Genomic DNA, 57671 nt, shown 5'->3' with positions numbered 1-57671 from the left:
TCCAGCACAAGCACGGGGTAGCCGCAGCGGTGTAGCCGGTGTATGGTCCCCGTGGCAATATCTCCCGCGCCCCTTACCACGATCAGTTGTTTCTTCCTGTCTGTCATCATTTCAATTCATATCCTTCCATGTGTTAGAGCATGTTTGGTCCATGCTCCTTAGGGGCGCACCAGAAGCCTTGCTCCTGTCATACGCTCCACGATCTCATACATATTGGTGACGCCGCCCACCTTCAGCTTGTCTCCCAACCCATAATGGTTTAAGCAGGTGCCGCAGGTAAGTATCTCCACTCCCTGGGCTTCCAGCTCCTTTAGATCCTCCAGGTTATCAGAGCCCTCGCAGGAAAGATAAGCGCCGCTGTTATACAAAAGCACGGCCTCAGGCAGGTTGTCCTGCTGCGTCAATGCGTATACAAACCCCTTCATCAGGATCCCGCCCAGGGTCTCGTCCCCCTGACCCATAAGATTGGAGGAGATGACCGCGACCATGCCCTTTCTTCTGCTGTCCGGCTGGCAGGCAATATCTTCCAAAGAACTGTTTTCTTCCATGGATCCGTCTGCCGCTCCCTCATTTGACTGGGACTTAAGATCTTCGGCGCCCCCCGCTTCCCGGCCTTTGGCCGTAATCTTTACATGAAACTCCCTGTCGCCGATTTTTTCATAGGATGACACAAGCCCCTTGTGGTCCGCCATCTTGCGCAGATTTTGGACCGCGATCTCGTTGTCCACCAAAACCTCTACGATTTCCCCGTCACTGCTGCTGTCCAGTGCCTTTTTTGTATCGATCACCGGCAACGGACACTGCTTGCCACGTTCGTCTAATTTCATATGCTTTTCCTTCCTCTCTTACTATCTGCTGCCCTACTCCCTGTCAGCCCACGGCCACTGCCTTTTCGCCTTTGGCTCTGCAGGCCCACGGTCACTGCTTAACTCACAACCACTGCCTTTTCACCCCTGGCCTGTATCTCCCCGACCATGCCACAGGGCAAGCCCAGGCCCCGAAGTTCCTCCAGCGCCCTGTCTGCATCCTGCCGTTCCATGGATACAAGAAGACCTCCTGACGTCTGAGGATCATACAGGATTTCCTCCAGGGCAAAACTGCAGTCCACAAACTCCACCTTGGCCCCCACATGGTTCCGGTTTCTCTGCCCGGCCGCCGTGATATAGAACTCCTCCACATACGCCTCACACCCCGGTATAAAGGGAATCCTGTCCTTATGGATCAGAGCCGTGTAGCTGTCTCCCAGCATCTCGCACAGATGTCCCAGGAAACCAAAGCCTGTCACATCCGTACAGCCGTGGACCCTGTATTTCCTTACGATCTCTGAGGCATACCTGTTCAGGCTGGTCATGGACTTCACAGCCAGATCCATGGCAGCGCCGGTCTTTTCCCCTACCCTGGAAGCCGTGCACACGATCCCCACGCCCAAAGGCTTGGTGAGAAGAAGAACATCCCCTTCCCGGCATCCGCTGTTGGCAAACACCTTGTCCGGATGAATGGTCCCGGTAACGGACAGACCGTATTTCACGTCCGCATCCGCAATGGAGTGGCCCCCTGCCAGGACACCGCCTGCTTCCTTTACCTTTTCACTGCCGCCTAAGAGGATCTTTCCCAGTATATTCAGATCCATGGCCTCAGGAAAACACACAATATTAAGGGCTGTCTTCACATCACCGCCCATGGCATAGATATCGCTCAGGGCATTGGCTGCCGCGATCTGCCCGAAAATATATGGGTCCTCCACCATGGGAGGGAAAAAATCCAGCGTCTGGACCATGGCAAGATCATCCGTCAGTTTATAGACAGCCGCATCATCCGCCCCCTCATAGCCGATCAGCAGATTGGGGTCATAGGTCTTGGGCAGTTTGTCCAGTACCTTTGCAAGCGCTCCCGGTCCAAGCTTGGCCGTACACCCTCCCCCTTTACAAAATACGATCTCTTCCTGTTTCACGTTCCTTCCTCCTTGTTATAAGCCCCGGCAAAGGGACTCATTTAACTGTTTTTAAGTTTCTCTACCCTATCCTGTGAAAAATGCTTTTCAAACAAACGGTCCAGCTCCTCCCTGGCCTCCTTCATAAAGGAGTCATATGCCTCCAGCAGCCGGACCGCCTGGACGGTAAGGGTGGAACCTCCTCCATCTTTACCGCCGGTCTCACGTTCCGTCAGAGGAAATCCCCATGCCTTTTCAGACTCCTTCAACATTTTCCATGCCTTGCTGTAGGCCATGTTCATGCCCTGTGCAGCCCCCTGGAGGGATCCTGTCTCCTCCACTCCCCGAAGCAGTGCGGACATTCCAGGGCCAAATGCCTTGTTTTCAAAATACAGTTTCAGTGATATGCCATAGTGCAGATGATCTTGGTTCGGCTGGTTCTGTTTCATCTGGCGGCCTCCTTGGTTATATTTTCAAAAGAATAACGTTTCCAACGAAAAAAGCCGAACCTGCCATTCATAAGACAATGACCAATGCCGGCTTTCACTTTTATACGCATAAAGCTCCAAACTGCTATTCTTTCACTGCTTCTATTATAGCAGATTCAGTCCATTATGCAAATGGTTTTTCCTCTTAAAACAGCACTTGATCCAACGGAAACATGGTCGGCACATACGGCTGCCTCCATCTCAAAAAATGGTTATCTCAATATCCCTGCCTCTCATGGCCACGGCGGCTTCCCTTCCGTATTCTTTTGCCAGTTTCACAATGTTGTCCCTGGTATGGGCCGCATCAGACAATACGGTCAGTTTTACACCAGGATGTTTGTCCATCTCATCCATAACGATCAGCACCGGTTCCGGGCACGAAAGCCCTCTTACATCAATCTCACTCATACGATCCTCCCCTTCCTACTTTCCCTGTTTTCCTTTGCATGAAAATCCAATAACAAACAGCAATACAATGCAAACAACGCACATGATCCTGCCCGCAGCAGTGGTGCCCGTTCCGCTGGATGCCAGTCCGAAATTATGGCAGACCGCAGCTCCTACCAGCATTCCCACCACATTGACTGCAGCATCTCCTGATCCCTGTCCGGCCAGGATCAGCTGTCTCAGCGGACAGCCTCCGGCCAGCACGGCTGCAAATCCCACCACATACATTCCCAGCACATTCCACACAGCCTCGGTATGAGCAACCGGCTGTCCTTCAAATCCCAGTTTAAAACCGCCCGTGGCCAGATTGTACACTGCCATAACAACAAACAATCCTGCGATCACGGTGAGCAGATCAAAATTCTTCATAAGGATCACGTCCCGGATCCCGCCTGCAAAACAGGTTCTCGCCCGCTGTGCAGCGGCTCCGAATACAAGTCCGCCGGCCAGCGAGATCAGAACAGGCGCGTGCATGCTTCCCGGTCCCTCGGCACTCACTGCAAACAATGTGGTGGTAACACTGAGGATCAGCATAACAACAAGGATTACCGGCAGTATGTATCCGCTCTCCGGCCTGGTATCATATGCCCGCCCCAGGCTGAATCCCTTTTTCAGGAAAAAGCATCCTGTAGCCGCTCCCAGAACAAACCCAGCCAGTCCCACATAAGCATTCAGATCACCGGCCGCCATGCGCAGCACCATCCGCAGCGGGCATCCCAGGAATATGAGGGCGCCTATCATGGTCACCATTCCAAGTAGGAACCGGATCATGGGAGAGGAGCCTGATGTGGACCGGTATTCCTTAGCCGCCATTGACACGGCAAAGGAACCTGCCACAAGCCCCACGATTTCCGGCCTCATATACTGCACCACCGCTGCGGTGTGGAATTTTGCAGCTCCCGCTATATCCCGGATAAAACAGGCAATACAAAACGCCATATTCCCCGGATTGCCCATAAAGGCAAGCACGGCCGCAACCAGCCCCAACAGCCCTCCCCAAACCAATAACATTACTTTTCCATCCCATTTCCTCTCCATTTTCTTCCTCCACTCGTTATATTTTTTAAAGAATAACGCTTTTGATAAACAAGCCGGCATGACCATATTGGGACTCTGGTCATAGCCGGCTTTTTATCTTTTCATGGAAAGCTCCAAACTGTTATTCTCTTTACCTTTAAAATATACCATATCCTTCCACCCATGTCAAAGGGATTTTCACCTATGAGACAGGGCTTATAAGGCCGGGCCGCGGTCAAAGGAACCGCTTACCGGTACCGCTTCATCACCGCCTCCAGCTTTGCTTTCTCACCGGCCTTCATGGGTGTGAGAGGCAGGCGGCAGCTGTCCATACACATCCCCATAATGGACAGGGCGGCTTTTACGGGAATGGGGTTCACATCCCAGAACAGCGCCTCCATGATGTCCAGAAGGTACAGCTGCATTTTCCTGCTCTCCTCCAGCTTACCCTCCAGGAACAGTCTGCACATGTCATGGGTCTGTCTGGGCATGATGTTGGCCAGCACGGAGATCACACCCTTGCCTCCCAGTGCCATGATGGGTATGGTCTGGTCATCATTTCCAGAGTAAATATCAAATCCGTCCCCGCACAGGGCCGCTGTCTTTGCAATCATTGACATGTTTCCGCCCGCTTCCTTGGCCCCCCTGATATTGGGGTGTTCAGACAGGATCCGGTAAGTCTCAGGCTGTATGGTCACGCCCGTGCGGCTGGGCACATTGTAAAGGATCATGGGAATCCCCACATGGTCGCCTACCTGGGTAAAATGCCGTACCAGCCCCTCCTGGGATGCCTTGTTATAATAGGGAGTCACCTGCAGCAGGGCATCTGCCCCCAGTTTTTCCGCCTCCCTGGAAAGCTTTACCGCGTGCTCGGTACAGTTGCTTCCCGTACCCGCGATCACGGGAACCCTCCCGTTCACATGCCGGATCACAAAGCCGATCACTTCCATCTTCTCATTGTCATCCAGGGTGGCGGATTCCCCCGTGGTCCCATTTACCACAATGGCATCTGTCTTTTCCTCAAGCAGCCAGTCCAAAAGCCTGCCCATGGCATCCAGGTCCAGGTTTCCGTATTCATCCATGGGCGTGACCACGGCCGCTGCACTTCCTTCAAATATACTGCGCTTCATAAGCATCTGTCCTTCAATTCATAATCTATATTATTAAAAATATGACAAACATTCCTCATTGGTACCATTCACCATTTATTTCCTTCAGACATATAAAAAACTATGGATCAAATCTCTTCCAGCCAGCCCCAGGGGCCTTTTAACAGCGCTGTGGAATCTGCGGAAGGGAGACGAGATGAAAGGAGAATCTGATGTACCGATTCCTCATTCTGGGGGGCGACCCCAGACAGCTTTACATGGCCCGCTTCCTGAAACAGGCAGGCCATGAAATATCCCTATATTATGAAACCGACCTCTCTTTCTCCTTGCAGGAAGCAATGGAGCATTCCCATATTATCCTCTGCCCGGTCCCATTTACCAAGGACCAGAAAAACATCCATTCCCACAACCGGCTTTCCGGACTGGAAATAGAACGTTTTCTGCAGCATCTGAGACAAGGTCACGTCCTCTTTGGAGGAAACATCCCCGCTGCTGTAAAGGAACACTGCGTATCCGCAGGTGTTCCCTTTTATGATTTTATGAAAATGGATGAGGTGGCCTGCAAAAATGCCGTTGCCACGGCCGAAGGCGCCATTGCCGAGGCCATTTCCCTAAGCCCCATGAACCTTCACCAAAGCAATTGCCTGGTAACCGGGTGGGGAAGGTGCGCCGAGGCCCTGGCCGCTAAATTAAAGGGCATGGATGCCCGGGTAACCGTTGCCGGACGCTGCAAAGACAAACTGGCCCATGCCTTCTGCCATGGTTATGACACCCTGCTGCTGGAAGACCTGGATCCCCATATCCATACCTTTGACTTTATATTCAACACCATACCTGCCATGGTCCTGGACGCTCCGCTGGCCATGGGCATCCAGCCGGATGCCGTTGTCATTGATATTGCGTCAGCTCCCGGGGGCGTGGATTTTGACACCTGCCGTAAACACGCTGTCAGGGCAAAGCTGTGCCCGGGGCTGCCCGGCATTTATTCCCCCATGACCTCTGCAAGGATCCTGTGCCAGGCGGTTATGGACCATCTGTAAGAAAGGAGTTTACAATGGAATTAAAAGGAAAACACATTGGCCTGGCCATCACCGGGTCCTTTTGTACCTTTGCAAAAATAGAACAGGAAATCCTGAAGCTGAAGGAAACCGGAGCCATCCTCCACCCCATTATCTCCGGAAATGTCCAGACCATGGATTCCCGCTTTGGGGACACGGGTGAATTCATCAGCCGGATCACCTATATCACGGGAAATGATCCCATCCTGCGCATTGAGGACGCGGAGCCCATTGGTCCCAAGGCATATCTGGATATCCTTCTCATTGCCCCATGCACAGGCAACACCCTGGCTAAGCTGGCCAACGGGATCACGGATACCCCTGTGCTCATGGCTGCAAAGGCCCATCTGAGAAACGCCAAGCCCCTGGTCATCTCCGTATCCACCAACGATGCCCTGGGAATCAACTTTAAAAATATAGGGGAACTGTTTAATTCAAAAAACATTTACTTTGTCCCCTTTGGCCAGGATGACCCGGTAAAAAAACCCAGTTCCATGATCGCACGCACCGGGCTGATTGAAAATACATTAAAAGAAGCCCTGGAGGGCAGGCAGATCCAACCGGTCATCCAGGGTTAAGCCCGCAGGGCAGGCTTTCGGAACAGGCTTTCAGGGCAGGCTTTCGGGGCAAGCCTGAGAGATAAGCCTACAAGAACAGCTCATTCTCCCGCCTTATATCCCTTACCGGGGACAGTTTCTGCTCCAGCATTAAAAGGGCCGGGGCCGGAAGGCTTCTGGCCCGGGTGGGACAGACGGATACGCAGCGCATGCAGAGTATGCATTGGTCTGCCTTTGTTGTGCCAGGGGCATCCAGGGGTATGGCTCCTGCGGGACACAGTTTTGCGCACCGCCCGCAGGCCGTGCAGGAATCATTAGTAACCGGCACCACAGGCATCTGCTTCCAGTCGCGGTAAGGGCGGTTTCCCGGAACCTGAGGTTCCTGCCAGCCCTCCTCCTGCAGCTTATCCAGTATCCTTGCCGCAAATGACCGGATATCCTCCATGTCCTGCTCATCGGGGCGGCCTGATGCTATATCCCCCACCATGGAGTGCTCTGCCAGCAGAGCCGTTCCGGCCGCGATCCGAAATCCCTGCGCCCTCAGGCAGTCGTCCAGTTCCAAAAGGGCGTCCTCAAACGCCCGGTTGCCGTAAACCGCAGCGGTCACCGCCACTGCCCCGTTTCCACGGCAATGCTTAAGTTTCTCTGCCGCAAATCCGGGGATCCTGCCGCCAAACACCGGAATCCCCACAATCACCACATCCCCGGGGCCGAATGTCCATTCCCAGTCAGAGGTGCAGAGATCCACCTCCTTCACATCCTGTGACATGGCTGATGCCAGCGCCATACACGCCTTTTTGGTTCCTCCCGTAGGGCTAAAATAGACTGCTGTTATGTTCTTCATATTGCCACCTCCAATAATTGTTATTCTATCACATTTGGCAGAACAGTACAAATATATGTAATCCCGGAAATGATCCCGGCAAGCGCTTTTCATCCATGTGATGCAGCGCCTAAAACTAAAAATATTGCGTGGCAGCTGTTTTCCCCGCCACGCAATATACTTATACGCCCCCAGTGGGCAAGAGCACCTTTACCGGATATCCAAAACCTTGTAATCCTGGTCTTCCACCGTCTTCCTCAGCACACTGTCATCCACCGGCCCGTTCAGGGTCACCACTGCCGTGCCCGCCTCGTGGCTTACCACCGCCTCTTCCACCTGTGCCAGGCCTTCCAGGCACTTCTTTACCCTGGCCTCACAATGTCCGCACATCATTCCTTCAATCTTCATTGTCTTTACCATTTTCTTTTCTTCCTTTCTTTTTACCTTGATCTTTTTATCCCTTGAGCCATCGTACATCTTAAAAAAGTTAAGCCGGAGCGCGTTGGTCACCACACAAAAGCTGGACAGACTCATGGCCGCTGCTCCAAACATGGGATTCAGTTTCCATCCAAACACCGGATACCAAAGACCTGCTGCCAAAGGTATTCCCACTGCATTGTAAAAGAATGCCCAGAACAGGTTCTCGTGTATATTGCGAAGAGTTGCCCGGCTCATACGGATCGCGGCCGGCACATCCCTTAAACGGCTCTTCATCAGCACCACGTCCGCCGCGTCAATGGCAATATCCGTTCCTGCCCCAATAGCAATACCGATATCAGCCCTTGTAAGGGCCGGGGCATCGTTGATGCCATCGCCCACCATGGCCACTCTGCCCTTCTTTTTCAGGGAGCGGATCACGCTCTCTTTTCCATCCGGCAGCACGCCTGCGATCACTTCGTCCACACCGGCCTGTTTTCCCACTGCCCTGGCCGTGCGCTCATTGTCGCCGGTAAGCATCACCACATGGATTCCCATGTCCTGAAGCTCCTTTACGGCCTGAGGGCTGTCTTCCTTCATGGTGTCGGCCACGGCAATGATGCCGGCCATCACGCCGTCACGGCTGAAGAACAGAGGCGTCTTTCCTTCCTCCGCCAGCCGCTCGGACTGGGTCTTCATCTCCTCGGTCACCTGAGCCTGGCTGCTGATAAATGTAAAGTTGCCGCCGCATAAAAGGCGGTTTTCCAAAACTGCGGACAATCCGTTGCCGGGAAGGGCCTTAAAATCACTTACCTCCTGTGCCTGGATGCCCAGCTCCCCGGCCTTTACAAGCACCGCCTTTGCCAGGGGATGCTCGCTCCTTTTCTCCAGGGAGAATGCCAGCTCCAGCAGCTGCCGTTCCGTGATACCCTCCGCGGGTATCACATCCGTTACCCTGGGCTCGCCGCTGGTAATGGTTCCTGTCTTATCCAGGGCCACGATCTCCATTTTTCCCGTCTCCTCCAGGGAAACGGCTGTCTTAAACATGATCCCGTGCTTTGCTCCCATTCCGTTGCCCACCATAATGGCCACCGGCGTTGCCAGTCCCAGGGCACAGGGGCAGCTGATGACCAGCACGGAGATTCCCCTTGCCAGGGCGAATCCAATGCTTTCTCCGGCGATCAGCCATACCAGCATGGTCACAGCCGCAATGGCGATCACGGCCGGCACAAATACCCCGGATACCCGGTCCGCCACCTTGGCAATGGGCGCTTTGGTAGCCGCCGCATCACTTACCATCTGTATGATCTGGGACAGCGTGGTATCCTCCCCCACCCGGGATGCCTCACACACAATATAACCGGACTGGTTCACTGTGGCTGCGGAAACCTGGTCACCCGCGCTTTTGTCCACCGGTATGCTCTCTCCTGTCAGAGCGGACTCATTCACCGCACTGCTTCCCTCCAGCACGATCCCGTCCACAGGGATATTCTCCCCCGGCCGGACCACAAAGATATCCCCCTTTTTCACCTGGTCAATGGAAACCTCCGTCTCCACGCCGTCCACCTTCAGGGTGGCTGTCTTGGGCGCCAGCTTCATCAGGCTCTTTAAGGCGTCCGTAGTCCTGCCCTTGGAGCGTGCTTCCAGCATCTTTCCCACTGTGATCAGGGTCAGGATCATGGCTGCTGATTCAAAGTAAAATTCATGCATGTATGACATGACGCCGGCCATGTCCCCGTTCACCTGGACATCCGTCATTGCAAACAGTGCATACACACTGTAAACAAAGGAAGCCCCTGATCCCAGAGCCACCAGCGTATCCATGTTGGGAGCCCTATGTATCAGCCCCTTAAAACCGCTGATAAAAAACTTCTGGTTGATCACCATGACAATACCGGTGAGAAGTAGCTGCAAAAGCCCCATGGCCACGTGATTATCCGCAAAGAAAGCGGGAACCGGCCAGTTCCACATCATATGCCCCATTGAAAAATACATAAGGACGATCAAAAATCCCAGGGAATAGTACAGACGGCGCTTTAAAACAGGTGTCTCCCTGTCCTTTAACATGTCATCGGTGTCACCCGCAGAGGGCTTACTTGCCGTCTCCCCCTTCACAGCCGCACCATACCCTGCGGCTTCCACTGCCTTTACAATCTCCTGGCTGGACGCGCTTCCTTCCACGCCCATGGAATTGGTCAGCAGGCTGACCGAGCACGAAGTGACGCCCGGCACCTTGGCCACTGCCTTTTCCACCCTGGCGCTGCAGGCCGCACAGCTCATGCCTGTCACTGTATATTGTTCCATATTGCACATCTCCTTTCTCTATCTAAAAGCAATCCTTCAGATCTCTAACGCATCAGTTTCTGGATGGTGGCCACCAGCTCGTCTATGGTCTCCTCCTTGTTGTCCCGGATATCATTTACCACACAGCTTCGGATATGGCTGGCAAGCAGTTCCTTGCTGAAGCTGTTGAGCGCTGCGTTCACAGCCGCCACCTGTACCAGGATATCCGTACAGTACGCATCCTTCTCCACCATGCTCTTAACCCCCCGCACCTGACCTTCGATCCGGTTTAACCGGTTGATCAGGCTTTTATATTCCTGCTCTGAACGCTCCTTTGTTTTATGGCAGCAGCATGTTTCCTTCTCCACTTTGCATTCTCCTGTCTGTTGTATTTTTATATACCCCAATGGGGTATCTGTTTACAAGCTGATTATATACCCTGATGGGGTATATTGCAAGCCTTTTTTTATTTTTTCATAAAAAAGGCGCTTATGCACGTGATCAGCTGTGTACATAAGCGCTTTTATGACTATAAATTATATTTTCCCCGCTTCACAAACTTGCCGGCCTTTTCAACCACCACCTGATGGTCTTTCACCACCTGACTGCCCCGCAGGAATACGCTTTCAATGCGGGCTGTCAGCCTTGTGCCCTCAAACGGCGCATAATCCACGTTCTGCACCTGGTCCCCGGCTGTCACCACATCATCCACGCCAGGCCGGAGCACTACAATGTCAGCATCACTGCCAGGGGCGATGGCGCCCTTGACCGGGTACATTCCATAGAGTTTGGCCGGATTCTCTGAGAGCAGCTGGCACATCTTCTCCTGTGTGATCCTTCCTCCATCCACACCATATGTATACAACAGGGTTCCCCTGGTCTCCACTCCGGGCATCCCCCCCGGTATCCTGGTAAAGTCATCCTTGCCAAGGGCTTTCTGCTCTGTGGTAAAGCTGCAGTGGTCCGTGGAAACCGTCTGGATGGTTCCGTCTGCCAGGGCATTCCACAAACACTGTGAATCTTCCTTTTTCCTCAGAGGCGGGGCACACACATATTTAGCTGCTTCCATGCCCGGAAGAGAATACAGGCTGTCGTCCATAAGGAGGTACTGCGGGCAGGTCTCCGCATAGACCTTCTGTCCCCTTTTCCTGGCTTCCATAATCACGTCATAGCCTTCCTTACAGGTGAGATGAACCACGATCACAGGAATGTCCACCACCTCTGCCAGGCGCAGCAGTCTGTCAATGGCCTCCGCCTCCGCTGCCGCAGGGCGGGTGGCCGGATGGCTTTCCACTCCCATCTTTCCGGCTGCCTTGGCCTCTGCCTGAAGGGCCGCGATCATTCCGCTGTTCTCACAGTGCACCCCGGTGATACCGCCCACTTCCTTTAACCTGCGCAGGATCTCAAAAATAGTCTTGTCATCCACCTGGGTATCATATGTCATATACAGCTTAAAGGAGGTAATTCCCTCCTCCATCATATCGTCCAGCTCCCTGCTCACAGACGGGTTCCAGTCTGAAATGGACATGTGGAAGCCATAATCGCAGGAGCATTTCCCATCCGCCTTTTCATGCCAGTTCCTTAATCCGTCCGCCAGGCTCTCCCCTGTATACTGGGTGCCGAAATCCACAATGGTGGTGGTGCCGCCCCTGACAGCTGCTTTAGTGCCTGTAGCAAAATCATCCGCTGTTACAGTACCTGCCACATGCAGGTCAAAATGGGTATGCGCGTCAATAAATCCCGGAAACAGCAGACAGCCTTCCACATCCACCACACCGGTATCCCGGTCCGTCAGGCGCTCAATCTCCTCCGGGCTTCCCACTGCAACCACCTTTTCCCCATGGATCAGCACATCCTCCCGGAAGCTGCCGCTGCCGGTCACCACTGTTCCGCCTTTTAATACTTGTTTCATCTTCCTCACTCTCCTGTTCTGTGATCTACACAAGTTATGCCTCATCCGCCATTTCCTGAAGCCGCTCCCCGTCAATACGATACACGGTCCAGTCACTCATGGCCTTTGCTCCCATACCCAGATAGAAATCAATACTGGGCTTATTCCAGTCCAGACACCACCATTCCAGACGGCCGCATCCCCGCTCCACTGCAACGGCTGCCAGCTGCATCAGAAATGCTTTGCCATATCCGCGGCCCCGGTACTCCGGACAGACATACAGATCTTCCAGATAAATGCCTCCCCTGCCCAAAAAGGTGGAAAAATTGTGGAAGAACAGGGCAAATCCCACGGTCTTTCCCCCGCAGCTTCCCAAAAGGACCTCGGCCTTCTCCTTTTCAAACAGCCATTTGGTCAGCAGCTCCTCCGTGGCGACCACCTGGTCCAGCATCCCCTCATAGTCAGCCAGTTCCCTTATAAAAGTAAGTATCTGAGGCACATCGCCACGTCTGGCAAAGCGGAACTCTATTGTTTCATCCATAGATGTCATCTTTCCCTCCTTATGTGGAACAAGCGAAAAGCGGGGTGTCCGCCTTTCGCTGTCCTTTTACACTGCCCGGCAGGGTGTATCTGGCCCGGCAAATGTCTTTATTTCTTTTTCTTATAGAATGTATTCTCCATTGGCAGTTTGGTACGCAGTATATGATCCATGGCATAATAAGCGCCCTGGGCGGCCGGAGCCGTGGGAATGGTAGCAATCTCTCCGATTCCTTTTGCGCCGTATGCAAATGGAAGCTGTTCTTTCTTCTCCACATAGATGGCGTGGATATCCGGAATCTGGGTAGAACGCATCAGACCCAGTGTGCCATACTTGGCCTGGGGAACACCGTTCTTTAACGGGAAGTCCTCTGTCAGGGCATAGCCCAGTCCCATAAGCACGCCGCCCTCGATCTGTCCCTGAATGGAGATCGGGTTCACCACCTTGCCGGAATCGTGGGCCGCATATACTTCTTTTACTTTTCCCTCATCATCCAGGATCACCACATGGGTTGCAAAACCATAAGCCACATGGCTCTTGGGATTGGGCACATCTGCTCCCAGTTTGTCGGTGGGGTCAAAGAATTCCGCAAAGAACTCTCTTCCCTCCAGCTGGGACATATCGCCGCCCGCTTCCTTCAGCGCCTCTAAAACATCTGCTGCAGCCATTCTGACCGCCTCGCCTGTGATCAGGGTCTGGCGGGAACCGGAGGTGGTTCCTGAATCCGGTGCAACCTCGGAATTGGCGCCCATGTTCTTAATCTGTTCCTTCTTAAGCCCGGTCACCTCAGCCACCATCTGTACGAATACGGTTGCGCATCCCTGGCCGATATCGGAGGCAGCTGCATATAATTCCACCTTGCCGTTATGGACTTTCAGCTTTGCGCGTCCCTTATCAGGAAGGCCCACGCCCACACCTGCATTCTTCATGGCACAGGCAATTCCGGCCCTGCCCTGATTACTCTCATATGCGTCCTTAACTGCCAGAAGTGTTTCTTTCAGTGCGGTGGAGCAGTCTGCGATCTGGCCGTTGGGCAGCACCTTGCCCGGTTCAATGGCGTTGCGGTAACGGATCTCCCAGGGGGAAATGCCCACTTTTTCAGCCAGCAGGTTGATATTGGATTCCAGGGCAAATTCACTCTGGCATACTCCAAATCCCCGGAAGGCTCCTGCCGGAGGATTGTTGGTGTAATAACCAAATCCGCGGATATCCGTGTTCTGGTAACAGTATGGTCCTACGGAATGGGTACAGGCTCTTTCAAGCACCGGCCCGCACAGAGACGCATATGCACCTGTGTCAAAATAGATCTCACAGTCAAGGCCTGTGAAGATTCCGTTCTCATCACATCCCAGGGTAAATGTTCCTTCCATTGCGTGGCGCTTCGGATGGAAATTAATGGATTCCTGTCTGGAGAAAATCACCTTAACAGGTCTCTGTACCTTTAATGCAGCCAGTGCGGCAATATGCTGGGTGGAAACATCTTCTTTTCCGCCAAAGCCGCCGCCAACCAGTTTATTTTCCACTACAATGCGGTCCGGATCCCAGCCCAGCATAATGGATATCTCCTTGCGGGTATCATACACGCCCTGGTCTGAGGAGTAGACTTTAACACCGTCCTTGTACGGGAATGCCACAGCACATTCCGGTTCCAGGAATCCGTGCTCTGTAAACGGCGTGGTATAGGTCTGGGTCACCACATACTTGGAATTCTCCAGCGCTTTCTTTGCATCTCCGCGGGTCACATGGCGGCTCTGGCACAGATTTCCCTTTTCGTGCACCTTTGGCGCATCCTCAGCCATGGCCTCATGGATGGAGCATACGGGTGTCAGTTCCTCATAATCAATCTTGACCAGTTTTTTTGCATCTTCCAGGATATCCCTTGTCTCAGCCACTACCAGGCATATGGCATCGCCTACACACCGGGTGATGTCACCCTTTGCGATCATAACGTCCCAGTCCTGTTGGAGATGCCCCACCTTATTATTGGGCACGTCTTCGGCTGTCAGCACAGCCAGTACGCCCGGAAGTGCCATGGCCTCCTGGAAATTGATATCCAGCACTTTGGCCCGGGGATACTTAGAACGCACTGCGGAGGCATATACCATTCCCTCCATCTCCACATCTCCCGGATATTCACCATATCCCAGCACCTTTTCCCTCACATCCAGACGGAATGCGCGCTCTCCCACGCCATAAGAATCCCCTTTTTCCAGGGATTCCTCAATCTTTGCATCCCCTCTCAGGATCGCTGCTGTCAGCTGGATCCCTTCTATGATCTTCTTATATCCGGTACAGCGGCAGATATTTCCCTTCAGGGCAAACTTGATCTCCTCCTCTGTGGGATCCGGAACCCTGTCGATCAGCGCCTTTCCGGCCATTACCATACCGGGAGTACAGAACCCGCACTGCACGGATCCCATTGCGCCAAAAGCGTACACAAAGGCTTCCTTCTCCGCATCGCTTAACCCCTCTGTGGTGATGATGTTCTTACCCACTGCGCGCTTCGTGGTCAGTATACAGGATTTAACCGCCTTCCCGTCTACCACGATCGTACACGTACCACAGGCCCCCTCACTGCATCCGTCCTTAACCGAATGGAGATGAAGGTCCTCCCGCAAATAGCGCAGCAGCGGTTTATCCTCGCTGGTGCTGCGCATCACACCGTTTACTGTAAAACTATAGTTCTCTCCCATCTTTACCTCCTGCCTTCACGTTCCATCGCAAATAGCTTTATAAAAAAAGATTATAAGTCCCCTCTGTCTCTATCCCGGCCTCCCGGATCAGCGTTTCAAGCGTTTCCCTGTCACCGGCCGGGGCGCTCCAGGCCATGCCGCATCCGGCGCTGATCTGCCGTGGGACAGGTATGAGCCGCCCCGGACTCCCGGACTCTTTTGCGCTCCGTTCCATTTTCATAGCCATGGTTGTGGTGTGGAACGTAAATACCGCCTTTTCTGCCTTTTCCCTTGCCATACGGAAACACCTCGTCCCACTGTCATACTCTGTTCCTGACAGAAGCTTTTGTCTCTATTCTCGCGCGAGAATAACGTTACTTTTTTAACAATCTTGTGATAACAGAGTTCCCATATTTATATGGGAACTCATTTTTTTATTTATAGCATATAGGAATAATCATTGATCACAGCTGCAATTATCTTCCGGATCCCCTCCGGTACATCCTCATTAGCGGAGCCGACCGTATAATCCGTCACCTTGCCCTGAAGCCTTACCTTGCATGTGCCTGCCGCCGCATCTGTTACCGTGAAGCCCTGATTCTTACTGTTCTCCATATCCGCCTCATTGGCAAACAGGGTGAATTTGTCAAGATAAGGAGCGCTGTCCCATGGGCAAAAGCTCTTACAGTTGCCGCACTCATTACACATATAGTCCACATGGATGATCTGGTGCTTATCCATTCCCGGCACTACCAGGGAAATGTTAGCCCTGTTGGGGCATACTTCCACACAATTCTCACAGTAGCTGTTACAGGACAGACATCTGGTACTGTCAATGATCTGGTCATTTTCCTCCGCCAGCCTGCCCTTGCGTCCATAGATGGTATCTGCATCAGACTGTTTGAACAGGTCTTCTGCCAGAACCTTTCCAATGATGGCCTCAGCTGCCGCCTTGCCATCGCGGATGCCCTCCACAACCGTTGCCGGTCCGAAGAGGCCGTCACCAGCCACGTACACGCCCTTTACAGAGGTCTCCAGTGTATCCTGGTTTACCTGAGGACGTCTTCTGCTGTCCAGAACAATACCGCATTCCTCATAGAACGCGCCCGGCACCTTCTCACCTACGGCTGCGATCACAGTGTCAGCGGGAACGGTCACGATCTCATCCGTCTCCACCACACCGCGGCGTCCGCTGGCATCAAATTCGCCCAGAACCATCTTCTTGCAGTACAGGTTTCCGTTCTCCAGCTTAACAGGGGCCAGAAGCTCCGCAAACTCAACTCCGTCCTCCACTGCCATTACCAGTTCTTCCTCGTCAGCCGGCATATAACGTCTGGTTCTTCTGTATACCAGGGAAACCTTCTCAACGCCTTTATTTCTCTTGGCCGCCCTTGCGGTATCCATGGCTGTGTTGCCGCCGCCGATAACCACAACGTTCTTTCCTAATTCCACATTTCCGTCCGTGGCCTTAAACTGTGCCAGGAAATCCAGCGCATTCATGGTATCCCCTGCCTCCAGCTTAAGGATCCCCTTATCGGAAGCGCCCACGGCCAGGACCACATAATCATATTCTTTCTTTAATTCATCAACGGATGTGATCTCTTTTCCAGTGACCAGTTCCACGCCCATGGCCGCAACAATCTTCACGTCATTGTCAATTGCCTCATCTGAGATACGGAAGCCCGGGATCACATTGCGGACAACGCCGCCCATCTTTTCTTCCTTTTCAAAAACAGTGACTTTCATGCCGCCTCTTGCCAGGAAATAAGCCGCTGCCAGTCCTGCTGGTCCTCCGCCTACCACAGCCGCCTTCTTGTCAGTGGTCACAGCCGGTTTCTCAAACTTGGCCATCACTGCCTCAAAGCCGCCCTCAGCCGCCTCTAATTTAGTCCTTCTGATATCCACAGGGCTCTCATAGAAGTTTCTGGTACATTTGCTCATACAGTTATGGGCACAGATAGTACCGGTGATAAACGGAAGTGGGTTCTTGTTAAGGATGACCTCCAGCGCCTGCTCAAACTCACCTGCTCCTGCAAGCTGCAGGTATCTGGTGATATCCTGATGGATGGGGCAGCCTTCCTGGCAGGGAGCCACAAAACAGTCCGTAAGGGGCACCGGCTTCTTGATCTTTCTGGACGGAAGGGGCTTTACCGCCTTTACATGGTGCTTGTCGTTCTTCACAGCTTCTACCAGTGCAGCGGCTTTGTCCCCGTCCACACCTTCAAATGCAGCAACGTCCTTGCCCGCAAAGATCTGTCCGATCTGCTCCAGCCTCTCATAACCGCCGGGCTTTAACATGGTGGTTGCCATGGTTACAGGCCAGATGCCCGCGTCCACGATATCTTCAATATTAAAGTAATCAGCGCCGCCTGAATAGGAGATGCGCAGGTTTCCGCCAAAGTCCTTGGCCAGTCTCATGGCAACTGACATGGATAATGGATACAGGGACTTTCCGGACATGTACATCTCTTCGCTTGGAAGCTCGTTCTGCTTTACATCCACCGGGAATGTATTGGTGATCTTAACGCCGAATTCCAGCCCCTTCTCATCCGCCAGGGCCTGCAGTCTCTGAAGCATGGGAACCGCATCCCCATACTGCAGATCATCCTTAAAGTGGAAATCCCCGAATGCAACATAGTCGTAGCCCATGTCATCCATCAGCTTCCTTGCATACTCATAGCCCAGAAGGGTGGGATTGCATTTGATGAATGTATGTACTTTCTTCTCCTCGATCAGGTAGCGGGCAATGCGCTCGATCTCCTGCGGAGGACATCCGTGCAGGGTGGAAAGGGTAATACAATTGCACACCTCCGGTGAAATGCTCTCCACGTCTTCCTTAGTCACCTTCTCAAAACGGTCCAGATGATCCAGGAGCCACTGTCTGCACTCGTTAAATACAGGGGCTGCGGAAGCATCCTTCATTCCCTCGATAAACTTGTCGATCTTCTCTGTCTTGATGCCGTCCAGGTCATAGCCAACGGACATGTTAAACTGGAATCCGTCCATTGCGCCAAGGCCGTATTCCTTTGCCAGTACCTTACATGCAAACCAAGCCTTCACGTACTCGTCAAATGCCTGGGGCACGTACAGCTCTGTGGACCACTCACAGTTATAGCATTCATCATCCGCCTTGATACATGGCTTTGCAACGGGAAGGTCCTCGCCGTCCAGCTTCTGTACGGTCTTCAGTTCAAAGAAACGGCTGCCTGCCACGTATGCGGCTACAATGTTCTGGGTCAGCTGGGTGTGGGGTCCTGCCGCAGGGCCAAAGGGTGTCTCCAGCTTACGGCCGAATATCTCATAGTTCTTAGATTGGTCTGCAACAAACGGTCTCTTGATCCCAAAAACAGCACCTTTCTCGTGCTCCTTAAGAATCCAGTTCATCAGATTTCCAAATGGAATCGGTGTCATAATATCGCTCATTTTATCTTATCCTCCTTGCCTTTCCCCGTTTTTTACCGGGGGCTTACCTTATTATAAGCACCAGACCAGGTCCCAGCACCGGATACAATCTCCTCCATCCGGCCAAGCCGCCCAGGACTGTCCGTCCTGAGGTGCTAAATCCCGCCGCCCTGCAATCATTGTCTACTTAAATTATACATGCTGTGCATTTTTTTATATAGAGGAAAGCCTATCCATCCCTGGAAGGCGGTTCCTCATTTACCTTCAAGCTTAACCGTTGATGGAGCGCTCCAGCTTCTTAGCCTCTTCCCTAACTTCATAGAGGATCTTCTCCTCATCCATGCCCACCAGCTCCCTGTCTTTCATCAGGACCTTGCCGTTACATACAGTGGTGACCACGCTCCTTCCGGTCATGCCGAACAGGATATGCCCGTTGATATTAGAAGCATCCATGGGGGTTAAGGGGATATAATCCGTGACGATCACATCAGCAGCAGCACCTTCCCTCAGCACTCCCAGGGGCTTTTTAAAGTAACGGTTTGCAATCTTTGCATTGCCCTCAAAGAGCATCTGGGGAACCTCTCCCCATGCAGCGTTGGCATCGCACAGGTGATGCTTGTGCAGCACGTTCGCAACCTTAAAGGACTCTGTCATATCATGGGTGTAGCCGTCTGTTCCAAGACCGGTCAAAATACCTCTGTGTACGATCTCCATGGTGGGAGGGCATCCGCATGCATTTCCCATGTTGGATTCCGGGTTATGTACAACCATGGTATCCGTATCCTTGATCAGCTCCATCTCGTGGGGATTCACATAGATACAATGGCCCAACAGTGTCTTGCTTCCTAAAATATTGCAGTCCATGAGACGGTCCACGATCCTCTTGCCATACTTTTTCAGACAGTCATGAAGATCCTCGATCCCCTCAGCCACATGGATGTGGTATCCAACCTCGGCGGGCTTGTTGGCTGCCGCCAGTTCCATGGTCTCATCTGAGATGGTAAACTGGGCATGCATACCCATCATGCCGGCAAACATGTCTGTCTGGTCAGCCAACGCATGTTTGATCCATGCCGCATTCTCCATAACAGCCGCCTTTGCCTTGTCCATACCGTCCCTGTCGGAAACCTCATAACACAGACAGGTCCTGATCCCCATCTCCTTAGCGGCATCCTCTATTGCAAACAGGCTGTCGTGGATCTCGCCAAAGCTTGCATGGTGGTCAAATACAGTGGTCACACCATTCTTAATGGAATCCAGATAAGTCGCCCTTGCGCTCTGGCGTGTCTGCTCATTGGTCAGGTGGCGGTCAATGGTCCACCACATTCCGTCCAGGATATCCAGAAACCCCTTGGGATTGTAGCCCTTGATGGAAAGCCCTCTGGCCATGGCGCTGTAGATATGCTCATGGGTATTGATGAACGCCGGCATGATGACGCCCCCCTTAGCGTCAATAAATTCAGCCTCAGGAAATTCCTTCCTGATCTCCTCCAGTGTTCCAACCTTACTGATGACTGTTCCATCCATTGCCACGGCACCGTTTTCAATAAATGGATTTTCAGCGTCCCTTGTCACCAGACGTCCGTTCCCGATCACTAACATAGCCTCTTCTCCTTTTCTTTTATAAAATGCTTATAAATTGTATGTATCAGTGTGAAACAATTTGTCCTAAAAGCCTTATTAAATTCATAAACTTTAATAAGATAGAACAGGACTTCCTGTAACCCTATACTAACACCTTATAAACTCATTTGCAAGCATAAAATGCAAAATTTTTTAGATATTCTAAATTTTTTTGTAAAAACCTCTTGCAATTCATTTTTTTTGTGCTATGATGGAATCATAAACAACGCATCACAAATTAGCGAAATGTTTATTGTACAAAGTAACCATAATTTGAAGAGTCCGAGGAAAGGAAGATGAAAGCTATGTCATACACACTAGACCTGCTGAAACAGCTTGCAGATGGCCTTGCGAGACAGTTCGGACCAGACTGTGAAATTGTGATCCACGACCTGGAAAAGCATGACTTGGAACACTCCGTTGTACATATTAATAACGGGCACGTGACCAACCGCCGGGAAGGGGACGGTCCCTCCAAAGTAGTATTAGAAACACTTCACAAGGACCCGGCTACCTTAAAAGACCATCTTGGATACCTGACCCGTACATCCAACGGCAAGATATTAAAATCAAGCACCTTTTACATTCGTAATAAGGAGGGCACATCCATTGATTACCTGCTTTCCATCAATTACGATATAACCGGACTGATGACTGTGGACCGCTCCATCAAGGCGCTCATCGATACCGAACCCCAAGCGGATGTGAAACAGCAGCCCGAGCAGATCGTCCACAACGTCAATGACCTGTTAGACACCCTGATCGAACAGTCGGTGGCTCTCATAGGAAAGCCTGCCGCACTGATGAATAAGGAAGAAAAGGTAACCGCCATCCAGTTCTTAAATGATGCGGGCGCTTTCCTTATTACCAAGTCAGGAGATAAGGTTTCCAAGTACTTCGGAATCTCCAAATTCACTTTGTACAGCTACATTGACGTAAACAGCCGCAAGTCCGATGACAAGAACGGCTGACCTGATGACGGCAACACATAACATGAACATATAAAATCAATCAACGCACATACAAGGAGGATTATGTAAAATGGATCAGAAGATTCTATGGGCGGTCAATCATATGCCAAAGACAGATGATAAAAACCTGCCTATCATGGGACTTGAGGAGATAAAGAAGGCCAGGACCTTCCATGAAAGCTTTCCTCAGTACACCAAGACACCACTTACAAGGCTGGATCACATGGCCGGGTATCTGGGGGTAAAAGATGTTTTCCTGAAAGATGAGTCCTATCGATTCGGCCTGAACGCATTCAAGGTGCTGGGCGGTTCCTTTGCAATGGCCCGCTACATTGCCAGCGAGACCGGCAAGGATGTTTCTGAACTTCCCTACTCCGTCCTCACTTCTGACCAGTTAAAAAAGGAATTCGGCCAGGCAACCTTCTTTACAGCCACAGACGGAAACCACGGACGCGGGGTTGCATGGGCAGCCAACCGTTTAGGACAGAAAGCCGTTGTACATATGCCTAAGGGCTCCACTCAGACACGTCTTGAGAACATTGCCAAGGAAGGCGCACAGGTAGACATCCAGGAGATGAACTATGATGACTGTGTCCGTCTGGCAGCTAAGGAAGCGGATGAGACAGAGAGAGGCGTGATCGTACAGGATACCGCATGGGACGGCTACGAGGAGATTCCGGCCTGGATCATGCAGGGCTACGGCACCATGGCCATGGAGGCCGGCGAGCAGTTAAAGGAATACGGCTGTGAGCGCCCAACCCACATTTTCGTACAGGCAGGCGTTGGTTCCCTGGCAGGCGCTGTTGTGGGATACTTCTCCAACCTTTACGCTGACAACCCTCCCACATTCGTGGTTGTGGAAGCGGAAGCTGCTGCCTGCCTCTATAAGGGAGCTGCTGCCGGAGACGGCGCCATCCGCATTGTGGACGGCGATATGGAGACCATTATGGCAGGTCTTGCATGCGGCGAGCCAAACACCATTTCCTGGGATATCTTAAAGAACCATGTAAAAGTATTCATCGCCGCTCCCGACTGGGTAGCTGCTACAGGTATGCGCATGTTGGGCGCTCCCATCAAGGGCGATGCACCTGTTACCTCAGGTGAGTCCGGTGCTGCTCCATTCGGCGCACTGGCAGCCATGATGACCATGGATGAGTACAAGGATTTAAGAAGCGACATTGGACTGGATGAGAATTCCAAGGTCCTGCTCTTCTCCACTGAAGGCGATACGGATCCTGACCGTTACAAGAACATTGTATGGAAAGGTCTCGATAAATAATTACCCAATCACCATCAAAAACCCAATCACCACCGCTGCCCTGGGATCCCCCCCGTCAGGCGGCACCACCACTAATAAATACAGTATATATATGGAGGAAATGAAAACAATGAGTCTGGATTACGCAAAAATCAAAGAAGCTGCACAGAATTATGAGAAGGATATGACCAAGTTCTTACGCGATATCGTTAAGTTCCCGGGCGAGAGCTGCGATGAGAAGGCACACATTGACCGTATTGCTGAAGAGATGAGGAAACTGGAATTCACCAAGGTTGAGATCGACCCAATGGGCAATGTATTAGGCTACATGGGAACAGGCAAGACCCTGATTGGTTTTGACGCACATATTGATACCGTTGGTATCGGAAACAAGAACAACTGGAACTTTGATCCATATGAAGGTTATGAGAACGAGACAGAGATCGGCGGACGCGGTGTGTCTGACCAGTGCGGCGGTATTGTAAGTGCTGTTTACGGCGCTAAGATCATGAAGGATCTGGGATTGTTAAGCGACAAGTACACGGTTCTGGTAACCGGTACGGTTCAGGAAGAGGACTGTGATGGTCTTTGCTGGCAGTATATCATCAACGAAGATAAGGTCCGCCCTGACTTCGTTGTATCCACAGAGCCTACTGACGGCGGAATCTACCGCGGCCAGAGAGGACGTATGGAGATCCGTGTAGATGTTAAGGGTGTTTCCTGCCACGGTTCCGCTCCTGAGCGCGGCGACAATGCGATCTACAAGATGGCTGACATTCTTCAGGATGTGCGTGCGCTGAATGAGAACGATGCTGCTGATGACAAGGAAGTTAAGGGCCTTGTAAAGATGTTAGATGAGAAATTCAACCCTGAGTGGAAGGAAGCTAACTTCTTAGGACGCGGTACTGTTACTGTTTCCGAGATCTTCTTTACCTCCCCAAGCCGTTGTGCAGTTGCTGACTCCTGCGCCGTATCCCTGGACCGCCGTATGACAGCCGGTGAGACATGGGAGAGCTGCCTGGATGAGATCCGTGCCCTTCCTGCTGTTCAGAAGTATGGTGATGACGTTACCGTTTCCATGTATGAGTATTCCCGTCCTTCCTACAAGGGACTTACATACCCAATCGAGTGCTACTTCCCAACCTGGGTGATCCCGGAGGATCATGATGTAACCAAGGCTCTGGAAGATGCTTATAAGAACCTGTTCGGCAATGAGCGTATCGGCGTACCTGCTACCGAAGAGATGAGAAAAGCCCGTCCTCTGACAGATAAGTGGACCTTCTCCACCAACGGCGTTTCCATCATGGGACGTAACGGTATTCCTTGTATCGGCTTTGGACCTGGCGCTGAGGCTCAGGCTCATGCTCCCAACGAGATCACCTGGAAGCAGGATCTGGTTACATGTGCAGCCGTTTATGCAGCACTGCCAACTGTTTACTGCAAGTAATTGTTTCTCTTAATTTAGATTATTGTCCGCAGGGCGACTTTGCCGGCCGCCACTCAGTGTGGTGCCTCCCTCTGGTCCGCAGTGCCATCTTCTTGGCCTGTGGGGCGGCCAAAAAGCATAGGGCATTTTATGTTCGCTCTGCTCATTCGTATACCATTTTCCATGAAGTCCTAGTGACCTGTTGGGATTTCGGCGGCTTATGCTGAAAGCCGCCGAAGAACTCCAGGCCCAGGCATCCAAACGGTACCCCAAAAATTAATATAAAACATAATAAAAGGAGTCAATCAAATGAAAACATTACAGGATTACATTGATAAGTTAAACAAGCTCAACTTTAAGGAAATGTACGAGAACGATTTCTTCCTCACATGGGAGAAAACAGACGAAGAACTGGAAGCTGTCTGGACCGTTGCCGATGCTCTGCGCTATATGAGAGAGAACAATATTTCCACAAAGGTATTTGAAAGCGGCCTGGGTATCTCCTTATTCCGCGATAACTCCACACGTACACGTTTCTCCTTCGCTTCCGCATGTAACCTGTTAGGTCTGGAAGTTCAGGATCTGGACGAGGGCAAGAGCCAGGTAGCTCACGGCGAGACTGTTCGTGAGACAGCTAACATGATCTCCTTCATGGCTGACGTGATCGGTATCCGCGATGACATGTACATCGGCAAGGGAAATGCCTACATGCACGAAGTAGTTGACGCTGTTACTCAGGGCCACAAGGATGGTATCCTGGAGCAGAAACCAACCCTGGTTAACTTACAGTGTGATATTGACCACCCAACACAGTGTATGGCTGATATGCTGCACATCATCCATGAGTTCGGCGGCGTAGAGAACTTAAAGGGTAAGAAGTTAGCTATGACATGGGCTTACTCTCCTTCCTACGGCAAGCCGCTCTCCGTTCCTCAGGGCGTTGTAGGCCTGATGACACGTATGGGTATGGAAGTTGTTCTGGCTCATCCGGAAGGCTACGAGATCATGCCTGAGGTTGAGGAAGTTGCAAGAAAGAACGCTGAGAAGACCGGCGGATCCTTCCGTGTATCCCACGACATGGCTGACGCATTCAAGGATGCTGATATCGTATATCCAAAGAGCTGGGCTCCATTTGCCGCTATGGAAAAGAGAACCAATCTGTACGCAGAGGGTGATTCCGATGGCATCAAGGCTCTGGAGAAAGAACTGCTGGCTCAGAACGCAGAGCACAAAGACTGGTGCTGTACCGAAGAGCTGATGAAGACCACCAAGGACGGAAAAGCTCTGTACCTGCACTGCTTACCAGCTGACATCAATGATGTAAGCTGCAAGGACGGCGAGGTTGAGGCATCTGTATTTGACCGTTACCGTGATCCTCTGTACAAGGAAGCAAGTTACAAGCCATATGTGATCGCTGCTATGATCATGTTAGCTAAGTTTGCAGATCCAGCTGAAATCTTAAAGAAACTGGAAGAAAAAGGAACTCCTAGAGTATTTAAATAAATCCCAAACTCATTCGTAGTACATTGTAGGGGCTGCCGGACAACGGTCCTGCAGCCCTTTTTGTCTCCAAAATAAGTTGTATTGTGCAAATAACAATGCGGGATACCCTCATATCCCGCCTATAAAGGGGAATTTCACTATGGAAAACAAGAAAAAACGTATTGTCATCGCATTGGGCGGCAACGCTCTTGGCAACACACTTCCTGAGCAGATGATAGCTGTTAAGATTACCGCTAAAGCTATTGTGGACCTCATTGAAGAAGGTTGCGAAGTCATTGTAGCCCATGGCAATGGCCCGCAGGTGGGCATGATCAACAATGCCATGGCCGCGCTGAGCCGCGAAGACGCAAACCAGCCTAACACTCCCCTCTCCGTCTGTGTTGCAATGAGCCAGGCATATATCGGCTATGACCTTCAGAATGCACTGAGAGAGGAACTCTACAACCGCGAGATGTACAATATCCCGGTTGCTACCATGATCACACAGGTACGTGTGGATGCAGAAGATCCTGCATTTGACACTCCCAGCAAACCAATCGGACACTTCATGACCGAGGAACAGGCCAAGATCGCATCCGAGAAATACGGATACATCATGAAGGAGGACGCAGGACGCGGTTACCGGCGTGTGGTCGCCTCTCCAAAGCCTGCTGAAATTGTTGAAATCGGCGCTATCCGCTCCCTGGTTGACTCGGGTCAGCTTGTCATCGCATGCGGCGGCGGCGGCATTCCGGTTACCCGTCAGGGCAACCATTTAAAGGGCGCCAGCGCCGTTATCGACAAGGACTTTGCCAGTGAACTGTTAGCAGAGGAACTGAACGCTGATTTCTTAATCATCCTCACTGCAGTGGAAAAGGTAGCTATCAACTTCGGAAAACCGGAAGAAAAGTGGTTGGATAATCTCACACCGGACCAGGCCCATGTATACATGGAAGAGGGACATTTTGCCCCCGGCTCCATGCTGCCAAAGGTTCAGGCCGCTGTGAAATTCGCAGAGTCCAAAGATGGACGTACTGCACTCATAACCTTGCTTGAAAAAGCAAAAGAGGGAATCCAAGGACTGACCGGAACTCACATTCATCAATAATCCTAAGGAGGAACTCATATATGAATCAGGCCGGTAATCAATCAGCTTTATTTGACTATTATGGAAAACCCAGTTTTTCTCAGGCATTCCCACTTGCAATGCAGCATGTGGTGGCCGCAATCGTGGGGTGCGTAACCCCCGCCATTATCGTATCAGGAGCAGCAGGGCTAGATCCCACTGATAAAGTTTTTTTAATTCAGGCAGCCCTAGTAGTGGCAGGTTTAGCCACACTTTTACAGCTTTTCCCCATCGGCAATAAGAACGGTCTTCATATCGGAGCCGCCCTTCCTGTGATCATGGGTGTGAGTTTTGCATATGTCCCCAGTATGCAGGCCATTGCAGGCCATGAAAGCGGACTGGGGGTTCCGATGATATTAGGCGCCCAGATTGTCGGCGGCATAGTGGCAATTATTGTTGGCTTTTCTATTAAAAAGATACGTAAGCTGTTCCCGCCATTGATCGCTGGTACGGTTGTATTCACCATTGGTCTTTCCTTATATCCCACTGCTGTCAACTACATGGCAGGCGGAGCAGGCAAACCGCTGGCAAGCGAGATCGGCAAACTGGGCTTTGGCTCATGGCAGAACTGGACAACTGCGTTGATTACTTTAGCCGTAGTTACCGTTTTAAATCATTACACCAAAGGCATATTAAAGCTGGCTTCCATCCTCATTGGCGTTATCGTTGGTTACGTTGTTGCCCTGGGCTTTGGACTGGTTGACTTTAGCGGCGTTGCCTCGGCTGGACTTTTCCAGTTCCCAACCCCGCTGCACTTTGGAGTTGTATTTGACCCATCTTCCTGCGTTGCCATCGGTCTTTTATTTGCCATCAACTCAATCCAGGCAATCGGTGACTTTTCCGCAACCACCACCGGCTCCATGGACCGTATGCCGGAGGACAAGGAGCTTCAGGGAGGTATTGTGGGTTACGGTATCTCCAATATCATAGGCGCTGTGCTGGGCGGACTTCCAACCGCCACCTACAGCCAGAACGTAGGAATTGTAGTAACCACCAAGGTAATCAACCGCATTGTTCTTGGAATGGCAGCCGTCATCCTGCTGGTTGCAGGCCTGATTCCCAAGTTCTCAGCAGTCTTAACCACCATTCCCCAGTGCGTACTGGGCGGTGCTACCATCACAGTATTTGCATCCATTGCCATGACCGGTATCAAATTAGTCATGACAGAGGACATGAATTACCGCAATACCTCCATCGTAGGCCTTTCCGTTGCATTAGGAATGGGCGTTACACAGGCGGCCAATTCCCTGGCAGCATTCCCTGACTGGGCCACCACCATCTTTGGCAAGTCCCCTGTTGTGGTTGCAACCTGTGTGGCAATCCTGCTGAATGTGATTCTTCCAAGGGAGAATGCAGCGGCTAAAAAGAATTAATCCTCATAATTGTAATGGTGATATATGATAAGAAAAATGCCTCCGGCCTGATCTGCACGGCCGGGGGCATTTTTCTTGTTCTTTTTCCCATTTTTCCTATACTGCCTACTTTTCCTATACTGCAGCCATTGCAGCCACATCACCCCTTTGGCGCAGTTCGCTTTTCCATCACGCTAACCACCACTCCCACGCAGATCAGCACACCGCCCACCACAAAATTCCAGGTAAGCACTTCGTGGAGAAGCAGCACTCCCAGGATGGATGAAGTCAGGGGCTGAAGAGGATAAAACATGGAACACACGCTGGCATCCAGAAGCTTAAGGGCCATATTCCACAGTGTATGGGCCACTGCTGTTCCCACCACTCCCAGGTAGATACAGGACAGAACCGCTGTCCTGTTAATAACAGGAGGCTGCCCCATCGATTCCACAATGGCCGCGGGAACGGTGAAAATAAGGGCGATCCCCAACCCATAGAGTGCGATCTGTACCGGGTCATATCCGCCTGAAACCTTTCTGATAGCCACGGAAGCTGTGGACCACAACAGGACGGAGCACACAGAGGCCAGAACCCCTGCCATACTGATAGAGCCTCCTCCAATCCCCAGGATGATATATACGCCCACAATGGATATGCAGATGCTTACAATATGCTTTTTCTGTATCTTCTCCTTGAGGAAAATGGCTGCCAGCAGAGAGATGGTAATGGGGTTCATTCCATTGATCAGAGATGCCAGGGACGCGTCCAGCAGTTTTGTCCCCACCAGCTGGCATGTGATGGAAACAAAATAGCCCAGACCGCCCACGATCCAGATATATTTCCAGTGTCCCCTTTCTATGGGGCGCCTTGTTTTTCTAACCTTCAGCAGAATGCATAAAGCCGCTCCCGCAACCACGTAACGGACACAGAGCACCGTTACCGGTCCCATGGTTTCCAGGGCATATTTGCTGGCTATGTATACGCTTCCCCAGATAAAAGTGGTGATCACCAGGTATAGATAACCGATTCGGTTTTTCATCATTTACTCTCCTGTCCCCTGATTGATATGATCCAGGGCCAACATTGTAAATCATAATATATTTGCTGGAAAATATCAATATAAAACAGCGCCAGAAAAATCGTTTCCAGCGCTGTTATTTTTATCAGATTACTGAATCTCGTAATCCACCGTCACCTGGGCCTCCACACTGACCTCACCGGGCATGACCGCCATATCTGCTGCGGCAGCCATGGTCTCCGCTTTTGCGGCACCGGCTCCGCTGAAGGATGAATTTCTCACATAGGGGTTATATCCAAACTCCTCCACATGGGCAACGCCCACAATGCTCTTCCCGCTGGCTTCTGCCAGCGCATCCGCCTTGGCCTTTGCCACGGCCATGGCTCCTTTTAAAGCCTCCTGGTAGCTTGCATCATAGTTGCTGGAGAAATAGCTCACTGAATCGATTCCGTTCACTCCTGCTGCCACTGATTCGGATATAATGGTTCCTGCCTTGTCAATGGGGATATTCGACACGGTCAAACGGGTGGTCATCTCATACCCGGTCACCTCTTTATTGGATGAATTCCAGTCATAGATAGGATTCAGGCCGTAGGAAGAGGTCTGGATGGACTTTTCCTCCACGCCCAGGGACTTTAATGTCTCAATGGCCGCACTTAAATCTTTGTTGTTCTGCTCCTGGCACGCTGCCGCCGTATCCTTGCTGCTGTAAATGGAATATTCGATCTCCGCCATGTCCGGCACTACCTTTACCTCTTCCCTGCCTGTGACCGTGATCTTATTGCCGGTACTGTCCACGTTCTGTACCTTTAAAGTATCCGGGAACTGTGTCCCGGCTGCACAGCCTCCCAGGCCAAAGGTCACCGCTGCCATGGCTGCTGTCAATCCTGCCGCATATGCTGTTTTCTTCATGTTCATTTTCATAATTACCTCCCTTTCTTCCGGTTGACGAAAGATATTATCTGTTATCCCTATATTACCAGAAAGTGGAGATGATGGTATTTCTTTTCTCTTAAATAATAGGTGGATTTTGTTTACAAAGTTTCTACGAATTTATTTCGCCGGCCGCCCTTGACAGTTACCACAGAAACTGCTATTATGTAGGAAGCGCACGATTCGTTAGCATACCAGTCCTATGTATTTCTGATCATTCAGGGGTTGTACTGGTTTCGACGGGGGTCATGCAGCTGGTGAAGCTATCCCCATGCGATGGGTTAAATGGCAAAAATAAATATAAACGCTAACGACGAATTAGCTTACGCTGCCTAATGGCAGCTGTCAGCCTTAGAGCACTCACACTTTAAGAACCTGGCATCGACTATGTGAGAAACGACTTATGCAAAGCTTTGAGCATAGGGTCGTATCATGAAGCTACTAAAGCCATCCGGGTGTCCTTTCTCTGATGGTGGAGGGAATGTCAAATAAAGGACTATGATAGTAGAAGAACAGGGAATTGGTTTTCGGACAGGGGTTCGATTCCCCTCAGCTCCATGCTGGATAATGTCGGATAATCCTTATTTTATAAGGGTTTCCGGCATTTTCTTTTTAGAAGGAGCATTACTGGCATGTCTGTTGTGTGAGTAGATTCCAGATTCCTTCATTACTCCCGATCACGATTCTATTCTTCCTCCACAAACTCTACAATATCTTGAAGCTCACATTTAATGATCCTGCATAGCTTTTCAGCTGTAAGCATGGTTATATTTTGATTATGTTTCAAATTATAAATCATCCGACTGTCAATCCCTTTTTTGATCAATTGATATATCCCCCTGTTTCTAAGCACACCTATCCTTTAACGGACCCTGCAGTTAACCCTTCTATCATATATTTCTGGGCAACAGAAAATAGTAGTATTGTGGGTATTAATGCCATTACTGTTCCAGCTGCCATTTCTCCCCATTTTATGTCGTACTTCAAAATCAAAGCATTTAACCCTACCGGGATTGTTTTATACTTATCCTTATCAATAAACATGATTGCCATAAATAACTCATTCCAGGAATTAATAAAGGCAAATATAAATGTTGCTGCAATTCCTGGTTTCATAACAGGTATGATAATCTTTCTTAGTGCCGCACCATAGCTGCAACCATCAATCCATGCTGCTTCTTCTAATGTTGAAGAAATTCCGTCAAAAAAACCTCTTAATGTAACCACTGAAAACGGAATCATCATATTTGTATACAACAATGCCATTACCCATATATTATTTAGCATATGGTGTTTTGAAAGCATTTGATATAACGATGGCAACATTATAAACGTGGGAATCATCTGCGTAATTAGATAAAATAACAACAATGGACTTTTCAACCTGAATTTAAATCTTGAAAGAATGTAACCCGCACCAATTCCAATCATACTCGCAAAGGTTGCTGCAACAGTTGACACCAAAAGGGAATTACTCATATACCTTCCAAAATTGCCTTTCCATAACATTGAAATATAATTAACCAGGCTGGGCTTTTGTGGTAAATATTGAACCGGAAATGCATAAATCTCTGCCTGACTGCCCTTTAATGAAGTCACCAGCATCCAAAAAAAGGGGAACATGACAATTACCAAAAATAATAATAAAACGCCATATTTAAAAAAATCCAGAATAAACTTACTATATTTTCTATCCATGCCTTAATCCTCCGAATTTATGCGCTTAGTGGCTATTAAGTAGATTATGGTAAAGATGATCAAGAATAAAATGGATAATAATCCAACAGAAGAAGCTAAACCATAATCCAAACTCTGGACCAATTGCATCATATACGAAGTGACAATATGGGACGAACCAGCTGGCCCACCTTGTGTCATTGAATATATTAAATCGGGAAAATTAAAAATCCATATTGTCCTCATTAATACAGTCAGCAATAAAACGGATTGAATGGATGGCACTGTGATATTCCAGAACTTTCCAAATGCGCTGGCACCGTCCACACTGGCTGCCTCATATAAATCTTCGGAGACGCCTCTTAATGCTGCGGTAATCATAATTGTAAAAAATGGAACTCCATACCATATATTGGCTACAATACAAGATAATAAAGCTGTATTTTTATCGGCCAACCATCCAATCGGCTCACTTATAATTCCTATACGGCTTAGAATATCGTTAATCACACCTGATGTACCATTAAACATCCATCGCCATATAATACCAATGACAAATCCCGAAACAGCCCAGGGAAAGAATACTAAACCCTGATAAATTCCGGATCCCTTGAACTTTTTCTTGAGTAAAAGAGCAACACCAAAACCAATCAAAAACTGAAAAAGCAATGAAACGCAAACCCACTTTACAGTATTTCCTAATATCACATAAAACGAATTACTCGCATTCGGCATAAACAATTTTTTAAAATTACCGAATCCGATCCATCGGATATTTCCTATATCCATAAGATTATAGCTTTGAAAAGCCATAATACTTCCTTTAATCATTGGATAGTATGTAAAAATTATTGGAAGAACAATAGAAGGGATAAGTAATAGGATAATGTACGCTCTTTTTTTCCGTTCCATTTTACCAATACCATTCATCTTTTCCGTATCTCCTTTTTCCTATATGAGGGAGAGGTAATTTTCACCTCTCCCGGGTTTATGTTTAATACTTTCTTCCCTCCTGCTGATATGCATCCTTCCAAAAATCATCCAGCCACTTCAATAGATCATCCGTGCTTATTTCCTCAGTTAACCACTTTTGATACATCGTATCCACATTCGTTTTATAGGTGGCATATGCGTTATACATCATTGGTTGAGTAGCACAGCGATAAACCTCCCCCTTTTCAGCCATGTCCATATAGATTGAGAATCTACCCTCTTTGAAAAAACTGTCAAGCTCAGGTGCATTGGAATGAATTGGAATTGTAGCATAATTTTTTGCAAAATATGTGTTATTTTCGGGATTAGACAGATACAGTATAAAGTCTGATACCTCATCCGGATGTTCTGTAAATGAAGTCATTGCCCAGCCAGCAAATCCATTTGGGAAAACCGCCTGTCCTGATGGACCTACCGGAAACTGGATTAATTCCCACTGTTCTTCACTCATATCTGCTTCACAAGATGCAATGACCTCTGGGTCCTGTATCAGCATGGCTGTTGTTCCGCCAACAAAACCCTGAACCATCTCCGCAAATCCCCATGCAATTGAGTCCTTTGGAGAGCAATCTGTATATAAAGATTTATAGAATTCCAGTGCTTCTTTTGTTTCCGGCAACGTAAAGATCGTTTCCCCCTCTTTCTCTTTCAAATAATATCCTGCATCCGGATTTGCCAATAGATCTGTTCCAATATAACTCCATATCACAGTATCCGCATACTGATGTCCCAATGTGCTGCCACGGAATGCAAAGCCAAACCGGTTCTTACTTGAATCAGTTAATTCTACTCCTGCGTCATGAATATCCTGCCAGGTCTTAGGCAACTCAAGATTGTTTTCTTTAAACCAATCTGCCCTGCAATATAGTCCTCTCCATAAAAACCCATAAGGGATTAAATATGCCTTATCCCCAGTTTTATAAATAGCCGAATTGGCTGCGCTGGTTAAGGTATCCTTATTTTCCCATTGATCCAGCCATTGATCCAGTGGCTGGATCCATTGGTTATTCACATACTGTGTGATCGTCAAATCCCTTGTCTCCACAATATCTACTCCTGATCCACTCATCAGCATCTGTGTGATTTTATTATCGGCATTTTCCAGTGGCGGAGAAATAATTTCAATGGATATATTGGGATGTTCCTGCTCATACTTATCTGCAATTTCACGGATAATAGCAGTTCGATCCGGACTGGTCAGAGATTCAACCATTGTAATAACAATGTTTTCTTCTCTTTTCATACTGTCTGTTTCCTGTTTAACTGCCGATCCCCCGCATCCTGTCAACATTCCTGCACCCATTGCTAACGTTAACATTGTTGCAACCATCTTCTTCATACATTATATCCTCCTTCATTTTTGTTTTTGTTATCATAAGATTGAAAAGGCCTTCTCCAAATCCGCGATCAATAGGTCATCTCCTTCCAGTCCGCAGTGTATGCGTATAATATTAGCAGAGGCCCCCAGCCATGAAGCTTCCTGATCTGTCATTCTTGCATATGGCATCTCCACCAGACTTTCAAAGCCACCCCATGATACCCCGATTTTAAATATTGAAAGCGCTTGACAAAACTTTTTTGTCTGTTCCATCGTACTGTCAATTTCAAAACTCATAAGACCACAATTACCCTTTTGTTGTTTTTTCATCAAATCATATTGTGGAAAGGACGGTAAGCCTGGATAATTTACGGTTTTTACCCTGGGGTGCTTATCTAAAAATGCAGCAACTGCCATTGCATTTTTTTCATGCTGCCTTAGACGGACCTCAATTGTACGTAATCCCCGGATTGCCAGCCATGCCTCCATTGGTCCTAATATGCCTCCATACAATTCTCTATGAAGCATCAGTTTTTTTAATAAATCCTCATCGTTTGCAATTAAAACACCACCTATAATGTCGCTATGTCCGCCTATGTATTTGGACATTGTGTGCATAACTATATCTACCCCTAAATCTAACGGATTTTGAAAAATCGGTGTACAGTACGTATTATCAATATAGGTTTTTGCATTATGTTTTCTGGCTATCTGTACTACCTTGGATATATCCTGCAAACTCATCACGATTGATGAAGGACTCTCCAGTACAATCAAATCGGTATTATCAGTAACAGCATCCTCAAACTCTTCAATAAGATCACCTTTTACAAATGTTACGTTCATCTGGAAATATTCTTTACAATACTGGGTAAGAAACGTATTTAGCGGTCCATATACATTTCTGACACAGACAATATGGGCGCCCGCATGGCATACGGACATTACAGCGGTTGTCGCCGCAGCCATACCGGATGAATACACAAATGCTTTGGTACCATGTTCCAATGCCGCGATCTTATCTTCCAGAATTCTAACTGTAGGATTCTGCACCCTCCCATATACATAAACATGCTTGTCATTTTTATCACTGTCAAAATATGCATCAATAGATGGAAATACATTTAATGAATTCAAAAAGACAGGCGGCACAATTGCATTGTAATAATTTTCATATTCCTCTCCATAATGGGTCTCAATCAATCTGGAGTCTTCCAAATACTTACTTTGATCTGTCATCTTTCTTTCCTTTCTTTGTGAGGTATATTCTATGTGCTATATGCTATATTATAGCTTAAATTAAAAACTATTTAATACCTGCATTTTCTAACTCTCTCCGTATATCTTTGATGATCTCTTCATTCGCATTCAGAGCGCGCTTTAAATTCCGGTCTTTTATGGCCTTATATAATTCTAAATGGTACGGCATACCTTCTTCAAATGGATTTTCTATGTCCAGTGGATCATTCCAAAAAGCATCAAATAAGTCGCTTAGAGTTGTCATCATTTGATACATCACACTGTTATGGCAGCACATATAAATCTTATAATGAAAATTCCGGTCCTCGTTGCGCTTTTCTTCTTTCTTATAAAATTTATCCATTAAAATATCTGTGATTTGACCTAACTCAGAAATCTCCGCTTCCGTTATTCTCCTCACAACCATTTTAATGATTTCACGTTCTAATACATGGCGCACTTCCAATGCTTCCAAAAGCCGCTCTTTCTCTTTGTGAAAACCGATTGACAACTGGATAAAATCATTTCCATAATTAGATCCGACAAAAACGCCTTTTCCATTCCGTACTTCTAGTAACCCCTGCGCCTCCAGAGTTTTTATGGCTTCTCTCAAGGAGGTCCTGCTCACCCCCATTATCTCAACCATTTCCCCTTGTGAGGGAAGTTTGTCACCTCTTATCAGTCCTTCTTCCTTTATGTAATCCTGAATATATTTTGTTATTTCAGACTGCAATGAAACCCTTTGTATTTTACGGTGCATATATTGTCCTCTCAATGTAAATCGCACAATTTACACATAATTATTTTTTTCAATATACTATCTTCTTATCAAAATGTCAATATATTCCACAATATAAATGCTTTTTTATCTGCTTTTCCCAAATTATAGCAGCCATTATTGTGCAATAATTTTTTTTATCACACCTCAGCCAAGAGGATCTTTCCCCTTATCTTTGTATCTCAAACGTGCCCAGGATTTTATCAATATCGCGTTTCAGCGCAGCATTTGTGCGCCCTGTTATGACCATGGCCATATATACTTTGTTATTATATTCAAAGCTTATGCCATTCATATAGGCGATCATTTTATAATCCTTATTGATGTTCTTCTCAACACTTCTGGTATATTCTATTCCATCTATCGTATATGTCTCTTCGCTTATGATCTCATTCACATAATCATCCGTCTCAGGATAACCGCCCGGCTCTCCCTCAAACATTACCACGATCATCCGTCTTCCCGTACCGGTGATCACATGCATCACACCGGTTGTATCATAAAACTTATCCCCTTCTTCAGAATTACCCGGCATTAACATGGACACGCCGGAATTTGCCAGTTCACGCCGCTGCCATGCGGTAAGATCTTCCGGCTGCTCATACCGCATAAATGCATGGGAAGTGACAACTAAGCCTGATATGGCAATCAGCCCGGCAATTACTTTGGACGGTATTTTCCTTTTCCCCTTATATTCATCCTCCGGTAAAACCTCCGCCTTATCAACCATGACCGCCATTGCCAGACAGCTGATCACCGCCAATGGGACTATGTACAGGATAAAATATACCACCCATAACATGACGTGGTCAGGGGACGGAAGCATCATACAAAAATATAATAACACGGAAAATATTGCCGCCAATACACTTGTTAATGCATATATCAGGCCAATGGCCCGATTCTTCCTCACGCTGCTGTCAGGCAGGAAATATAACAGCATAAGCGCTGTTCCGGCCAAAGACTCATACCATATGGGGCATTGCCCCATCTCCAGTATGTAAGGCTGACCTACCATTGATGACAGGAACTCACTGACCATTGCAGCCAGAATGGTAAGCAGTCCATTTATAAACGCCGCTCTTTTTAAATAAACTATCTTTTTATCTAAGCGATCCACCATTACCCCCATAAATCACAGTCAAAAATTCTGTAACAATGACCTTATCCCATAGAATGCATCATGCCTGCTGACACAGGGAACCATATCCCTAAGTTAGCAGGCCGGTGCATTGCATAAAGTGAATTTATTATATCTGAACCAATGGCAAAAGTCAAACCTCCCCGCCCTTTTTTAGATGCCCCCCCCCCCAGCTTCCGCTGCTTTGGAATTTTTTCCTGCCGCCATTGCCGGAAGACTGCACACCAACAGCAGGGTGACTGAAGATTGCTCTCAGTCACCCTGCTGTTTATCTTTTATTCATTATTTCGCTGTTTCCCGTTCCAAACGCCATCATTGTCTACATACCAGCCATCGATCCAGGTATTTGTTAACAGTTTGCCTAATGTTCCATCGGAAACCTCGTTAAAGTAATACCACTTTCCATCAATTTGATGCCAGCCCACATACATATATCCCTGGGTTCCGTCAGAGTATGGATGGAGATAGAACACATGATCTCCGTCCCTAAACCAGCCTGTTGCCATATAACCGTCTTCATGGAAATAGTACCAGCTTACCACATTATTCCATACCAACTGTCTCCACTCTCCATGAGGCCAGCTCTTATCTGTAAACTCAAACCACCAGCCCTTTTCGTCCTGATGCCAAGCACCCGGAGTATTGGATGAGGAAGTATAAACCCTGCCGCCGTTTCCGGAGCCGCCGGAACCACTGCTTCCAGAGCTGCCGCCGTTCTCACCCGGGGTAGGATCAACCGGTTCTTCCTCATTATCGTCCACATAAGTAAGTCCAAAACCAAGTTCGTAATAATTGCCCTCACTGTCTTTGTATGCGTAAGCTTTTCCGTTCTCATCTTTCATGGATGCCGGCATATACTGATCCTTATCATAGCCAGGCACATCATTTGGAGATATGCACACACCGTCCGCATTGACAGCGATCACACTGTCGTCCTTTGGAAGGGTAATGGGCATCTTGCCGGTAGGCTCATAGACACCTGTGATTACATCCATGGTTGCCGTTGTCAGGGTATCAAAACCAGCCAGGACCACATCTGAATAAGGTTCTACATTACCCAACATCCAGGCCAGGGTAAAGTTTACATTTGTCACAACTTTACCGCCGTTCGCTCTTACTGCCTCTGAGATCGCCTTGATGGATTCTGCATTCTCAATAGTGGATTCCGTATGAGTGTCCGCCACCGGGCGCCCTTCATCATCCACATCATGGACGATCTTATCCGTACATATATCCAGCTCAAGGTACCCCTTTGTTGCAGAGAAATAGTTGCCGGAGGATGGATTGACAAACAGTAATGCATAGTCTGCTTCGTGATAATTGTTGGTAAGGCTGATGTTGTAATCCCCGGACATAATGCTTCTCTGAAGCTCTGAAGTTGTGCTGGCTGAATTGCTCTGTCCAAAGTACTGGATATAAACTTTCTTTCCTGTCAGCTTATCAGCAGTCAATGGAAGGGTTCCTTCCCCATCTTTTAAGAGAACCACTGATTTCTGATGGGCCTCATATGCTTCATCCCAGTTATCCTGGTTATCTACCGTCTCTTGAGCAGTATCCGGATCGCGGTATGGATTCTCAAAAAGACCGAGATCAAACATTTCTTTTAACAGCCGCACATTGGACCGGTCAAGCGCTGCTGTTGTTAATGTCACATCCGCCACCTCATAACCTGCAGGAACTACACCTTCAGTCGTATAATAGTCGGATTTTCCGCCATCAGCGCCTCTGTTCCAAGCTTCAATGATCGAATTAACATCATTTGTATCACTTATGATATCTGTTCCCACATTGATCGCCAATGCATTTCTTTCAGGAACATCCAGTTCCTCAACTCCCCAGCACATATTGCCGGTAATACCGCTGTCGCTGTTTACATATCCCTCATGTCCTATCTGCTCACGGAGGATATCGTTGATAAATACCTTATTAAACGCAAACCCTACAGGAACCATGTCAATGGGATTTCCTTCCAGGTCATACTGTGTTTCACTCTTTTCAGCTGCCGGTTTTGCATAATATGGCATGATAGAAGCTACACGGTTTTCCACTGCCTTGATAAATGCCGGAAGGTGATATTTCTCCAAGCTGCCTTCCGTCTGATATACATTCCACTGTCCCTGTGAATAGTGGGGATCGAAACCGTTCTCTCTTGCACCGCCTCCTGGGAAATGTTTTACAGTCAGGGCAACACCATCTGCCTGCACACCATCCGAACCGTTCTGGAATCCATCTACCAGCCTTCCAATAATATCGCTGATCAATTCAGGATCCTCTCCAAACGTTCCATAGGTCCTCTGCCATCTGGGATCTGTCATGGTATCTGCCATGTACATATATCCCTTCTTTAAGCCTGACGCATCCCATTCATTTCTGGCAATCTCTGCAAAGCGGCTGATAAGACCCGCATCTCCTCCACGGGCAATATCTCCCATAACCGCTGCCGCCAGGCCTAATGTGCCAGGCCATGTGGAGAATACTCCTGACGCATCATTCATACCAAACGTCATCTGTCCATTTTCATTTCTGGAATTAGAAGCCACAACAACCGGGATTCCCAGTTCTGTCTTTTCTGCCACCAGGTTCATCTGGTTGATCCAGGAAGCCATATCCTCGGGTTCCGGATTTTGACGGAGTATAAAGTGCCTCAGCCCCCAGTCCACAATTGCTTCCGTTGTGCCCAGTGTGCGTGACACACCGAAAATTTCGGAAGACATGTCATCCGTGTTGGAGGTTTCATCCAACAGGCCGGTTGCCTCGTCAGGATCAGAACTATTGATACCCATACCTCTGGAATTAATAACCATCATTCCTGCTTTGTCCTGGATCGTCATCTTTTCAACTAAATCTTTTGCTCGTGTTTCAGCATCTTCCCGCCAGTCTTCGTACACATCCAGGATACCATTACCATTGGAATCTTTGAAGTACATACCGTCTTGCTCAATAATGCTCTTCGCAGTGGCGCCAATGGTTGGTCCGTTGCCGTTTTCCCTATAAATAATACTGTCATACCATGCCACAACTGAATCTTGTGATGCTACAGGAATCGTGGAATCAATATCGTTAAGCACCATAAGCTTCTTGGGCTCAGCTATTTCATAAAGTCCATCCACACCTACTGCATCCACCTTAAAACCATAGAAACGCTTAAATACATTCGTATATGTATATGCGCATGAATTATCCGCCTTCTTGATTCCAAGGTACAGCCTGGAAGGATTCTGTCCTAATAATTCCTCTGCTAAGGAGGCGGTTTGGCTGATGATATCCCAGATCAGGCCGTTCTCCTGTCTTGTCGGGTCTGCCTCCTTCTCCAGAACCTTCCAGCTGCATCCATACTTCTCAGCCGCATCTGCATCTGCCGTAATGCCAATATAGGCAATTCCTTTGGCTTTCAGTTTTGTTATATCAAACTCCGTATCATTATTAGATATAAGTCCAATCACTGCCTTGCCATTAAAATTATCCGGTATGCAAACCCTGATATAGTTGGTATATGCCTGGGCAGGCTTTCTGATATAAGGGATATCCTCCAGCAATACACCATAGATATTGGCAGTACCGCTCACTTTATAGGTCATTTCCTTATATCCGTCTTTTTCTTCCACATCACCTACCATCTTAATGGAAGGCTCACTTTTCATGGATTCTTCAATATTAGTAAACCATGAAGGGCGATATCCAAATATGGGCTGATTTTCCGCTATGGACATCATACGCTCACGTTCTTCCTCTATCAGGTAGCCCTCTGCAATCGCATCATCCAAAGCGGACTCGTACTGATCCAGATAGTCCTCCCTATCTGCATACAGATCTTCCAATTCCTCTTTGGATATATATACCATGGAGCCGCCGTCTGTAGAGTAGTTTCCATTAACGCCCCCATAATACTTTGCTACAGGCACCGTGATCTGGGGAGGAACAATACCCTCTGTCAGGTTTCCATAGTCATCTCTTGCATCCAGGTCAATATCATCAGCCTGGAAACCGGCCGGCATATCCCCGCCATCCGTCCATTCAATGAGGTTTGCCAAAACAGAGTTGACATAGGAATCCATATTAAGGTCCGTGTTTGTATTGGGACGCCCTGTATCCTTATCTGTCTTCATTGCCGGATAATACCCAGCCGGACGCCCTGCCTGGATCTGAAGTTCATCCGTCAGGTCCGGAGGGAAAATCTTGGATGAGTGGGCTCCGCCTGCGATCACGTAATGGCGGTACATATTCTCTCCCGGCTCATCGCCGTCTTCTTTAATATAATTGGGATTTATTTTAACGCAGGCACTGTAATCATTCTCTCCCTCCACCAATATATATGGCACTGGAGAATCATACGGTGCGGCAAAGCTTCGGGTTTTACCGCCGCTGCTAAGGGCTGAGTCCGCAAATGCTCCGACTACATTAACGAAGCCATCAAAAACAGCATCTCCCTCCCCCTCATCAGAATTATAATCTATTCCCACTGCATTGGCTTGTCCAAAGCAGTTAACAAACGTGTTTAGATACATACCTGACTGCGACTGCCCCATGAGGAATACCTTGTCCGCCGTATTTCCCCCCAACAGATCACAATCCTGCTGCTTTAGCATAACGCCTAACTGACCTAACATATCCCAGAACAAACCGTTCCTGTCGTCATCATTCAGGCTGCTGGTGCCCCATTCCAGTTCTGCATACCGCTTGGAATCAAATTTCTTAAGAGATTCCACATTGCAGTATTTTGAAGTGATTCCCACATAGGCATATCCATTCCGCATAAAATAATCGTAACTTCTGCGCCAAATATCGGGTAGATCCACTTTACTGCTGGCATTCAGTATATCCACAAAAACCACACCGTTAAAATCAGCTGGCTCCTCCGGCATATACACAAATACCCTGTTTACATAATCCTGCTCCTTTGGTCTGGTTGCATTGCTGGATGTTGCAGTCACCACTTTATGGTCGTCTTCCAGATCATAGACATGCGCTTTTCCTTTCAGGAAATACTCTGTCTCTTTATAATTATATTTATCAGTAAAACCAATATCCTGCTTTGTTCTTCCGTTTTTCTGGCTTAGATACATGAAACTGTCATCTGTTTCAGCGATCTCCTCATAAGCAGGCGTATTGTTATATGTAGTAATTACCCTTTCCAGCATCTCATCATCCAGTGAATTATTACGGCTGGCTTCACTGGGAGTAGCCTTTGTGGCCTCGCTGGGAGTAGCGGTCTTTTCTTCCTTTAAGCTTAAAGAGGCAGATGCACCTGCACCCTTGATTGCATCTTTCTCTCCTGTTTCCTCTTCTAACTTGTCCGGATCATCGGCGTCCGGTGTTTCCGGGTTATCGGTATCCGGCGTCTCCGGATTATCCGTGTCCGGTGTCTCCGGGTTATCGGTATCCGGCGTCTCCGGGCTATCCGTGTCCGGCGTCTCCGGATTATCCGTGTCCGGTGTCTCCGGGTTCTCCGTGTCCGGCGTCTCCGGATTATCCGTGTCCGGCGTCTCCGGATTATCGGTATCCGGCGTCTCCGGGTTCTCCGTGTCCGGTGTCTCCGGATTATCCGTGCCCGGCGTCTCCGGGCTATCTGTATCCGGTGTCTCCGGGTTATCTGTTTCTGGTGTTTCTGGGTTATCTGTTTCTGGTGTTTCTGAATTATCGGTGTCTGGTGTTTCTGGATTATCGGTGTCTGATGTATTATCTTCTTCTCTTTCAATCTCTTCAGCGTAAGAATTAAAGGGTTTTATACCCCCCCCCCCCTGCTGCGACACTGTTTCCTACTCCTAGACTTGATCCCATCATAGAAGCGGCAAGAACTAAAGCCATAACTGGTTTTAATCTTTTTTTCATAAACCTTTTCTTACCCCTTTCTTAATCTTTGCTTTTCATCCTTTTCGCGATTAAGGAATGAAGTACAAATAAAAATACGGTCTGGCCATACTCGTATTAACAAAATGTTAACATTTATAAATATTATATAAAGATTTTCATACATAATAAATAGTAAGTTTTTAACATTTCTAGTACTATTTTGTCTTTTTGTATATTTTTTACGTATTACTTTGAATTTAATTAGGTATTTATTCCAATACATATTATTATATGATTTCCCTCGCAACAAAACCAGACAGCATCCGATCTCAGGGACATGCGGCTCAGAAAATATCCTTTGCTTTTAAAACTCAAATAAGCGGATCACCAGGGCGTCCGCTTACTTTTCATTCCATTCATTTATCTGCTATACCCTAAACGTCTTATCCTTCATCCCCCTCATACTCATATGCCCGCAGCACAGTTTCTCGTAAAGCGTCCACTGGGCGTCCACATCCTTTGTTATGTGATTAAAATACTCTTTTACCACATCACGGGCATAGTCATGGGCGACAAAATGGCCATCATCCGCTGCCAGATGGTTAACAATGTCATCTTCTGCATTCTTATCCACAATCGCGTATTTTCTCAGAAATTCCGCTGCTTCATGCTCTGTCCACCGCCGGTCCCAGATGTTTCGTGTGACTTCCAGTTTCCCATAGCCTGCGATCTCGCAGTACTCATGCCACAGCGGCATTAATCCTGCCAGAGCTTTGTCCAACCCTGCCGTGCCAAAGATAACCTCCCTCTCAAAGTCTGTCTTCTTTGTATCAGAGTGGTCAAAGCACATGGAGATCACAAACCGTGCAGAGCCTTCCGTAAATGCGGAGGAAGAGGAGAACTGCTGTACCACCGCCATCTCCGGCCAGCACGTGTCAATATAGGTCTGGGTGCGCTTCTCATAATAAGTGAGATGGCCCGGCTCCATCTCATGTCCGATACACTCAATAACGTTGTCAACCGTCCATGGATAATTCAGGTTAAAATTCCTCTCATATTCCAGGTGGTTATAATCATAGCCAAACAGAATGGACAGGAACGCCATATCCGGATTTGGATAGTCACGCACCCTTACCCGGGGCATACTGTTTCCGGTCAAGGTCATCCTGTTCATGGACATGGTATGAAATTCCCCGGTGGTTTTCTTCATTACGTCCAGTATCCTCTCCCTGGGGATGGAGATCCTTTTTCTAAATTCCAGGACCTTATCCCTGGCCGGTCCCGCTCCCGGAAGCGCCTGACCCATCCGGTCCAGGATATCATCAAATTTTTGATAATCATACTCCGGAGCCACCAGGTCGTATAATCTGCCGGTCATCTCATCAAAGCCCATTTTCTCCCCCATCAGCATCCGGGTACGGGTGTTCAAGGCAATCACATGGTCAATGAGGTATCCTGTTCGCTGCAGCTGTTCCGGCGGGGCTGTCTTTTCAAACAGCTTCAGGTTCTCCGCCAGGTGTTGGGACTCATCCAGAATATCCTCCAGCGTTTTTCCGTGTTTTAAATCAGCAATCTCATAATCCGGCAGGATCTTATAATCCCTGGAAAACCGCATGCTGGTCCTGCGCCAGAAGGGGCCTTCCGTGTACCATTGTATATCAATATCATCATATCTGCTTTTGCACAGTGTAAGATCCAGATACTGCTGTGCCATTGCATTTAATGCTGCTTCAGACATAAAAGCCTCCATTTCTCATATCGTTCTCATGTGGGATGCGATCATTTCCCCGGTTGCGATCCACGCTCCCGGTTCCTTCTGTATCCTGCTCAAAAGCTCTTCCAGTATAAAAATACGGCCCTGTTCACCGATCGTCTGGGGATCCAGCTGTATATTCATAAGCGTTCCCCAGCGCCTGGCGCCTTCCCACTCATAGATCCAGTTTTTCAGTACCTCATCCATGGATGCGGAGCGGGCCTGTCCGGGGGGAATGGGGGGATCAAATGCAAATGTAAAATAGGGAAGGTCAAACAGCTCCCAGTGAATGGGAAGTTCAACCAATCCGGTGCAGCCGTGGATATAAGGAATATCATTGTCTGAAAGGGAACTGCTGTATTCGTATCCCAACTCCTTAAGAACCATCAGGGTATCCTCATTCATCTCCCCCTCAGGCATCCGGAATCCCTTGATCTGTTTCCCTGTCAAAGCTTCCAGCTTTTTTCCGGCCCTTTGCAGCACCGTGCCCTGTTGGGCACGTGAAAGGCATCCCAGGATTTCATGCTGGTCCCCATGACATCCAATCTCATGCCCTCTGCGGGCAATCTCCTTTACCTGTTCCGGGTAACGCTCCCCAACGGCTCCGGGTATAAAAAAGGTAGCCTTGACACCAAAACGCTCCAATGTATCCAGCAGCCTTGGAAGTCCGTATTCCATTCCTGTTTTTCCCAGACGCATGATGTCCCCGTCATCCACATCCACGTCCGGATAAAAGATCCTTCCATAAAATTCCGCATCCAGGTTCACGCTGACCATCACCCCACAGCTTTTGCCCTCAGGCCAGATCTTCGTATGATCACTCATGATGTTCAACCTCCAATGCTGTTTTATGATACTTTGCTATGTCCAGGCAGGGGGCGCACCACACATCCCGGTTGTCCGCCAAATAACTGCAGAACCGTTCCAACATGACCGCCCTCCCCGGCGTTCCGGCAATCTGTGGATGAAAGGCGGAGGAACCTGTGGTCCCGAATCTGACCATGCCCTCTATTTCCCTGATCCAGTTGGAATAAACCACGTCATAGGAAGCGATCCTGGGCATCCCCTCCAGCACTGCGGGATAGGAATGCAGCACGGTCTGCACGTAATCATCCATTTGTTCATCCCGGCATGGCACATTGATCCCACCGGTTTTCTCCCCATCAACGTAATAGTATCCTCTGCCCTCTCCGCTGGTTCCCGCACTTGAATATAAAAAGCCGCCGCCATTGTAAAGCCATTTTTCCGTCTCCGGCAGCAGAGTCCCGGTAGGTCTTATGCCAAAGGCCCTGCGTCCGGTATATTTCAGGAAAATGTCCTGGCATCTTCCAATGGTATCCTGCTGTTCTGTTAACGTGTCCCCATATCTGCCCGTGTGGTCCAGACCGTGATGCGATATCTCATGGCCCCTGTCCAGTATCTGCCCCACAATCCCCGGGTGTTCCTCGATCATCACCGCTGGAATGAACCAGGTGGCCTTCAAATGAAACTCCTCCAGGATCTCCAAAATCCGGGCCGCTCCCTTATTAGGACCATATGCCCCGATGGATGGCCCTTTGATAAATGCAGCGCCCCCCGGCAGCCTTCTGGCCTTGTTGCGCCAGATGGTTTCCCCATCCAGGTCAAAGCCCAGATTAAACGCACATTTTGCACCATTGGGCCAAATCATATCAGCATCCTCCTGCCTCCGTTGGGAGCCACAATCTGCCCTGTCACGTAGTCCGCGGATTCAGATACCAAGAACAGCACCGTGTTGGCAATATCCTCAGGCACTGCGATCCGTCCCAGTGGAATCAGGGGAATCTCATCCCCTACCAGCTCAAAATCAGCCTCCCTGAGTCCCGGCGTATCTGTTGTGGGCACAGGGATCACATTTACATTGATTCCGTAAGGGGCTCCCTCTTTGGCAATGGAGGTGGTAAGGCCAATGACACCGGCCTTTGCGGAAGCATAGTGTGCGCAGAAATCTCCCCCTCCGATCGCATAGCCGGAGCTAATATTTACAATTTTCCCCTTTTTTTGTTCCTTCATATAGGGGAACACTTCCCTGATCATATAAAATGCGCTGTACAGGTTAAATCTGATATAATGATCCCAGCGCTCGTCTGTGATGGTAAAGAAATCACAGGGCGGCTCTCCTCCTCCGGCATTATTGACCAGAATATCAATGGTGCCGAATTTCTCCGCAGTCTTTGCCACCAGATTCCTGATGTCCCCGATCTTACACACATCACAGTGGCAGTAATCGGCAACCCCTCCCTCTGCTATGATCTCATCCCTGACCTTTACGCCATTTTCGTCATTGATATCCGCCACCATAACCTTTGCGCCATAGGAGGCCAGCCCTGCCGCCACCCCGCGGCCTATGCCTCGGCCTGATCCAGTCACGATTGCTGTCTTTCCCGCTATCTTTAAGTAGTCCTTCATTATATTCCCTCGCTTTTTTGTTATTTTTTTCTGCCAAGATATGCCGCAACCACGCTCTCGTCACGGGCGATCTCATCTCCGGTTCCATAACGCACGATTTTTCCCTGTTCCATTACACAGGCATGATGAGCGATTTTTAACGCTTTCCGGGCATTCTGCTCAACCAGCAGTATGGTTACCCCCTGCTTATTGATCTCATCAATATATTCAATCACTTCATTTACAATAAGGGGCGCCAGCCCCAAAGACGGCTCATCTAACACAAGTACTTTAGGATTAGACATAAGTCCTCTGGCAATGGCCAGCATCTGCTGCTCCCCGCCTGACATGGTGCCGGCCCGCTGTGTGTGCCGCTCCTTTAACCTGCCAAACATACTGTATGCCTTTTCCAGTCCCTCTTTCCTGTTTTTAACCAGGTATCCACCCATGAGAAGGTTTTCCTCCACGGTCAGGTTGGGGAAGATCCACCTTCCCTCCGGAACCAGGGCAATTCCCTTTGCCACAACCGCGCTGGCAGACCTTGGGAGGGGTTCGCTGTTATATGAAATCTGCCCGCCCTGTGGTTTCAGCAGTCCGGCAATGCATTTTAGCAGCGTTGACTTGCCCGCGCCGTTTGCCCCTACAATGGAGAGTATCTCTCCCTGTTTCACCTCAAAGCTGACGCCCTTTAATGCCTGGATCTTTCCATAGCTGAATGTGAGATTATCTATTTTCAACATATTAGTCACCTACTCCCAAGTACGCATCGATCACTTCCTGGTTACCCTGTATTTCCTCCGGTCCCCCGGTAGCCAGCTGTCTGCCGAAATTGATAACCGTCATCTCATCACATACGCTCATGATCACATCCATATGGTGATCGATCACCAGTATGGTGATCTCCTTATTTTTCCTGGTTATCTCCCTGATGATGCCTGCAAGTACTGCTGATTCATCCTCATTCATACCTGCCGCCGGCTCATCCAACAAAAGGATCCTGGGCGATGTGGCCAGGGCGCGCACGATCTCCAGCCTTCTCTGCATACCATAGGGCAGATTACCTGCAAGATGGCCGCGTATCTCCCAAAGCCCCATATCCTTTAACGTCTCCTCGCACCGGTTTGCGCAGATTCTTTCTTCCTCTTTGTATTTCCTGTTTTTTATAATGCCTTCCCAAAAATTATAGGTCATGTTTTTCTGATAAGCGATATGTACATTTTCATACACACTTAAATCCCCAAACAGGCGGATATTCTGAAAGGTCCTGGCTATGCCGCTGCGGGCGATCTCATAGGGAAGCTTCCCGGCAATGGATCTGCCGTACAGCATTACATCTCCTTCCGTGGGTTTGTAAACGCCTGTGATCATATTAAACAGAGTGGTCTTCCCGGCTCCGTTGGGGCCGATGATACCAAAGATCTGTCCCTGCCTCACCTTTATATTCACATGGTCGGTTGCCACGATTCCGCCAAACCGTTTGCTCACATCCCGGATTTCCAAGGCATACTCACAATTCTCCATAGATCCTATTCCTTTCTTGAAATTTTCAGGCTGTTTTTGCTGAATTTTCCTTTCACCCAGCCAACAAGCGATTTAAGATCATTCATGGTCAGTTCGCGTGTGCCCATGATGCCGGCCGGGCGGAACAGGATCACGATCACCACAAGGAATCCGTACAGCACCATACGCCACTGCTCAGCAGAGCCAAACCGCAGCAGTTCCGGCAGCGGAAGCATCAGAAGACCTGCCAGGATCGTACCGGTAAGGCTTCCCCTTCCGCCCAGGATCACCATGATCACCAGCTCGTCCGACTTGACCATTGTAAACATGTTGGGCTGAAGATAATGCATGTAATGCCCCAAAAGCGCTCCCGCACAGCCGCACAGCGCACAGCTGATCACCATGGCTTCCATCTTATACTGGAATACATTGATCCCCACGGACTGGGCGGCCAGCTCCTCCTCCCGGACCGCAACACAGTTCCTGCCGTGGCGGGAATTGATAAATGATTTTAAAACAATAACTGTGATCACCACTATGATCCAGACATTTACAAAATTAGAACCCTTGGGTATGTCCGCCAGCCCTCTTGCCCCTCCTGTTATGGAAGCCGCATTCTGGATGATCAGCTTGATTGCTTCGCCGATCCCAAGAGTCACAATGATAAAATAATCATCGCGAAGCTTCAGCGTTGGATAACTGATAATGGCTCCGATAACAGAGGCTGTCACCATGCCTGCGATCACTCCCAGAAAAACCGGCATGTCAAAGTTTTTTGTCAGAAGGGCGGAAGTATATGCCCCGATGGCCATAAAACCGGCATGTCCCATGGAGAACATTCCCGTGAAGCCGCAAAGAATTGACACGCCCAAAACAGCGATCATATAGATACCGACTAATGTCGCAACACCTAACCAATACTCCACTTTTCCGCCTCCTTTATGCTTTATCTTCGCTGGACTTGCCCATCAGCCCGGATGGACGGATCAGCAAAATCACTATTAGCAGAAAATACGCAAACAAGTCTCTCAGCGAGGTGGACACATAGGCGGATATCATTGCCTCCGAAACCCCCAGCACCAGCGCTCCCACAACTGCTCCCGGCAGGCTGCCCAGTCCTCCGAACACCGCACATATAAAGGCCTTGTTTGTATAAAAAGTGCCCAGGGAAGGATAGGCCGTATATTTGGCCCCCAAAAGGGTACCGGCAACACCGGCCAGGCTCCCTGCAATGAGAAAAATGGAGAGGATCAGCTTAAATGTGTCAACTCCCATGAGAGAGGTGGCCTCCAGGCTGAAGGCCGCGCTTCTTATGGCCAGCCCCAGCTTTGTTTTGCGTATGATCAATTCCACTACCAGAAGTGAGATCATGCTTACAAGAAAAATCAGCATGTCCACCAGACCCACATTGGCCCCCATAATCTTTATGCTTTCAGAGGGAAAATTCACCGGAAATATTCTGAACCTGCCAGAAAATGCAATGATGATCAGGTTATCTCCCATCACAGAGATCCCAAGTCCGATGATCATCAGATAGACCCTTCTTGCGTTTCGTTTAAGCAAAGGGCGGTATGCGACAAATTCAATCACCGCTGCCAAAAGCGCTGCCGCTATGATTCCTGCGATAATTCCTGCCAGCAGATCCTGCATGGCATATGTAAGAAAAAAGAATGTGGTAAATGCGCCAATCGTAACCGTTATGCTATGGGCAAAGTTTGTAAAGTTCATCAGGCTGTAAATCAGGGCATATCCGACTGCCATCAGCGCGTATACGCTTCCCACTGACAGTCCATTGGCTAATTGCTGTATAAACAAGGAAGTTACCTCCTTCTAAACGGCGCACGGCCTACGGGCCATGCGCCATGGTGTTATGGGGATCCTGTCACTGGATAGCCGGTGAGAAAAGGCCAAGCTTGGTAAATCCGCCGTCTTTAATCTGGTAAATGGGAACCTCGCGGTATACCAGATGGGTCTTGGGATCAAATGTGATGGAGCTGGTCAATCCCTGAAGCTCCGTTGTGTTCTCCAGGCTGTCCCTGATCTTGGCTGGATCAGCTTCCCCTGCCTTCTCGATCGCACCGGTAAGGAGCTGGAACGCATCATATGCCAGATAACAGTCCGGTCCTACATTCAGGCTCGGATCATATCCCCATTCCGCCTGGAAATCTTCCAGCAGCCCATGTACATTATCAGATGCAGTGTCCACTGCCACGTTATAGATCATGCCCTCCACGGAATCGGACGCAATGTTAAACAGATCGCTGGACATGGCGCCCTCTGTTGTCAGGAACGGCTGCTCGATCCCAAGCTCCCTTGCCTGGTTGGCGATCAGACCGATCTGTTTATAATATCCCGCCGCAATATACAGGGCGTCAAAATCCCCTGAATTCTTGATCTTTGTCAGTACGGCGCGGTAATCCACATCCCCTGTGTTATACGCTTCCTTTGTCACGATCTCACCGCCTGTGTTCTCCACGGTCTGGGTAAATTCATTGGTAACTCCAATGGAAAAATCGCTTCCGATCTCATAGATGACCGCAATCTTTTTAAAACCGCATTCATTCACCGCATACTGCCCAAGTATGGCACCGCTCTGCGGATCGGACAGACAGGCCCTGAATGCCCATGGACGCACCTCCCCGTCATCTGTTGTGGTAACCTTGGAGTTTGTGGCAATACTGGTAATAAAGGGAATCTCATTTTCAGCCGCCACTTCCCCAAGCGCCAGTGTGGTGGCGGAGGAATCCGTTCCGATAAAAGCAACCACCTTATCGTTAAGGATAGCCTTTCTCGCTGCATTGGTGGTCTCCACCGCGTCATCACGGTTATCATAGACCATGATCTCAATCTGCTTGCCCAGCAGGCCGCCTGCCTCATTCTTTTGTTTTGCCAGCAACTGCACGGTCTGTGACAGAACATCCCCAAATAATGAAGACTCACCTGTGAGAGGACACACCACACCGATACGGATAGTCTCCCCATCAGCGCCCCCGGACGCTGCCTTTTTCTCCCCGCCGCACGCGGTAAGGGAAACCGCCATTGTGACTGCCAAACCAATACTCAGTAATTTTTTCATATTGTCCCCGCCCTTTCTCTGCTCATCTTACAATTTATTTTCCTTTTTCAGCTTTTGTATCATGCTGTTCTTCTCAAGAAGCTTATGACCTGCCCGTTCAAGGAGTTTTCTTCCCTCCTGCTGCGCTTCCCGTATAATCTTCTTTTCATCGATACTTAACAGTATTCTGTCCTCCATTATAATCCTTCCGTCAACCATGGACAGCTGTACCTCGCTGCCGTTGGCAGCATATACCAGGTTGGGAATCAGGTTGGACACCGGATCCCAGACAAGGGGTGTCATCTGGGGCACTTCCAGATCCAACATGATCATATCCGCCTTTTTTCCCGGCTCCAGGGATCCTATGACATGGCCCATACCCATTGCCCTTGCCCCGTCTATGGTAGCCAGCCTCAGCATCTTCCATGCCTGGAACAGGGAGGGATCTTTAAACCTGCACTTATTGAGCAGGGCTCCGATCTTCATCTCATAAAAAAGATTGGAAGAATTACCACCTGAGGTCTGGTCTGAACCAATGGCAAGGCGGGGGCTGTACCTGCTGAATTCAAAGGCAGGAGGAACATTCCCGTCCACAATGGCCTCACTTCCTGAACACAGCACCATCCCTGCCCCCTGTCCGGCCAGAAACCGGATCTCATCTTCACTCGCCACTGACAGGTGAACAGCGATCAGCCTGCGGTTGACCAGCCCCAGCTCATGGAGGAAGGAAATGCTCCTTTTTCCATACCGCATCTGCATCTGCTTTACCTCCCTCTCCCCGCAGGCCAGATGGAGATGAATGGGAAACCCTTCCCTGTCGGACATTTCCTTCATAATCTGTAGGGTTTCCCTTGATACACGGTCCAGTCCCAGAGGACATAATCCGCAGGTAATGCGGCCATTATGGCTGTCATGGTACTCTGTGATCAGCGTTCTGCAGTTTTTTAGAGATTCCTGCTCCAAATCATCTTCCAGAGGATATAGCTCATCATCCCCAATCACAGCCCGGCCAAGAGGCAGCCCATGGACCGTATGGGACAATTGGGCCCTGACTCCGGCCTGCACATGGTTATCCGCAAATAAAAGCATGTCCTCATTGCTGTCAACCATTGTTGTGGTGCCAGCCTTGATGGCCTCCGCTATCATGACCATGGAACCGGCCCTTCTGGATTCTGCTGAAAGGGCCCCCTTTAGCGGAAAAACGCAATCGCTCATCCAGTTTTTCGTATCCTGGGCAAATCCTTTATAAATGCTGACACCCGTGTGCATATGTGCATCCACCAGCCCCGGCATCAGAAGTTTTCCCCGCCCGTCTATATACCGGTGGGCTGAGTAATGCTTTATCAGTTCCCCGTTCTCACCAACACCGGCAATCCTGTCCCCTTTTACCGCCACGGCGCCATTGGGTATGATACCGCATCCGGCCGGATCCGCCATGGTCAGCACGATCATATTGTAAAACAGATAGTCTACCGTCATATTCCGCCTGCCCGGTCAACGGACCGCTTACTGCATCCAGGCGCCGCCGTTGGGCGAAAGTACCTGTCCGGTACAATAATCGCTGGCAGCCGATGCCATATATGCCACAGCGTAGGCTATGTCCTCGGGCTGTCCCACCCTGTGCCAAAGGGTGTCGGCGATCTCATCTTCCCATGGCCTGATCCTGGCCATCCTTGTATCCACCAACCCGGGTGCAACGCAGTTCACATTAATATGGTCCTTGGCAACTTCATGGGCGATCTCCTTGGAAAATGCGATCACTCCCCCCTTTGCCGCGGCATAATGGGGATCTGAAAAGTCTCCTACAATTCCTGCCCCTGAACTGATATTTACGATCTTTCCGCTTTTTTTCGCCCTCATCAATGGCAGGACGGACATGGTGAAGCGGTAAACACTGTTCAGGTTCAGTTCGATCAGGCGCATCCACTCCTCCTCCGTAATATCGTCAATGGTCACGCCTCCGCCGCAGCCGGCTGCGTCATTTACAAGGATATCCACGGTTCCGTATGTATCTACAGCTGTCCGGATCACGTTCTGTATGTCCTCATATTTTCTTACATCACAGTAAACAGCCACTGCAAAAAGCCCCTGGGATGTGATCTCCTCCACAACATCTTCCACATTTTCTTTTTCAATATCACATGCAACCACATTTACCCCAAGTCCGGCCAAAACCTTTGCGATCCCTCTCCCAATGCCGTTTCCAGCGCCAGTGACAATGGCTGTTTTTCCCACTAACTTGAAATAATTATACATAGTTTGTTCAATGACCCTTGTCTCCATATTTTTCTCCTTGCATATTAGATATTTTGATAGTATTATTTTAATAAAAAAAACAGATTTTATCTGGACATTACTATATAAAAATCCTGTATTTCAGTCTGTAGTGTTAATATTATTCAATTTACCTGTTAAAAACATGTAATTGTTATGCATTTTTAACGGTGAGGGGGATGTATATATATTCATTGCGTGTATTGTTTATACATTTTTATGCAGACCGCGGTCTGTAAAATACAAAAAAAGTTGTCAAAAATGTCCGCCAGGGTCACCCTTGCGTCAGATGTTTTTTCAACACCGCCATTACACGAAGGAGGAGCATTTCATGAAACCCAGAACCATCAAGCAGCCAGCCGCTCGGTCACAGCTCAACGGAAAGCTTTGCAGCTATGAGATTAATAATACAACCATACAGCCCATTCCACTGATCCACCAGGATGCCCGTTTCTGGCTCATCACTTCCGGTTCAGGTAAACTGCTGATACAAAACCAGTCATATCCCCTTTGCCCCAACACCCTTGTCTCTGTACTGCCATGGCAGATAAGTGACGTAGTCCAGATTGATGAACCTTTACAATACAAGCTGATCACCTATAACTATGACGCCGTTACACGGGCGGTGAAGATATTCAGCAATGAGGACGGCCAGACGGAATCCTTCCTCACCGCCATGGAGGACCACCCCGTTGTCTCCCTCAGCGCCAGGGATGACACGATCGAATACCTGTTGGACGCCCTCTCCGGGGAGCTTAACACGGATTCACTCTGTCTCGGCTCCTCGCAGAACTCCTTCCACAATGTAAACCTGATCAGTATCCTGGTCCAAATGATGATCCATTACATCCGCCTGTCCCAGAAACAGAAAACCGAGCCTGATGAGATTCTCACAGATTATACGGAAATCCTGCGGTATATCTATCTGCACTGCAGTGAAAAACTGACCCTGGAAAAATTGTCTTCCCTTTTTAACTGCAGCCCGTCCACCATCAGTTCCTACCTTACCAGCAACACAGGACTTTCCTTTTTTGATCTGCTCAATGAGATACGGATCGGGAAAACCATTAATTTTATTATGTATACGGATTTTACGTTAAAGGAGATGTCAGAATTTCTTGGTTATGTAGACGAATCGCACATATCCAAAGTATTTGCAGCCCGTATAGGCTCAAAGATCAGTGATTACAGAAAGGTTTACCAAAAGGTACAGAATATCCTGCGGATTGAAGAAACACGCACTGTGTATTCGGTGATCAACTATATTTACCGGAATTATGCGGACGATCTGAATGCCAAGGATATCGCCCATCAGTTCGGCCTGTCGGTGCCTCAGATGAACGAGCTGCTGATCTACCAGGTGGAGCAGAATTTTACTGAATTCTTAAATCAAGTCCGGGTCAACAAAGCCAGCGAATTGCTCCTGATCCCAGCCAAAACAGTGCTGGAGGCCGCCTACGAGGTGGGATATAACAATCCAAAAACTTTTACGCGAAACTTCTTAAAGCTAAAAGGAATGACTCCCATTACATTTAAGCAAAAGTATACGGACAGCTTTTAAATACGAGGACCCGGCCTTAGGATGGATGTGCAAAGGAATAACGTGGCAGGTCCTAAGGTTCACCAGTCAAAACATGATGGAAGCCTTAGGACCATTGACCGGATGGAATCCGGACCATGTTCTTGCTAAATATCATCTGTTTTATCTATATACCAGATCTCCTGCGCCCCGTTTTCCCTGCTGTGCCAGCAGGCGCCCTCCTGGGCACCGTCCTGGGTCGGGTCAAAATAATACCAGTCCCCGGAGCCATCCTCCGGATTGCATACCCTGCCGTCCCAGCGGTGCCAGCTGGTGCACATATAACCATCCTTATTAAACAGGTACCAGTGGTGGTTAATGACACACCACTTGTTAGCCGGGTAAGTCCCATCTGCTCTGCGGTACCACCAGCCGTTGCTGTCTTTGATCCACCCATACCGTTCTTTATCCGCCCATGTCTTCATAAACGCTTCCGGATTTTTGTAAAGCTTTTTAATCCCAACCGTACTGCTGCCCCAGTCAGGCAGCTGAAAATGCGGTTTGTCCACAATGGATTTCCAGTTCCCGCCCCACTCCAGCCCCAGGGATACTCCTATGGCTCCCACTTTGCTGAAAAAACTGCCGGCGTCATTGTAGGCCCCTGTCCCGTCATTGCGGTAAATATCAAAGGCCGTCCCCCACTGATGATAGGAGCTGTAGCTGCTGCCGGGAGCATTGGTCACGATATTTCCCGGTCTGGTCCTGCCCTGGGCATACAAAGCATCCTGTTCCTCCACGGTGCGAAGCGTCTCTCCTATCTTGATCTGCAGCCCCTGCCTGCCGCACTCTTCTATCAGCCTTCCTGCCATCGCCTGCAGACGGGGATGGCACAATATAATGTCCTTCATCTTTCCCTCCGATCAATGCTCCCGCCTCTTTAAGCGGTGAGCCATCACAAATACTCCTTAATTCCCTCTATTGTTTCCCGGATGTGGGACAGCCGATCAAAAAGCCCACGCACCCGGACACAAAATCCCGAAACTGGGTAATAGTAGCCGCAGCGGTTGCGGACCATCCGGCGTCTGACCCTCCTCCCAGATCCCTCATCAAGATCAGTGTCACTAAACAAAACACTCCGATCACTGTTGCTATCAGAATCTGGAGCCTTCCGCTAACCGTATCCGGTCCGTTTGATTCCGGCCCGTTTGATTCCGGCCCTTCCTGGTCCAGGGACTCCCCATTAAACTCCGGCCTTTCAGGATCCCGCCTGATAAAATTGGCGCTGAGAAAATATCCGAAAATACTGGCCGCCGAAGTGCGCACTATGACATCAATTTCATTTGACTGCCCGATCCCTCCGCTGCGGGTGACCAGGCTGTAAGCTGACTGTATTAACAGAAGGGCCATAAAAACGATCAGGCAGCGGTCCACCAGATGAATCCTGTGAAAATCCCTGCACACACATTTCCACCCTGTTTTTAAACATTTCATCTTTCCCTCCGATCAAGCCTCCCGCCTCTTTGAGGTTGGAAGCCATTGCTCATTCATATGGCGGGAGTCTCAATCTCCCTCCAAGATGAAGCCTCCGGCGGATTGCAGAGGCGCATCAATGTAGTATGTCATGCATAGCATGACCTGCGCCTCGCACAAGGACGCTTAGGCGTCCTTGAATCTTTCCCTCCGATCAAGCCTCCCGCCTCTTTGAGGTTGGAAGCCATTGCTCATTCACTAAGATTACTAAGACATGCTCTAAGCTATCATATGCCGGTCAGAACATTCCTGTGACAACCTGCAACAATCTGTATAATATGCAAATATCCTCTGTTTCCCCTGTTCATAGTATGAAACTTCCATACTATTTCCATGTTCATCCAGATCACGCGTGTAAAATAGACAAAAAGGCCTCTTGTCTTTCCTTATGTTTGTGCAGACTTTTATTACATCCTGTGCTATTATAATTAATGTAAACCCCCCCAATACATTATATAGTTTTGCTACACCCCATAAGAAACGAAATACCTTCTCCTAAAATGACCAGTTCCCCGACTGGTCATTTTATTTTGTCCAAAAACAGGATCACTGCCTTCCCCGCGTTTTCCCTGCTTCCGCCGTCAGCCGGGCTGTGATGGGAACAATATAAAAATTTACCAAAGCAGTGAAACAAAGTCTTGACAGGAAAAAAGGACCGTGCTATTATCAACTAAACCTACAGAAATAGTAGGAATAGAATGGAGGACATCAAATGGGAGAGAAACGCAAGAGAGAAAACAGACAGTTCAGATTTGAGACAACACAGCTTCATGCAGGACAGGAAACACCGGATCCCGCCACAGGAGCAAGGGCCGTACCGATTTACCAGACATCATCCTATGTGTTTGACAACTGTGATCATGGGGCAGCCCGTTTT

The 57671-nt window shown here is 49.0% G+C and carries 48 protein-coding genes, 1 other RNA gene and 2 pseudogenes (2 of these 51 only partly in view); 11 read left to right on the top strand and 40 right to left on the bottom strand.

Translation table 11 applies throughout. The features are described 5' to 3' along the window. From yqeB to dapA, 7 genes are all read right to left on the bottom strand, one after another. A protein-coding gene (yqeB, locus tag ABID13_RS03915; RefSeq protein ID WP_040415661.1) for a selenium-dependent molybdenum cofactor biosynthesis protein YqeB crosses the window boundary here: on the bottom strand, nucleotides 1-107 show its 5' end (the start). The gene continues 721 nt to the left of window position 1, outside the view; the window shows 107 of its 828 coding nt (coding positions 1-107); the start codon lies at nucleotides 105-107; the stop codon falls past the left edge of the window. Nucleotides 108-158: 51 nt separating this feature from the next. After that, the gene (yedF, locus tag ABID13_RS03910; RefSeq protein WP_048929769.1) at nucleotides 159-827 is read right to left on the bottom strand and encodes a sulfurtransferase-like selenium metabolism protein YedF; all 669 of its coding nucleotides are present in this window, start codon (nucleotides 825-827) and stop codon (nucleotides 159-161) included. Nucleotides 828-925: 98 nt separating this feature from the next. Continuing rightward, on the bottom strand, nucleotides 926-1951 hold the full coding sequence (gene selD, locus ABID13_RS03905) for a selenide, water dikinase SelD (RefSeq protein ID WP_048929770.1): 1026 nt from the start codon (nucleotides 1949-1951) through the stop codon (nucleotides 926-928). 41 nt (nucleotides 1952-1992) lie between these two features. Beyond that, a complete protein-coding gene (locus ABID13_RS03900) occupies nucleotides 1993-2379 on the bottom strand; it encodes a winged helix-turn-helix domain-containing protein (RefSeq protein ID WP_007860296.1) in 387 nt (128 codons plus the stop codon). A 240-nt stretch (nucleotides 2380-2619) separates the two neighbouring features. Continuing rightward, entirely contained in the window at nucleotides 2620-2826 is a 207-nt protein-coding gene (locus ABID13_RS03895) for a sulfurtransferase TusA family protein (RefSeq protein WP_007860297.1), read from the bottom strand. Nucleotides 2827-2841: 15 nt separating this feature from the next. Continuing rightward, a complete protein-coding gene (yedE, locus tag ABID13_RS03890) occupies nucleotides 2842-3903 on the bottom strand; it encodes a YedE family putative selenium transporter (protein ID WP_048929771.1) in 1062 nt (353 codons plus the stop codon). Between the two features lie 227 nt (nucleotides 3904-4130). Next, entirely contained in the window at nucleotides 4131-5012 is an 882-nt protein-coding gene (gene dapA / locus ABID13_RS03885; protein WP_007860299.1) for a 4-hydroxy-tetrahydrodipicolinate synthase, read from the bottom strand. A 191-nt stretch (nucleotides 5013-5203) separates the two neighbouring features. On the opposite strand from dapA, the gene dpsA reads away from it, so the two are divergent. Then, a complete protein-coding gene (gene dpsA, locus ABID13_RS03880) occupies nucleotides 5204-6031 on the top strand; it encodes a dipicolinate synthase subunit DpsA (protein WP_007860300.1) in 828 nt (275 codons plus the stop codon). A 14-nt stretch (nucleotides 6032-6045) separates the two neighbouring features. Then, on the top strand, nucleotides 6046-6627 hold the full coding sequence (locus ABID13_RS03875; protein WP_007860301.1) for a dipicolinate synthase subunit B: 582 nt from the start codon (nucleotides 6046-6048) through the stop codon (nucleotides 6625-6627). 67 nt (nucleotides 6628-6694) lie between these two features. On the opposite strand, the gene ABID13_RS03870 is transcribed toward ABID13_RS03875, so the two are convergent. The 9 genes from ABID13_RS03870 to ssnA all read right to left on the bottom strand — a co-directional run bounded on the left by ABID13_RS03870 (nucleotide 6695) and on the right by ssnA (nucleotide 20234). Continuing rightward, nucleotides 6695-7450, bottom strand: a complete 756-nt coding sequence (locus ABID13_RS03870) for a 4Fe-4S binding protein (RefSeq protein WP_048929772.1) — start codon at nucleotides 7448-7450, stop codon at nucleotides 6695-6697. Between the two features lie 189 nt (nucleotides 7451-7639). After that, a complete protein-coding gene (locus tag ABID13_RS03865; RefSeq protein ID WP_048929773.1) occupies nucleotides 7640-10150 on the bottom strand; it encodes a heavy metal translocating P-type ATPase in 2511 nt (836 codons plus the stop codon). Nucleotides 10151-10194: 44 nt separating this feature from the next. Beyond that, nucleotides 10195-10497 (bottom strand): metal-sensing transcriptional repressor, encoded by a 303-nt coding sequence (locus tag ABID13_RS03860; RefSeq protein WP_048929774.1) that lies wholly within the window; start codon nucleotides 10495-10497, stop codon nucleotides 10195-10197. A gap of 161 nt (nucleotides 10498-10658) precedes the next feature. Next, nucleotides 10659-12041, bottom strand: a complete 1383-nt coding sequence (gene hydA, locus ABID13_RS03855) for a dihydropyrimidinase (protein WP_007860313.1) — start codon at nucleotides 12039-12041, stop codon at nucleotides 10659-10661. 34 nt (nucleotides 12042-12075) lie between these two features. Then, nucleotides 12076-12570 carry a GNAT family N-acetyltransferase gene (locus ABID13_RS03850; protein ID WP_007860314.1) on the bottom strand — a complete coding sequence of 165 codons (495 nt, stop codon included), beginning with the start codon at nucleotides 12568-12570 and terminating at the stop codon, nucleotides 12076-12078. 98 nt (nucleotides 12571-12668) lie between these two features. Then, nucleotides 12669-15251 (bottom strand): selenium-dependent xanthine dehydrogenase, encoded by a 2583-nt coding sequence (gene xdh / locus ABID13_RS03845; RefSeq protein WP_007860315.1) that lies wholly within the window; start codon nucleotides 15249-15251, stop codon nucleotides 12669-12671. Nucleotides 15252-15288: 37 nt separating this feature from the next. After that, nucleotides 15289-15528 carry a putative Se/S carrier protein gene (locus ABID13_RS03840; protein WP_048929775.1) on the bottom strand — a complete coding sequence of 80 codons (240 nt, stop codon included), beginning with the start codon at nucleotides 15526-15528 and terminating at the stop codon, nucleotides 15289-15291. 140 nt (nucleotides 15529-15668) lie between these two features. Further along, nucleotides 15669-18653, bottom strand: coding sequence for a putative selenate reductase subunit YgfK (gene ygfK / locus ABID13_RS03835; RefSeq protein WP_007860317.1), 2985 nt, complete (start codon nucleotides 18651-18653; stop codon nucleotides 15669-15671). Nucleotides 18654-18902: 249 nt separating this feature from the next. Further along, nucleotides 18903-20234, bottom strand: coding sequence for a putative aminohydrolase SsnA (gene ssnA / locus ABID13_RS03830; RefSeq protein WP_048929776.1), 1332 nt, complete (start codon nucleotides 20232-20234; stop codon nucleotides 18903-18905). Between the two features lie 326 nt (nucleotides 20235-20560). Here ssnA and ABID13_RS03825 point away from each other — a divergent pair, with 326 nt between their 5' ends. From ABID13_RS03825 to ABID13_RS03800, 6 genes are all read left to right on the top strand, one after another. After that, the gene (locus ABID13_RS03825; protein WP_040415099.1) at nucleotides 20561-21226 is read left to right on the top strand and encodes a helix-turn-helix transcriptional regulator; all 666 of its coding nucleotides are present in this window, start codon (nucleotides 20561-20563) and stop codon (nucleotides 21224-21226) included. Nucleotides 21227-21296: 70 nt separating this feature from the next. Further along, nucleotides 21297-22505, top strand: a complete 1209-nt coding sequence (dpaL, locus tag ABID13_RS03820) for a diaminopropionate ammonia-lyase (protein ID WP_007860324.1) — start codon at nucleotides 21297-21299, stop codon at nucleotides 22503-22505. A gap of 109 nt (nucleotides 22506-22614) precedes the next feature. Then, nucleotides 22615-23931 carry a YgeY family selenium metabolism-linked hydrolase gene (locus ABID13_RS03815; RefSeq protein ID WP_007860326.1) on the top strand — a complete coding sequence of 439 codons (1317 nt, stop codon included), beginning with the start codon at nucleotides 22615-22617 and terminating at the stop codon, nucleotides 23929-23931. 288 nt (nucleotides 23932-24219) lie between these two features. Continuing rightward, nucleotides 24220-25413 carry a knotted carbamoyltransferase YgeW gene (gene ygeW / locus ABID13_RS03810; RefSeq protein ID WP_048929777.1) on the top strand — a complete coding sequence of 398 codons (1194 nt, stop codon included), beginning with the start codon at nucleotides 24220-24222 and terminating at the stop codon, nucleotides 25411-25413. Between the two features lie 139 nt (nucleotides 25414-25552). Then, nucleotides 25553-26500 (top strand): carbamate kinase, encoded by a 948-nt coding sequence (arcC, locus tag ABID13_RS03805; RefSeq protein ID WP_007860331.1) that lies wholly within the window; start codon nucleotides 25553-25555, stop codon nucleotides 26498-26500. A 20-nt stretch (nucleotides 26501-26520) separates the two neighbouring features. Continuing rightward, nucleotides 26521-27891 (top strand): uracil-xanthine permease family protein, encoded by a 1371-nt coding sequence (locus ABID13_RS03800; protein WP_045094254.1) that lies wholly within the window; start codon nucleotides 26521-26523, stop codon nucleotides 27889-27891. A 139-nt stretch (nucleotides 27892-28030) separates the two neighbouring features. On the opposite strand, the gene ABID13_RS03795 is transcribed toward ABID13_RS03800, so the two are convergent. Further along, a complete protein-coding gene (locus tag ABID13_RS03795; RefSeq protein WP_007860335.1) occupies nucleotides 28031-28912 on the bottom strand; it encodes a DMT family transporter in 882 nt (293 codons plus the stop codon). A gap of 126 nt (nucleotides 28913-29038) precedes the next feature. Continuing rightward, nucleotides 29039-29812 (bottom strand): SIMPL domain-containing protein, encoded by a 774-nt coding sequence (locus ABID13_RS03790; RefSeq protein WP_045094255.1) that lies wholly within the window; start codon nucleotides 29810-29812, stop codon nucleotides 29039-29041. Nucleotides 29813-30042: 230 nt separating this feature from the next. Between ABID13_RS03790 and ssrA the strand changes: the two genes are divergently transcribed. Next, nucleotides 30043-30382, top strand: a transfer-messenger RNA (tmRNA) gene (gene ssrA, locus ABID13_RS03785). Nucleotides 30383-30506: 124 nt separating this feature from the next. Here the strand turns inward: ssrA and ABID13_RS03780 are convergent. The 20 genes and pseudogenes from ABID13_RS03780 to ABID13_RS03685 all read right to left on the bottom strand — a co-directional run bounded on the left by ABID13_RS03780 (nucleotide 30507) and on the right by ABID13_RS03685 (nucleotide 53754). After that, on the bottom strand, nucleotides 30507-30674 hold the full coding sequence (locus tag ABID13_RS03780; RefSeq protein WP_270279788.1) for a helix-turn-helix domain-containing protein: 168 nt from the start codon (nucleotides 30672-30674) through the stop codon (nucleotides 30507-30509). A gap of 2 nt (nucleotides 30675-30676) precedes the next feature. Further along, the gene (locus tag ABID13_RS03775; protein ID WP_045094161.1) at nucleotides 30677-31519 is read right to left on the bottom strand and encodes a carbohydrate ABC transporter permease; all 843 of its coding nucleotides are present in this window, start codon (nucleotides 31517-31519) and stop codon (nucleotides 30677-30679) included. A gap of 3 nt (nucleotides 31520-31522) precedes the next feature. Beyond that, on the bottom strand, nucleotides 31523-32428 hold the full coding sequence (locus tag ABID13_RS03770) for a carbohydrate ABC transporter permease (RefSeq protein WP_048929778.1): 906 nt from the start codon (nucleotides 32426-32428) through the stop codon (nucleotides 31523-31525). A gap of 64 nt (nucleotides 32429-32492) precedes the next feature. After that, nucleotides 32493-33830 (bottom strand): ABC transporter substrate-binding protein, encoded by a 1338-nt coding sequence (locus tag ABID13_RS03765; RefSeq protein ID WP_048929779.1) that lies wholly within the window; start codon nucleotides 33828-33830, stop codon nucleotides 32493-32495. A gap of 33 nt (nucleotides 33831-33863) precedes the next feature. After that, on the bottom strand, nucleotides 33864-35048 hold the full coding sequence (locus ABID13_RS03760) for a trans-sulfuration enzyme family protein (RefSeq protein ID WP_007860343.1): 1185 nt from the start codon (nucleotides 35046-35048) through the stop codon (nucleotides 33864-33866). A 67-nt stretch (nucleotides 35049-35115) separates the two neighbouring features. After that, nucleotides 35116-35808, bottom strand: a complete 693-nt coding sequence (locus ABID13_RS03755) for a FadR/GntR family transcriptional regulator (protein ID WP_007860344.1) — start codon at nucleotides 35806-35808, stop codon at nucleotides 35116-35118. A gap of 187 nt (nucleotides 35809-35995) precedes the next feature. Further along, entirely contained in the window at nucleotides 35996-36949 is a 954-nt protein-coding gene (locus tag ABID13_RS03750; protein WP_048929780.1) for a hypothetical protein, read from the bottom strand. Between the two features lie 782 nt (nucleotides 36950-37731). Continuing rightward, nucleotides 37732-39984, bottom strand: a pseudogene (locus ABID13_RS03745) (glycoside hydrolase family 3 protein); the annotation flags it as partial. 228 nt (nucleotides 39985-40212) lie between these two features. Then, nucleotides 40213-42105: pseudogene (locus ABID13_RS03740) on the bottom strand (alpha/beta hydrolase domain-containing protein); the annotation flags it as partial. A 1079-nt stretch (nucleotides 42106-43184) separates the two neighbouring features. After that, entirely contained in the window at nucleotides 43185-44495 is a 1311-nt protein-coding gene (locus ABID13_RS03735; protein WP_048929781.1) for a hypothetical protein, read from the bottom strand. Between the two features lie 15 nt (nucleotides 44496-44510). Continuing rightward, nucleotides 44511-45335 carry a polysaccharide deacetylase family protein gene (locus ABID13_RS03730; protein ID WP_007860350.1) on the bottom strand — a complete coding sequence of 275 codons (825 nt, stop codon included), beginning with the start codon at nucleotides 45333-45335 and terminating at the stop codon, nucleotides 44511-44513. Next, nucleotides 45328-46179, bottom strand: coding sequence for a polysaccharide deacetylase family protein (locus ABID13_RS03725; RefSeq protein WP_007860352.1), 852 nt, complete (start codon nucleotides 46177-46179; stop codon nucleotides 45328-45330). Before ABID13_RS03725 ends, ABID13_RS03730 begins: the two co-directional genes overlap by 8 nt. Beyond that, the gene (locus tag ABID13_RS03720) at nucleotides 46176-46937 is read right to left on the bottom strand and encodes an SDR family NAD(P)-dependent oxidoreductase (protein ID WP_007860354.1); all 762 of its coding nucleotides are present in this window, start codon (nucleotides 46935-46937) and stop codon (nucleotides 46176-46178) included. Before ABID13_RS03720 ends, ABID13_RS03725 begins: the two co-directional genes overlap by 4 nt. A 20-nt stretch (nucleotides 46938-46957) precedes the next feature. Continuing rightward, the gene (locus ABID13_RS03715; protein ID WP_007860356.1) at nucleotides 46958-47656 is read right to left on the bottom strand and encodes an ABC transporter ATP-binding protein; all 699 of its coding nucleotides are present in this window, start codon (nucleotides 47654-47656) and stop codon (nucleotides 46958-46960) included. A gap of 1 nt (nucleotide 47657) precedes the next feature. Continuing rightward, nucleotides 47658-48437, bottom strand: coding sequence for an ABC transporter ATP-binding protein (locus tag ABID13_RS03710; RefSeq protein WP_007860367.1), 780 nt, complete (start codon nucleotides 48435-48437; stop codon nucleotides 47658-47660). A 5-nt stretch (nucleotides 48438-48442) separates the two neighbouring features. Then, the gene (locus ABID13_RS03705) at nucleotides 48443-49342 is read right to left on the bottom strand and encodes a branched-chain amino acid ABC transporter permease (protein ID WP_048929782.1); all 900 of its coding nucleotides are present in this window, start codon (nucleotides 49340-49342) and stop codon (nucleotides 48443-48445) included. A 13-nt stretch (nucleotides 49343-49355) separates the two neighbouring features. Beyond that, complete coding sequence (locus ABID13_RS03700; protein WP_048929783.1) at nucleotides 49356-50231, bottom strand: branched-chain amino acid ABC transporter permease; 876 nt, start codon at nucleotides 50229-50231, stop codon at nucleotides 49356-49358. A gap of 67 nt (nucleotides 50232-50298) precedes the next feature. Then, nucleotides 50299-51492 carry an ABC transporter substrate-binding protein gene (locus ABID13_RS03695; protein ID WP_048929784.1) on the bottom strand — a complete coding sequence of 398 codons (1194 nt, stop codon included), beginning with the start codon at nucleotides 51490-51492 and terminating at the stop codon, nucleotides 50299-50301. 27 nt (nucleotides 51493-51519) lie between these two features. After that, nucleotides 51520-52950 carry an amidohydrolase family protein gene (locus tag ABID13_RS03690; RefSeq protein ID WP_007860372.1) on the bottom strand — a complete coding sequence of 477 codons (1431 nt, stop codon included), beginning with the start codon at nucleotides 52948-52950 and terminating at the stop codon, nucleotides 51520-51522. A 27-nt stretch (nucleotides 52951-52977) separates the two neighbouring features. Continuing rightward, on the bottom strand, nucleotides 52978-53754 hold the full coding sequence (locus ABID13_RS03685) for an SDR family NAD(P)-dependent oxidoreductase (RefSeq protein ID WP_007860373.1): 777 nt from the start codon (nucleotides 53752-53754) through the stop codon (nucleotides 52978-52980). A gap of 322 nt (nucleotides 53755-54076) precedes the next feature. Here ABID13_RS03685 and ABID13_RS03680 point away from each other — a divergent pair, with 322 nt between their 5' ends. Then, a complete protein-coding gene (locus ABID13_RS03680; RefSeq protein WP_045094167.1) occupies nucleotides 54077-55306 on the top strand; it encodes a helix-turn-helix domain-containing protein in 1230 nt (409 codons plus the stop codon). Between the two features lie 125 nt (nucleotides 55307-55431). Here ABID13_RS03680 and ABID13_RS03675 read toward each other — a convergent pair whose 3' ends face one another. Further along, the gene (locus tag ABID13_RS03675; RefSeq protein ID WP_007860380.1) at nucleotides 55432-56172 is read right to left on the bottom strand and encodes a M15 family metallopeptidase; all 741 of its coding nucleotides are present in this window, start codon (nucleotides 56170-56172) and stop codon (nucleotides 55432-55434) included. A gap of 67 nt (nucleotides 56173-56239) precedes the next feature. Then, the gene (locus tag ABID13_RS03670; RefSeq protein ID WP_007860381.1) at nucleotides 56240-56755 is read right to left on the bottom strand and encodes a hypothetical protein; all 516 of its coding nucleotides are present in this window, start codon (nucleotides 56753-56755) and stop codon (nucleotides 56240-56242) included. Nucleotides 56756-57506: 751 nt separating this feature from the next. Between ABID13_RS03670 and ABID13_RS03665 the strand changes: the two genes are divergently transcribed. After that, nucleotides 57507-57671 carry the beginning of an O-acetylhomoserine aminocarboxypropyltransferase/cysteine synthase family protein gene (locus ABID13_RS03665; protein WP_048929785.1) on the top strand. It continues 1155 nt past the right edge of the window, so only the first 165 of its 1320 coding nucleotides appear in the window; its start codon is at nucleotides 57507-57509; its stop codon lies off the right edge, out of view.

Origin of the sequence: Enterocloster citroniae (genome assembly GCF_040545455.1) — a bacterium.
Taxonomy (GTDB): domain Bacteria; phylum Bacillota; class Clostridia; order Lachnospirales; family Lachnospiraceae; genus Enterocloster; species Enterocloster citroniae.
The sequence above is the reverse complement of the archived record's forward strand: the minus strand, read 5'-3'. Positions and strand labels throughout refer to the sequence as shown.

Bases quoted from the DNA above. Each gene is read 5' to 3' on its own strand.
- ABID13_RS03900 (WP_007860296.1), bottom strand. From the start codon at position 2,379: ATGAAACAGAACCAGCCGAACCAAGATCATCTGCACTATGGCATATCA.
- ABID13_RS03790 (WP_045094255.1), bottom strand. From the start codon at position 29,812: ATGAAAATGAACATGAAGAAAACAGCATATGCGGCAGGATTGACAGCA.
- ABID13_RS03765 (WP_048929779.1), bottom strand. From the start codon at position 33,830: ATGAAGAAGATGGTTGCAACAATGTTAACGTTAGCAATGGGTGCAGGA.
- ABID13_RS03875 (WP_007860301.1), top strand. From the start codon at position 6,046: ATGGAATTAAAAGGAAAACACATTGGCCTGGCCATCACCGGGTCCTTT.
- ABID13_RS03670 (WP_007860381.1), bottom strand. From the start codon at position 56,755: ATGAAATGTTTAAAAACAGGGTGGAAATGTGTGTGCAGGGATTTTCAC.
- ABID13_RS03750 (WP_048929780.1), bottom strand. From the start codon at position 36,949: ATGGTGGATCGCTTAGATAAAAAGATAGTTTATTTAAAAAGAGCGGCG.
- hydA (WP_007860313.1), bottom strand. From the start codon at position 12,041: ATGAAACAAGTATTAAAAGGCGGAACAGTGGTGACCGGCAGCGGCAGC.
- ABID13_RS03680 (WP_045094167.1), top strand. From the start codon at position 54,077: ATGAAACCCAGAACCATCAAGCAGCCAGCCGCTCGGTCACAGCTCAAC.
- yedE (WP_048929771.1), bottom strand. From the start codon at position 3,903: ATGGAGAGGAAATGGGATGGAAAAGTAATGTTATTGGTTTGGGGAGGG.
- dapA (WP_007860299.1), bottom strand. From the start codon at position 5,012: ATGAAGCGCAGTATATTTGAAGGAAGTGCAGCGGCCGTGGTCACGCCC.
- ABID13_RS03725 (WP_007860352.1), bottom strand. From the start codon at position 46,179: ATGATTTGGCCCAATGGTGCAAAATGTGCGTTTAATCTGGGCTTTGAC.
- arcC (WP_007860331.1), top strand. From the start codon at position 25,553: ATGGAAAACAAGAAAAAACGTATTGTCATCGCATTGGGCGGCAACGCT.
- ABID13_RS03850 (WP_007860314.1), bottom strand. From the start codon at position 12,570: ATGACATCTATGGATGAAACAATAGAGTTCCGCTTTGCCAGACGTGGC.
- yedF (WP_048929769.1), bottom strand. From the start codon at position 827: ATGAAATTAGACGAACGTGGCAAGCAGTGTCCGTTGCCGGTGATCGAT.
- dpaL (WP_007860324.1), top strand. From the start codon at position 21,297: ATGGATCAGAAGATTCTATGGGCGGTCAATCATATGCCAAAGACAGAT.
- ABID13_RS03755 (WP_007860344.1), bottom strand. From the start codon at position 35,808: ATGCACCGTAAAATACAAAGGGTTTCATTGCAGTCTGAAATAACAAAA.
- ABID13_RS03815 (WP_007860326.1), top strand. From the start codon at position 22,615: ATGAGTCTGGATTACGCAAAAATCAAAGAAGCTGCACAGAATTATGAG.
- xdh (WP_007860315.1), bottom strand. From the start codon at position 15,251: ATGGGAGAGAACTATAGTTTTACAGTAAACGGTGTGATGCGCAGCACC.
- ABID13_RS03825 (WP_040415099.1), top strand. From the start codon at position 20,561: ATGTCATACACACTAGACCTGCTGAAACAGCTTGCAGATGGCCTTGCG.
- ABID13_RS03675 (WP_007860380.1), bottom strand. From the start codon at position 56,172: ATGAAGGACATTATATTGTGCCATCCCCGTCTGCAGGCGATGGCAGGA.
- ABID13_RS03760 (WP_007860343.1), bottom strand. From the start codon at position 35,048: ATGACAGATCAAAGTAAGTATTTGGAAGACTCCAGATTGATTGAGACC.
- ABID13_RS03895 (WP_007860297.1), bottom strand. From the start codon at position 2,826: ATGAGTGAGATTGATGTAAGAGGGCTTTCGTGCCCGGAACCGGTGCTG.
- ABID13_RS03710 (WP_007860367.1), bottom strand. From the start codon at position 48,437: ATGGAGAATTGTGAGTATGCCTTGGAAATCCGGGATGTGAGCAAACGG.
- ABID13_RS03695 (WP_048929784.1), bottom strand. From the start codon at position 51,492: ATGAAAAAATTACTGAGTATTGGTTTGGCAGTCACAATGGCGGTTTCC.
- ABID13_RS03770 (WP_048929778.1), bottom strand. From the start codon at position 32,428: ATGAATGGTATTGGTAAAATGGAACGGAAAAAAAGAGCGTACATTATC.
- ABID13_RS03870 (WP_048929772.1), bottom strand. From the start codon at position 7,450: ATGAAGAACATAACAGCAGTCTATTTTAGCCCTACGGGAGGAACCAAA.
- ABID13_RS03795 (WP_007860335.1), bottom strand. From the start codon at position 28,912: ATGATGAAAAACCGAATCGGTTATCTATACCTGGTGATCACCACTTTT.
- ABID13_RS03840 (WP_048929775.1), bottom strand. From the start codon at position 15,528: ATGGCAAGGGAAAAGGCAGAAAAGGCGGTATTTACGTTCCACACCACA.
- ygfK (WP_007860317.1), bottom strand. From the start codon at position 18,653: ATGAGCGATATTATGACACCGATTCCATTTGGAAATCTGATGAACTGG.
- ABID13_RS03685 (WP_007860373.1), bottom strand. From the start codon at position 53,754: ATGGAGACAAGGGTCATTGAACAAACTATGTATAATTATTTCAAGTTA.
- ygeW (WP_048929777.1), top strand. From the start codon at position 24,220: ATGAAAACATTACAGGATTACATTGATAAGTTAAACAAGCTCAACTTT.
- ABID13_RS03715 (WP_007860356.1), bottom strand. From the start codon at position 47,656: ATGTTGAAAATAGATAATCTCACATTCAGCTATGGAAAGATCCAGGCA.
- ABID13_RS03720 (WP_007860354.1), bottom strand. From the start codon at position 46,937: ATGAAGGACTACTTAAAGATAGCGGGAAAGACAGCAATCGTGACTGGA.
- ABID13_RS03730 (WP_007860350.1), bottom strand. From the start codon at position 45,335: ATGAGTGATCATACGAAGATCTGGCCTGAGGGCAAAAGCTGTGGGGTG.
- ABID13_RS03865 (WP_048929773.1), bottom strand. From the start codon at position 10,150: ATGGAACAATATACAGTGACAGGCATGAGCTGTGCGGCCTGCAGCGCC.
- ABID13_RS03775 (WP_045094161.1), bottom strand. From the start codon at position 31,519: ATGGATAGAAAATATAGTAAGTTTATTCTGGATTTTTTTAAATATGGC.
- ABID13_RS03800 (WP_045094254.1), top strand. From the start codon at position 26,521: ATGAATCAGGCCGGTAATCAATCAGCTTTATTTGACTATTATGGAAAA.
- ABID13_RS03690 (WP_007860372.1), bottom strand. From the start codon at position 52,950: ATGACGGTAGACTATCTGTTTTACAATATGATCGTGCTGACCATGGCG.
- dpsA (WP_007860300.1), top strand. From the start codon at position 5,204: ATGTACCGATTCCTCATTCTGGGGGGCGACCCCAGACAGCTTTACATG.
- ABID13_RS03735 (WP_048929781.1), bottom strand. From the start codon at position 44,495: ATGTCTGAAGCAGCATTAAATGCAATGGCACAGCAGTATCTGGATCTT.
- ssnA (WP_048929776.1), bottom strand. From the start codon at position 20,234: ATGTTAGTGATCGGGAACGGACGTCTGGTGACAAGGGACGCTGAAAAT.